This is a genomic window from Streptomyces sp. NRRL F-2664 (assembly GCF_000719345.1).
Taxonomy (GTDB): domain Bacteria; phylum Actinomycetota; class Actinomycetes; order Streptomycetales; family Streptomycetaceae; genus Streptomyces.
This window is the reverse complement of record NZ_JOFX01000004.1, coordinates 170,693-227,497: the sequence shown is the minus strand read 5'-3', so window position 1 is coordinate 227,497 and position 56,805 is coordinate 170,693. Positions and strand designations below refer to the sequence as shown.

Sequence of the window (56,805 nt, the reverse complement as noted above, 5' to 3'; positions counted from 1 at the left end):
CGACCATCGCCCGCTGCCGGTCGGGCAGCCGGGTCACCGCCCGCCACATCGCGTCGCGCAGTGCCTGGGTCTCGGCGGGGTCGGCGACGGGGGCCGACTCGGTCTCCGGGAGCTCGTCGCACACGAACTCGTCGACCTTCCGCTTGCGCCACTGCGAGGTGCGGGTGTTGACCAGGGTCCGCCGAACGTAGCCGTCCAGGGCGCGGTGGTCTTCGATGCGGTCCCAGGCCATGTACGTCTTCGCGAGGGCGGTCTGGAGCAGGTCTTCCGCGTCGCACGGATTGGGGGTGAGGGAGCGCGCGGTGCGCATCAGGACCGTGCCGCGGGTCCGGACGTACGCCGAGAACGACGGATACGGCGTCGGGTTCGAGGCGAGCGTGCACACAGGCGGGGTCATGTCTCCACGCTAGGAGCGCCCGACCCGCCTCGAATCGGCCGCAGGTGCCGATGGTGGATCCATCTCAGGTTGTAGGAGTAGGGCGATCCCCACCCCCTGAAGGTGGAGGGGGCGGGGTCCGGCACGGACCGGGGTCTCAGCCGTCGGCGCCGAGGATCAGTCCGGACGTCGGCACCCCGGTGCCGGCCGTGACCAGGGCGTGCGAGGCGCCCGCCACTTGGTTGACAGAGGCGCCGCGCAGCTGCCGGACGGCCTCGGCTATGCCGTTCATGCCGTGGAGGTACGCCTCCCCGAGCTGGCCGCCGTGGGTGTTGATCGGTAGCGCGTCCGCGGCGACGAAGTCCGCGGCCTCGCCCGGCGCGCAGAAGCCGAACCCCTCCAACTGCATCAGGACGAAGGGGGTGAAGTGGTCGTAGAGGATGCCGACGTCGACGTCCGAGGGCCTCAGTCCGCTGGTGCGCCACAGCTGGCGTGCGACGACGTCCATTTCCGGCAGCCCGGTCAGGTCGTCGCGGTAGAAGGAGGTCATGCCCTCCTGCCGGCGGCCGGCGCCCTGAGCCGCAGCGGTGATCACGGCGGGCGGGTGGCGCAGGGCGCGGGCCCGCTCCGTCGTGGTGACGACCAGGGCCTGGCCTCCATCGGTCTCCTGGCAGCAGTCCAGCAGCCGCAGGGGCTCGACGATCCAGCGGGCGGCCGCATGATCGGCGAGGGTGATGGGCTTGCCGTGGAAGTAGGCGGCCGGGTTGTTCGCGGCGTGCCGCCGGCCGGTGACCGCGACGTGCCCGAAGGCCTCGGGGGTGAGGTGGTAGGTGTGCAGGTAGCGTTGCGCGGTCATGGCCACCCAGGACGCGGGGGTCAGCAGCCCCCAGGGGAGCGACCATCCCAGTGCCGCCCCTTCCGCGGAGGGCTCGCGCTGCTGGACGCCGGAGCCGAAGCGGCGTCCGGATCGCTCGTTGAACGCGCGGTAGCAGACGACGACCTCCGCTACCCCGGTGGCGACGGCGAGGGCCGCCTGCTGGACCGTGGCACAGGCCGCGCCCCCGCCGTAGTGGATGCGGGAGAAGAAGGACAGCTCCCCGATGCCCGCGGCCTGGGCGACGGTGATCTCGGGGCTGGTGTCCATGGTGAAGGTGACCATGCCGTCGACGTCGGCTGGGGTGAGTCCGGCGTCGTCGAGGGCCGCGTGCACGGCCTCGACGGCCAGCTTCAGCTCGCTGCGGCCGGAGTCCTTGGAGAACTCGGTCGCACCTATGCCGACGATCGCGGCCCGGCCGCCGAGATGGTCGCGGGTGCGGGCGCTCATGCCGCCACCTCCGCAGTGACCGTTCCCGTCACGTGGTGGCCGAGGCCGTTGGCCCCGACGATCCGGATCTCGACGATGTGGCCGGCCACGGCGGTGACCGTGCCGCTGAGGGTCATGGTGTCCCCCGGGTGGTTGGGGGCGCCGAGGCGGATGGCCACCTTGCGCAGGACCGCGCGCGGCCCGAGATGGTCGGTGACGTAGCGGCCGACCAGACCGTTGGTGGTCAGGATGTTCATGAAGATGTCCCGGGAGCCCTTCTCCCGCGCGAGCTCCGCGTCATGGTGCACGTCCTGGTAGTCGCGGGAGGCGATGGCACCCGCGACGATCAGGGTGCGGGTGACCGCGATCTCCAGCGGCGGCAGTGTGTCGCCGATCTTCATGCCCGCTCTCCCTCGGCTATCGACGCTCCCAGTTCGGCCAGCAGCTCACTGCCGCAGCCGAGGTAGGCGTCCAGCTGGCGACCCCACAGGAAGTGCCGGTGGACCGGGTGGTCCAGGTCGGCGCCCGTGCCGCCGTGCAGGTGCTGGCCCGCGTGCACGACCCGCTTGCCCGCCTCCGAGGCCCACCAGGCCGCGGTCAGCGCGTGCTGGTGCGCATCGAGCCCCTGGTCGATGCGCCAGGCCGCCTCGTACGCGGTCACCCGGATCGCCTCGGTGTCCATGTACGCGTCGGCCGCGCGCAGCATGACCCCCTGGTTCGTGGAGAGCGGGCGGCCGAACTGCTCGCGGGTCGACGTGTACGCCACCGCGCGGGCGAGCGAGCCCGCGCACACACCCGCCTGGAGCCCGGCGAACGCGGTGCGCGCGACGGCGAGGGCCTGCTCGTACGCACCGGCGGACCCGAGCCGTTCGCCCTCGGCCGCGCTCAGGACCAAGCGGCCCGCCGACCAGGAGGCGGTGGTCTCGACGGGCGACGTCCGTACGCCGGGGGCGTCCGTCCGCACGAGCCACAGGGCCCGCTCGGCGTCCGGAACCAGGACGTGGGTGGCGTCGCGCAGCCAGGGCACCGCCGGAGCGGTGCCGGTGAGCCGGCCGTCCTCGGCGGCGATCCGGCCGCGGGCGGGAAAGGCTCCGGTGGCCACCGCGTCCCCGCTCCCCAGCGGGGGCAGTAGCCGGGCGCGCTGCTCCGCGCTGCCGTGGGCGGCGACGGGGAGGATCCCGTACGCGCAGGTGGCGGCGTAGGGGACCTGGGCGGTGGTGCGGCCCTGCTCCTCCAGCAGCAGGACCAGTCCCAGCAGGCCGATCTCCTCGACGGCGGTGGTGAGCCCGGCGGAAGTGAGGGCCTTCCACAGTTCGGCGTCGCTGCCGGTGCCGGCGGCGGCCAGGCGCTCGTGGGTGGCGAGATCGGTGAAAATCCGGGCGGCGAGACCGGCCGCGGCGGCCTGGTCCTCGGTGGGGTGGAAGTCCATCAGGCCTCGCCCCCGCGGAAGACGGGGAGTTCGAGGTCGTCGTCGACGCGCAGGAACTCCAGTTGGACGGGCAGGCCGATGCGCACCTTGTCGTACGGGACACCGGTGATGTTGCTGATCATGCGGACCCCCTCGGCGAGTTCGACGAGCGCGACCGCGTAGGGCGGGTCGAAGGCCGGGAACGGCGGGTGGTGCATCACGACGTAGCTGAAGACGGTGCCGGCGCCGGAGGCTTCGACCGTGTCCCAATCGGAGCCGGCGCAGGAGTTGCAGCCGGGGAGCCAGGGGAAGCGGAGGGTGGCGCAGGAGGTGCAGCGTTGGATGAGCAGCCGGTGGTCCCGCACCCCGTCCCAGAAACCCTGGTTGTCGCGGTTGACCACGGGCCGCGGCCGCAGGGTCGCGGCCTTCCTCCTGGGCTCGCGCTGCTGTGCCGGCCGGCCGGCGGGCGCGTACTTGAGGATGCGGAAGCGGTGGGTGCCGACGCGGCGGCCACCCGCCCGGACGTCCATCCGGGTCGTCACGAAGTGGCCGGCCCCCAGCCTGGTCGTCTTGCGCGGCGACACGGACTCGATGACGGCGTCGAAGGCGACCGTGTCACCGGGGCGCAGCGGGTGGAGGTACTCCTGTTCGCAGTCGGTGGCGACGACGGAGGTGAACCCCGCGCCGTCGAGGAGCGTGAGGAGCTCGTCGTAGGCGGTGGAGCGGTCGGAGTGGCCGGACAGTCCACCCATGGTCCAGGCCTGGAGCATGGTGGGGGGAGCGATGGCGTCAGGCCCGCAGTAGGCGGGGTTGGTGTCGCCCATCGCCTCGCACCAGTGGCGGATCATCGGCTCGTTGACCGCGTCCTTGCCGCGCCCGGCCGTGGCGGCCGGCTGCCCCTCGAAGGCTGCGAGCAACGCCTGGAACCGGGCCGCCTCCTCGGACGTACCCGTGGCGTCCGCCGTCATCGCTTCCTCCCCTTCATGCCGAGCCGCATCATGGCGACGATCTCCCGCTGGACCTCGCTCACGCCGCCGCCGAAGGTGTTGATCTGTGCGGCCCGGTTCATACGTTCGAGCTCGCCCCCCGCGAAGGCCGCGGGTCCCCGGACGAGTGCCTCCTCGCCCACGACCTCCTGGCACATCCGGTAGACCTCGACGGCGGACTCGGTGCCGAGGAACTTCACGCCGCTGGCGTCGCCGGGGGCGAGGCTGCCGCTTCCCACGTCCTGGACGAGGCGCCAGTTGAGGAGGCGTACGGCGGCCAGCCGCGCGTGGGCCTCGGCGAGCCGGTACCGCACCCAGGGGATGTCCCCCGGGCGCTGCCCGGTGACGGGGTCTGGGGTGCGGGCGTACTGCAGTGCGCGCTCGTAGAAGTCCTCGGCCTGCATGCCGATGGCGGCGAGGGCCACGCGTTCGTGGTTCAGCTGGTTGGTGATCAGCTCCCAGCCGCCGTGTTCGGAGCCGACGAGGTTCCCGGCCGGCACGCGGACGGAGTCGTAGTACGTCGCCGTGGTGGTGAGCCCGCCCACGGTGTCGATCGGGGTCCACGAGAAGCCGGGGGCATGGGTGGGGACGAGGATGATCGAGATGCCCTTGTGCTTGGGGGCCCGGGGGTCGGTGCGGCAGGCGAGCCAGATCCAGTCCGCGTTCTGGGCGTTCGAGGTGAAGATCTTCTGGCCGTCGACCAGCCAGTCGTCGCCGTCGCGGACCGCCCTGGTGCGCAGGGAAGCGAGGTCGGTTCCAGCCTCGGGCTCGGAGTATCCGATGGCGAAGACGATGTCACCCGCGAGGATCCGGGGGAGGAAGTAGTCCTTCTGCTCCCGGGTCCCGTACTTCATCAAGGTGGGGCCGACCGTGTTCAGCGTGACCATGGACACGGGTGCGCCGGCCCGGTAGGCCTCGTCGAAGAAGACGAACTGCTCCTCGGCGCCGCGCCCCTGGCCGCCGTACTCGACGGGCCAGCCGAGGCCGAGCAGTCCGTCGGCGCCGATCCGGCGCAGCAGCCCCCGCTGACGTGCCGGCTCCTCGGGAACCCCGTCGGGGAGCAGTGTTTGGAAGTAGGTCCGCAGTTCGGCACGGAGCCGCAACTGGTCGTCGGTCGGGGCGAGGTGCACGGAACAGGCCTCCCGGCATCGCATCATCGAGTAACTGACTGTCCGTCAGATCTACCGGCGGTGTCAAGGTCGGGAAGGGAAGGGCGGGGGAAGGAGGCAGCATTGCGACGGTCCTCCGCGCCCGGACATGCCGAAAAGGGCCGCGCCGTCCGGGAACCCCACCGTCTCCCGGGCCTGCGGCCCTGCAATGCCCGCTGTACGCCCCCTGCGCGCTCCCCGGCGCACGCCGGGGTGATCCATCCGTGCCCCGCTGCGGGGCACCGCGTGGCGCGATCCACGGTCTCGACCGACCGGGCTCCAGCGCCTGACTGCGTTCCTGCGTGTACGTGCGCTGCTCTGGCGTGCCTTCCGCCCACTTCCCTGCGTCTACTGCCGTGCGTCTACTACCTTGCGTCTACCGCCTTGCGTCTACCGCCTTGCGTCCAGTGTCGGACGCCTGCTCTCCGCACGGGGTTACGCGGCGAGTGCCAGCGTCTCGCGGGCCGCCGGTTCAGCGGTGGGGGCCAGGATGCGGGCGGCGGTACCCGGCGCGGCTCCCATGGCTGCGGCGGTGGTCGAGCGGCGGACGCCAGGGGTCTTGCCGTGAGCCTCGGCGCGGATGCGCTGCTTCAAGGTCGGCGGCAGCGAACCGCCCCGCATCACCTCCCGCCAGCTCCGCGGCGCCACGACGGCCGGCCGGCGGACGGTGGGGGTGACGGTCGCGGCGGCGGCGCCACCGGCAGCGGCGGCGGGAGCCGCCTTGCCGCCGAAGCCGAGGGCGGAGAGAACGGCCACCAGGGCCGCGAGGACGGAGGTCCAGATCGACGTGAGGATGGTGCGGTCAGTCATGACGGAGTGCCTCGATTCGCGATGGTCCGACGGGCGGATCTGAATACATTCGTCATGATGTGGGGGCAACCGCACTGCGCTCATCACACGCGCCGATCTTCCGACAAACACCACCCGGAAGGATCAATCAGACTTTTCCCCTCACCTTTCGGCCCCTGTGGGCGAACTTCCGGAGCCGCCCCGCACCAGCTCCGACCAGCACCGATGCGCCGCGTAGCGCCTACACACCGCCGGTCCGCCCGCAATCGGAGAATTCCCGACCCGCCCTTCCCCCGGCGGAGAGCTCGGGGCACGAAAGCGGCCCCCGACCGTGTGTACCGGTCAGGGGCCGTTCCTCTGCGGTGGGTGTGGGATTTGAACCCACGGTGACGTCGCCGCCACGACGGTTTTCAAGACCGTTCCCTTAGGCCGCTCGGGCAACCCACCTGGCCGGTACAGAGTACCGGCCGGGCGGGGGTGGCGGGGCGACGGTTCGATCAGGAGGCCTGCGCCTTGTCGTAGGCGGCCTTCGCCTCGTTGCCGAGGTAGGGGCCGTACATGCGGTTCGGCAGGAAGGTGTAGCCGAAGCTGTTCACCGAGACCTGGGTGCCGAGGCCGGTGGCCTCGTTGAAGTCCTGGAACCAGGGACCGCCGCTGGAGCCGCCGGTCATGTTGCAGCCCAGGCTGTGGTCCTTGGTGAGCAGGAAGTCCTTGCCGCTGTTGCCGCTGCAGTAGACAAGCTTCGTTCCGTCGTACGGGGCAGCCGCGGGGAACCCGAAGGAGTACATCCTCTTGTTGTAGCCGCCGTTGAAGAGGACGCCCTGGGCGCCGACGGCCTGGCTGAGGGTCTGGCCGTTCAGCGGGGCGACGACGGCGAGGCCGACGTCCATGTTCATGTCCTCGCTGGCCGCCCACTGGTCGGTGGCGAAGGTCTTGGTGGCCGACCACTGGCCGTAGGGTGCCGACCCGTTGTTGTAGGCGGGTACGAAGACCCAGTTCGTGTGCCAGGCCCCCTGGTACTTCACGCAGTGGCCGGCCGTCATCACCGTGCTGCCGTTGGCGCTGGTGATCGAGTTTCCGGAACAGGAGGCGGTGCGGCCGCCCATCGTGAAGAAGACCCGGCCCGACGTCTTCACCACCGCGCCACCGCCCGTCCAGGCCCCGCCGACCTGCGGGAACGCCGTGGGTGAGGCGGTGGACGCCACGGACGCGGCAGGGGTCGGGGCGATGGCGGTGGGGGCGGCGGACGCGGCCGCCGGGGTGCGGGCGGCGCCGGGTACCGCCGTCACGTCCAGCGGAGTGGCCGTGCGCATCCGCTCGGCGGTCCAGAAGCCCTGGGTGTGCTGCTGCCGGAAGGACGTCGCGGCGGCGTCCGCCGCGATCGAGGGGGTGGCCGCCGTCAGGACGCCCGCGACCAGGGCGCCCGCCGAGAGCAGGACGGACAAGGCCGTGCGATGACGATTCACGCATGACTCCTTCTGCCGTGCCCGGACCGGTCGGAGCCGGGCAGGGTGGGGGTGAAGAGCGGTCGGTGCGGATCGGCTGTGCGTGGTGCGTCGTACGTGGTGCGCCTTGCCGGGGCAGAGTGGCACGGCCCCGCGTCAATGTCAGCGGCCAGTCAGAACGTTCGGTCGGTTCCGGCCACGAAATGGCCAACTCCCAGCCGTTACGGCGTCATCCAGTGAGCATTACGCCCGCGTACGAGACCCCGGCGACGACCACCCACGCGCCGAGCCCCAGGGCCGCCGCCCGCCCGCCGGTCCGCCCCAAAGTCGGCAGATGGACCGCGCTCCCCAGACCGAACAGGGCCGCCGCCAGCAAAGCCTCCTGCGCCGTGTGCGCCCACTCCAGCGCTACGTCCGGCAGCACCCCGGTGGCGCGCAGCGCGGCCGCGGCCAGGAATCCGGCCACGAACAGCGGCACCGGGGCCGGCCGGCGCCCCGAGGGGGTCCGGACTCCGCGCCGCCGGGCCCGCAGTGCGAAGGCGACCGCCGCCACCAGCGGGGCCAGCAGGGCCACTCGCATCAGCTTGACCAGTACCGCCTCGCCGAGGGCGGCGGGGCCCGCGGTCTGCGCCGTTGCCACCACCTGGCCGACGTCGTGGACGCCGGCGCCCACCCAGCGCCCGAACGCCGGGTCGGAGAGGGCCAACGGGCCTTGCAGAAGGGGGAGGACGGCGATGGCGAGCGTCCCGCAGAGGGTGACCAGCGCCACTGAGGCCGCCACGTCCTCCTCGTCGCTGCCCGAGACCTCGCTCACCGCGCCGATGGCCGAGGCCCCGCAGATCGAATATCCCGTGGCGATCAGCAGTGGCTGGTCGCCCGGCAGCCCGAGCCGGCGGCCCAGCCAGAGAGTGCCGAAGAAGGTGGCCGCAACCACGCCAACCACCATGGCCACCGTGGCCCAGCCCAGCCGGAGCACCTGCTCCAGGCCCAGGCCCAGGCCGAGCAGGACGATACCGATGCGCATGAGCCGTCGGCCGGCCAGCGACAGGCCGGTGCGTGCGGTTCCCCGCACGAGGGGCCGCAGGCCGGGCAGATGCGCCACCGCGATACCCAGGAGCACGGACGCGGTGAGCATCGGTACGGCCGGTATGAGGCGGTGGAGACACCAGGCGACCAGTGCTCCGCAGGCGGCCAGCAACAACCCGGGCCAGGGGGACGCTGTTTCACGTGAAACAGGCTGAACCGCCGCGCCCTGTGGGCGTTGGAGGAGGGCCATCAGTCGACGGGAAGCTTGTAGACGCGACGGATGCTGGTGCCCAGGCGAGCCACGTCGGCGCCGTAGACATGCACGGATATCGCTTTGTTGGGACAGGAGTTGCGTACCTTGTGGATGTCACCGGGAGGTGCGAACCCACACACCTCGCCCTGGCCGTTGACGACGTCCTCGGTCGCCACCAGGCGGGCGGGGCCGACGCCCGGGGCGAGGCGGTAGCGGCGCTCGCTCTCCTCCCCCTGGTGCACGCCCGCCACGCACCACGACACGTGGTCGTGGATGCAGGTCTCCTGTCCGGGGAGCCACACCAACGCCACCACGGAGAAGCTGCCGTCGGACTCCGCGTGGAGGATGTGCTGGCGGTAGTGCTCGGGGTCGCCCTCCTGCTGCGTCGGCGTCAACAGGTCGGGCGCCCCGAGGTGCGGAGCAAGCCGTTCGCCCACCAGGTAGGCGGTGAGGTCGGGAGCCAATCCCCGCTCCACGACCGTGCGGATCTCACTGACGAGGGCGGCCATCCTCGTGGTGGTACGGGCCGGTGTGGTGGTGGTCATACGGGCAGCGTGCGCGCGCGGTTGCATCGCGTCCAACGACAGTTGTGACGGGAAATCCCAAGCAGCGCTTATGGGTTGGTCAGCAGCCGACCCGGTTTGCGGCTACCCGCTCCAACGCGTTCAGCACGACGGCCGTCGCCGGGACCCGCAGATGGTCACGGTAGACGTAGGCGGCGATGTGCCGGCGCGCCGCGGGCTGGAGCGCGCGTCCGCAGACCCGGCTCAGCGAGAGCGAGGGCAGGACCAACGCGGGCATCATGGCCACGCCCAGGCCCTGGGCCACCAGGCTCTGCACCACGAGGTTGTCGTCCGTGGCGAAGCGGATGTCGGGCACGAAACCCAGCTCCGCGCACTCGTGCAGCAGGTTCGCCCGGCAGCGCGGGCAGCCCGCGATCCACCGTTCCTCGGCGAGGTCGGCCAGGTGCACGGCCCGGCGCCGGGCGAGGGGGTGCCCGGTCGGCAGCAGCACCGTCAGCTGGTCCTCCAGCAGCCTGACCTCGGCGACCTCCTCCGGTACCTCCTCGTGCAGGCCGGGATAGGTGAAGGCCAGGGTGATGTCGCACTCGCCGCGCTCCAGCCGGCGCAGCGACTCGGGCGGCTCTCCTTCCAGGAGTTCCACCTGTATGCCGGGGTGGTCCTTGGCCAGACCGCTCAGGGCTTCGGGCACGAGGGTCACATTGGCGCTGGGGAAGCCGCACAGCCTGACGCGACCGGTGCGCAGGCGGGCGTAGGCACGCAACTGCGCCTCGGCGGCTGAGAGGTTGCCGAGGATGGTCTCGGCGTGCCGGGAGAGGGACTCCCCGGCCTCGGTGAGCTGCATCTTGCGGCCCACGCGCGTGAACAGCGGTGTGCCGACGGCGCGTTCGAGCGCTTTCATCTGCTGGGTGATGGCGGGCTGGGTGTACCCCAGCACGCGCGCGGCCGCCGAGTAGGAACCGGAGGCGACCACCGTGTGGAACGTCCGTATGTGCCGAGAATCGAACACGAGCGAAGCATAAGCGGACGTTGGAGGGGCCGTGGGCGGAATCCCGCCCACGGCCCCTCCTCACCGGGCCACTGCCGTGGCCGGGGTGCTACTTGTCGCCGATCCTGGAGCCGAGCGTGATGTCGACGGTGGTCGGCTTGCCGTCGCGCAGGTAGGTCAGCTTCACGGTGTCGCCGGGCTTGTACGTCCAGATCATGCTGATCAGGGTCGGGCCGCTGTCCACCGGCTTGCCGCCGAACTCGGTGATGATGTCGCCGGGCTTGAGTCCCGCCTTGCCCGCCGGACCGTTGGGGTCGACCAGCTCGTTGGCGGCCGCGCCCTGCTCGGAGATCTTCGCGCCCTCGGTCTTCGCCTGGAGGTCCACGGAGACCGAGATCACCGGGTAGACCGGCTTGCCCGTCTTGATCAGGGACTCGGCCACGTTCTTGGCCTGGTTGATCGGGATGGCGAAGCCGAGGCCGATGGAACCGGCCTGGCCGCCGCCGAAGCCGCCGTTTCCTGCGGACTGGATGGCGGAGTTGATGCCGATCACGGCGCCGCGGCCGTCGAGCAGCGGACCGCCGGAGTTGCCCGGGTTGATCGAGGCGTCCGTCTGCAGCGCGCTCATGTACGAGTTCTTGCTGCCCGTGCCGTCACCGGAGGCGACCGGGCGGTTCTTGGCGCTGACGATGCCGGTGGTGACGGTGTTGGACAGGCCGAAGGGGGCGCCGATCGCGATCGTGGCGTCGCCGACCGCGACCTTGTCGGAGTCGCCGAGCGGCAGCGGCTTGAGGCCGGCCGGCGGGTTCTTCAGCTTGAGCACGGCGACGTCGTAGCCCTGGGCGCGGCCGACCACCTCGGCGTCGTACCGCTTGCCGTCGGAGAAGGTCGCGAAGAGCTTCCCGCCGTTCGCGGCGGAGGCCACCACGTGGTTGTTGGTGAGGATGTGTCCCTGCTGGTCGTAGACGAAGCCGGTGCCGGTGCCGCCCTCGCCGTCCCCGGCCGAGGCCTCGATGGTGACCACGCTGGGCAGGGCGCCCGCGGCGAGGCCGGCGATGGAGCCGGCCTCGCGCTTGAGGTCCTTCGGGGTGTTGGTCGCGCTGATCGTGGTCGAGCCGGTGCCGCTGTTGCTGCGTTCGGCGGCCCAGTAGCCGACGCTGCCGCCGATGCCGCCGGCGACGAGGGCCGCCACGAGCACGGCCGCGATCAGACCGCCCTTGCCCTTGGACTTCGGCGCGGGAGCGCCGTCGGTGGGGTGGACGCCCCAGACCGGGCCGCCGCCGCCCGCGCCCCCGGCGCCGTACGCCGGAACGGTGGGCGGCGGGGGCGGCCAGCCCTCGGCCGAGTGGGCGGCCGGAGCGGGTGCGTGGCCGTAGGCGGTGTCCTGGCCGTAGGCCGGGGTCTGGCCGTAGCCGGAAGCCTGCGCGGCGGGCGCGGGCGGAATCTGCTGGGTCGGCTCGCCGCCCGGCGCGGCCGTCGGCGGGAGCTGCTGGGTCACCGGCTCACCGGCGGCGGGCGCCGGAGCGGCGGCCGGTACGGCGGGGGGTGCGGCCGGCGGGGCCGGGGGGACCGGGGTGGTGTCCTGCGGGGCGTGGTCCGGCCGCGGCGCGGTGGCCGGCGCCGCCGTCTCGGAGCCCTGAGCAGGGGTTACGGACGGGGCCGCGGGGGGTGTGGGGGCCGCGGTGCCCTCGTTCTCGGTGCTCACAGCTCTCTCTCCTCGTCACACACAGCTGCAGAATCTGGCGATATCGATCCGGCTGAACGTTCGACGTGCCGTACAAGTTCCGAGGCAAAGTTTTTCCCATGCCCCGTCAGAGCACTGTAAGCCGGACCTGTGCATCTGCACCCATTCTTTATGTCCGGCATTTCGGATGCACTCGCAGGGCCGGACCTGGACCGCCGGGGGGCTGACGGTGGCACCATGACCCGGTGACCCACGCAATGCCGCGCACCATCCAGGTCGTCGCCCACCGCGGTGCTTCGGAGGACGCCCCCGAGCACACCCTGGCCGCGTACCGCAAGGCCATCGAGGACGGCGCGGACGCGCTCGAATGCGATGTCCGACTCACTGCCGACGGCCATCTGGTCCTGGTCCACGACCGCCGGGTGAACCGCACCTCGAACGGCCGTGGCGCCGTCTCCGCCCTGGAGCTGGCCGATCTCGCCGCCCTGGACTTCGGCTCCTGGAAGGACCGCGAGGAGTCCCCCGACTGGGACGCCGATCCGGAGCGCACCTCCGTCCTCACCCTGGAGCGCCTGCTGGAGCTGGTGTCGGACGCCGACCGGCCGGTACAGCTCGCGATCGAGACGAAGCACCCGACCCGCTGGGCCGGACAGGTGGAGGAGCGCCTCCTCCACCTGCTCAAGCGCTTCGGCCTGGACGCGCCGCCGGCCGAGGGCCCGCATCCGGTCCGCGTCATGAGTTTCTCCGCGCGCTCCCTGCACCGGGTGCGGGCCGCCTCGCCGACGGTCCCGACCGTGTACCTGATGCAGTTCATCTCACCGCGGATGCGCGACGGCCGGCTGCCGGCCGGGGCGACGATCGCCGGGCCCGGGATGCGGATCGTCCGCAACCACCCCGGCTACATCCGCAGACTCCAGGACGCTGGGCATTCCGTGCACGTATGGACAGTGAACGAACCGAAGGACGTTCAACTGTGCGCCGATATGGGGGTAGAAGCGATCATCACGAACAGACCTCGCCAGGTGCTGTCCCAACTGGGGCGCTGACGTCCCCATTTGCGCACCCGCCACCCCGGTCGCCCTCGTCACAGGGTGTGCTCCGGCGCATCCGCTCCGCATTCGGTCGGTGTGAATGCGTCGGAGCGGCCTGCCTGATCGGTTTCCGGTCCAGGCCAAAGGGGCATCCAGACCATGCGTGGGGCTAAGGAGGTTCCGGGGGTGGCGTTGGTGGTGGCACAGGAAGTGCCCACGTCGTCGTGCATGGACGTACGCCATGGTCCTGCGGGCGTGGGCGAGGCCAGGCACCGGATGCGCGAGCAATTGCGCATCAGCGGAGTGGCCGAATCGGTCGTGGACGATGCCGTACTGATCCTTTCCGAACTGCTCAGCAACGCTTGTCGACACGGCAGGCCGCTGGGTGCGCGGGAGGTCGGGGACGGGGAGATACGCGCCGCATGGCGCGTCGACAGCACGGGGCGGCTGACGGTCGAGGTCACGGACGGGGGTGGGCCGACCCGGCCTGTTCCTTCCACGCCCTCGGTCACCGCACGCGGCGGCCGGGGGCTGAACATCATCAGCGCCCTCGCCCAGGACTGGGGTGTCCGGGACGGAGCGGCGGGTGAGGTCACCGTCTGGGTGATCGTCGCCTGTGGGCCCCGGCACGAGGATTTCGCTACGCGCGTTGCGCCCCCGGCGATCGACTTCAGTGCGGCGTTCGACGATCTCGACGTGTGATTCAGGGATCCGCCAACGGGACCCCGTGGCATCGGGTCTGCGACGCCGGGACCCCCGACCGCATCCGCACAACCGCTCACCCTCAGCACAGCAGTACCGGTCTTCCGCACAGGCGGCCGTCCGGGAGCGCACGCCGACCGTGCTCCCGGCCGCACCCCACCGGTTCCGGCGGTACGAACGGCTAGGCTCGCGCCCAGACACGACGCCGTACCGCCGCAACCGGGAGACACGCACGATGGCCAAGAAGCGCCCCGCAGCCAAGTCCGCAAAGCCGCAGCTCGACAACGGTGAGATCCCCGTCGTCGGCGCACGCGAGCCCTGCCCCTGCGGATCCGGGCGCCGCTACAAGGCCTGCCACGGCGCGGCCGCCGCACACGCGGTCACCGAGCACGTCAGGCGTCCCTTCGAGGGCCTGCCGGGCGAGTGCGACTGGGTCGCGCTGCGCGAGCTGGTGCCCGCGGCCACCGTCCCGCTGTCGCTGAAGGGCGGCCTGCCGGAGGGCGTCCCCTCCGTCACGCTGGTGACCGTACTGCCCATGGCCTGGCCGGCGCTCCGCCGCGAGGACGGGTCCGTCCTGCTCGGCCTGCAGAACGAGACGTCCTCCGGGGACCTGAGCCGTGACATGGCCGACACCCTGGAGCGGGCGCTCGTTGCGGAGCCGGGAACTCCGGTCGCTGCCCGGCGGGTCAACGCCGAGGGGCCGCGACTTCAGGATCTCCTGGACGCCGACGGCGGTTTCGAGCCGGTTGTTCACAGCGGCTTCGAATTCTGGATTCCGGAGTCCGAGGGCGGCCAGAACGCCTCCCCGGAGATCGCCGCCTCGCTGGAGCGCGCGAACGCGGCCGCCATCCCCACCGTCAAGCTGACCGGCGTCGACGCCGCCTACTGGTGCGAGACGCCGGACAAGAACCACCTGCGCTGGGTCATGCCGCACCCCGAGGAGAAGCTGCTCGACGCCCTCGCGCGGCTGCACGCGGCCGGCACCTCCTCGCTGGGTGAGGGCACCAAGCTCGTCGGCTCCTTCCGCGCCCACGGGCTGATGGTCCCGGTCTGGGACCTGCCGACCGGAGTGAGCGCCGACGACGTCGAGAAGCCGGCGGCGGAGTTCGCCGAGCGGCTGGCCAGGGCACTGGCGACGGACGCTCCGCTGACCACCGAGGAGCGCCGGGCGCGCGGGGGTCTCACCAACCGCCAGGTGACCCTCAGCTGACGCCACGCGCACGCGCGCAGCCGGTGACCGGAGTCACAACTCCCGCTAATCGTCTGCAAATCGGTGTCTGAATATCAGAGATCGAATTTGCGAACAGGCGATCTCTTGTTACCGTTCTTGTAGCCCGGTCGCTGGTGCATCCCCCGTCGCCAGCGACCGGGCCCTTCCATTTATGGCGGTGGTCAACCGTCACCCGGTGCCGGTGAGTTGCTTCCGGACCGCAGAAGCAGCGGCCCTTCATCATCCGGAACTGCAAACTCCGCAACGGCGGAGTAACTCTCCGGTTCCCCGGCCGAGTCCTCCTTCGGCGTCTCGCACAGACCGGGCTCGTCGCCCGCGCCGACCGCGCAGCGGATCTGCACCGTGCGCCCGGCCGGGCCCATCACCGTCAGCACGGCGTCCAGGGCACGACCACTCGTGTTCCGGTAGTAACTCCTGCCCCACGTCCGGCCTTCGGCCACCAGCACGCAGGTCTGCGCCTCCAGCCCCTGGGGAGAGGACAGCTCGGGCCCGCACCGGGAATCCGTACGGGGCTGCTCCGCCGGGCCCGGCTGCCCGGCGGCGGGCGCCGCCGCACGGGCGGCCGGCGCGGAAGCCGTGGAGGCCGGTTCCGAAAGGCCGAGGGTCCTGAACAGGCCGCCGCCCTTTCCGTCGTCCTGACCGGCAAAATCAGGCCCGGCGATCGCGCCGGCGAGCGGGAGCGACAAGATGATCAGCACACCGGCGCCGATACCGATCAGGCGGAGATTCATTCGCCGAAGATAGCGATGCGGGAAAGGGGCGCGGAGATGCCCGCGCCCAATTCCCTTGGAAACTCGCCCCGCTGGCACCCGTACGAGTGACCCTGCGGGCCCCGCAGATCAGTACGCGAGCCGGCTGCCGCCGCCGGGCGCGCCGCTGCTCGCTTCGACCAGTGCGTCCACGACCGCCTCGACGTCGGGCAGCCAGAGCCGCGTCCCCGGGGCCCGCGACGGCCGCGCAGCCGACAGCCTCTGCTCCGCCGGGCATGGCGGCAGCGGACGCGGTTCGCGCTCCCAGCGCACGTGACCACCGCTGGAGGCGGCCGAGGGCGGCAGCAGCAGGTAGCCGCCCTCGCCGTGGAACCGCAGCGAGGAGGGCACGTGGTCCTTGGCGTAGAGGAGCTCCCCGAGCCGCTCCAGGGAGTAGGGCGCGACCAGTAGCGCCCACCGGGTGGGCGTGGCGACGACCGGCCCGAGCCGCAGGCCCTGCGCGTCCAGCCGGACGAGCGCCCGTGCGGCCGCGCCGGCCGGGAGGCTCACCGCGCACGGGGCGGAACCGCCGGTCGCCATCAGGACGGGTGCGGTGGGCCGGTTGGTCCACCACCAGGCCACCATCCGGGGGTCGGTGGAGGCGGCGAGCAGACCCGGATCGAAGGGATGGGCACCCGGGACGGCGCAGTCGGGGTCGGGGCAGGCGCAGCGCGACCCGTCCGTACCGGACCGGCCGACGCCGGGCAGGACGGGCCACTGCCAGGTGGTGGCGCAGGTGAGCGCCGCATCGAGGAGAGCGGACGTGCCGTCGCTGCGCACCCGGACGGGGCGCAGGGATTGCAAGCGATCGCGGAGCCGCTGGAGACGCCTTCCGAGGATCTCGCGCATGAGCGCTCGTCCTTTCCGTTGAACGCCGAGGGCCACATCACACCATGTAACCGGTGACTCACCACACGTACATGTTTCGCGTCACTGTCCGGCAGGGGCAGGTGCACACGGTTCGTGCAGTTTCTTACGGGTCCATCAAACGTCCGGCGGGGATGGAGCGCGACCCGCGCCGACTGCCGAGACCGGCTGCCGTCACTGAGGACGACGGCCCGCGACCGAGTGGTTCCCGGTACGCCAACTGACCTCGGCCACCACCGAGTACGTACCCGACCCCCCTGCGGAGCTCGTCCAGTCGACCTCAAAAACCGACGGCTTCCGGCTTTTTCCGGCCAAGTTCTAGCCTTGGCCCGACGGTGAGTTGCCGCCTCACGGACACCAGGATTCCCACCTGGGCAATGCTGGACATGCATCCACGTGTGCGTGTAGATGTGGATTCCTTGATGGCGGCGCAGCACGATCTGGGGGTTTGCGATGCTATTTGGCGAATCGCACCAGGTGGAAAGGCGGACGCCATGAGCGCCCCGCATCTGCCGAAAGTGGCTGGAATCGATCCGGCAGTTACCGCGCCACCGCACACTGCGGCGCCCGCAACCGCCCGGACCGCCCCCGCACCGGCTCCCCCGCCGGCACCGGGAAGCCTCATCCAGGACCGCCTGGCGGGCATGGTCTCGGACCTCACTACGCTGCACGAGCTCACCGAACGGCTCGCCCGCGCCGACGACCTCGACAGCTCCCTCCATGAATTCCTGCGCGCCGGGGCCGCGCTCGTCGGCGCCCGCCGCGGCCTGATCGTCCTGGAGCCGTCCGACGGGCTCGGCCCCACCACCACAATCGGCCTCGGCCTCGGCCACGCCGAACTGGGCCACATCGAGACCGTGCCGCGCAGTGCGACCTCCTACGGACGCATCCTCGACGGGCTGCCCGACGCCCAGGGCGGCTCCGAGGTCCTCCCCGAACCGGACGCGCCCCCCGGAACCGGCGGGTTCGCCGCCCCCGTGGACCCCCGGCACCGCGAGGTCGCCGCCCGGCTCGGCTACGCCGCCAGCTACGCGCTCCCGCTGACCGCCGAGGCCACCGGCCGACTCGGCGCGGCCGTATGGCTCTACGACGAGCAGGCCGAGCCGAACGACCGCCAGCGCGACCTCGCCGGACTGTACGTACGGCAGGCCGCCGAGCACCTGGCCCGGATGCTGGAGGTGGAACGATCCCGCACCCACCTGGCCACGGTCGCGGAAGAGCTGCTGCCCAGCCGGCTCCCCCGGATCCCCGGGGTGCAGCTCGCGGCCCGCCACCACACGGGCCCCCGCGGCGGAGGCGACTGGTACGACGCGCTGCCGCTGCCCGAAGGGGCGCTGGGACTGGCCGTCGGCTCCGTCACCGGCTCCGGCCCGAGCGCCGTGGCCGCCATGGGCCGGCTGCGCGCGTCGCTGCGCGCCTACGCCGTGATGGAGGGCGAGGACCCGGTGGCCGTCCTGTCCGACCTGGAACTGCTGCTGCGGCTGACCGAGCCGGCCCGCTGCGCCACCGCCCTCTTCGCCTACTGCGAACCCGCCTCGGGCCCCCGACCCGACGGCCGGGGCAGCACGATCGTCCTGGCCGGTGCGGGACACGCCCCGCCGCTGCTCATCGGCGAGCACCGCACCGAGTACGTCGAGACCTCGCTCTCCGCCCCGCTGGGCATGCTGTCCTGCTGGGAGGCGCCCAGCATGGAGATCGAACCCGCACCCGGAGAAACGGTGCTGCTCTACACGGAGGGGCTGCTGCGCCACACCGGGGACGCCATGGACCGGGCGTACGCACGGCTGCACGCCGCCGCCGCCGGTGCGCCCCGGGCCGCCCGCGAGGACCCCGCGGCCCTGTGCGACCACATCCTGCGCACCGTGCTGCCCGACGGCCGGCCGACCGACGCCCCGGAGGACATCGTGCTGCTCGCAGCGCGCTTCGAGTGATCCGCCGCGGGGCCCGGACCGTGACAATCCGCATGATCCGGACCACGCCTTTCCCGTACACGCATACGATGGACGAGGTCCCCACCCAGGTCCGTACCGTCGTAGCTGAGGAGAAGACGTGGCTGACGAGCTCACCCCGGAGACCCCGGAAGAAGAGCAGCCCCAGAAGACGCACAAGCAGCGCAAGAACGGTCTGTACCCGGGCGTCAGCGACGAACTCGCCGAGAACATGCGCACGGGTTGGGCCGACACCGAGCTGCACGGCCTGGAGCCGATCGCGCAGGCCGCGCACACCGCCGCCCGGCGTGCCGCGCTGTCCGAGCGCTTCCCCGGCGAGCGCCTGGTGATCCCCGCGGGACGTCTGAAGACCCGCTCGAACGACACCGAGTACCCCTTCCGCGCCTCGACCGAGTACGCGTACCTGACCGGCGACCAGACCGAGAACGGCGTCCTGGTCCTGGAGCCGACCGGCGCGACCGGGCACACCGCGACCATCTACCTGCTGCCGCGCTCCGACCGGGAGAACGGCGAGTTCTGGCTCTCCGGCCAGGGCGAGCTGTGGGTCGGCCGCCGCCACTCCCTCGCCGAGGCCGAGCAGCTCCTGGGCATCCCCGCGAAGGACGTCCGCGAACTCGCCGAGGCCCTCACCGAGGCCGAGGGCCCGGTCCGCAACGTGCGCGGCCACGACGCGGTCATCGAGGCGGCCCTCACCGACAAGGTGACCAAGGAGCGCGACGAGGAACTGCGCGTCTACCTCTCCGAGGCCCGTGCGGTGAAGGACGCGTTCGAGATCGGCGAGCTGCAGAAGGCCGTCGACTCCACCGTCCGCGGCTTCGAGGATGTCGTGAGGGTCCTCGACAAGGCCGAGGCGACGTCCGAGCGCTACATCGAAGGCACCTTCTTCCTGCGCGCCCGCGTCGAGGGCAACGACGTCGGCTACGGCTCGATCTGCGCCGCGGGCGCGCACGCCTGCACCCTGCACTGGGTCCGCAACGACGGCGCCGTCCGCTCCGGGGACCTGCTGCTGCTCGACGCCGGGGTGGAGACCCACTCCCTCTACACCGCCGACGTCACGCGCACGCTGCCGATCAGCGGCACGTACACCGACATCCAGCGCAAGATCTACGACGCGGTCTACGAGTCGCAGGAAGCCGGCATCGCCGCCGTCAAGCCGGGTGCCAAGTTCCGCGACTTCCACGACGCCTCGCAGCATGTGCTGGCCGAGAAGCTCGTCGAGTGGGGTCTGCTGGAGGGTCCGGTCGAGCGCGTCCTGGAACTCGGCCTGCAGCGCCGCTGGACCCTGCACGGCACCGGCCACATGCTCGGCATGGACGTCCACGACTGCGCCGCAGCGCGCACCGAGGCGTACGTCGAGGGGACGCTGGAGCCGGGCATGTGCCTGACCGTCGAGCCGGGTCTCTACTTCCAGGCCGACGACCTGACCGTGCCCGAGGAGTACCGGGGCATCGGCGTGCGGATCGAGGACGACATCCTGGTCACCGAGGACGGCAACCGGAACCTGTCGGCCGGCCTGCCCCGCACCTCCACCGACGTCGAGGCCTGGATGGCCCGCCTGAAGGGCTGACGTCCGCGCCGGAGCGCTGCGCGGTGGGCGGGATCCCCTGGCGGGGTCCCGCCCACCGGCGCATCGGCCTCCTAGGACACCTTCAGCAGGGCGCCGTCACGCCACTTGAGCATCTTGTCGAAGCTCACCACGGCTCCGCGGCCGGGCCGGTTGCCGAAGAGGGCGTGGTCGGAGAGCTCGGCGATCAGGTGCAGGCCCCGGCCGTGCTCGGCCAGGGCGGGTCTGCGATGGGCCGCCGTGGCGGCCGGGAAGCCCGGCCCCGAGTCGGTCACCTCGATCCGGCAGCAGTCCCCGTCCAGGTAGGCCGTGACGTGATACGCCTCGGTCCCCTCCGGGACGTCTCCGCCCCCGCCGTGCTCCACCGCGTTCGCACAGGCCTCGGTCAGCGCCACCGAGAGGTCGAAGGAGATGTCCGGGTCCACCCCCGCGGTCTCCATCGTCCCCAGCAGCAGTCGCCTGGCGAGCGACACGCTCGCGGCTTCGCGCCTCAAGTGGAGAGACCACCAGATGCTCATACGGTTACCTATTGCCGCCCGCGAGGGGCCGTAAGCGCCCTTCGGCCGTCCGGGGCGCCATTGCGCCCGTCCGGCGGATGCAGTTCCCGGGGCAGCGGTGTATGCGGTGGGCGTGCGGCGGGGGGAGCTGCAGAGGGCTGGCGGGGCCCTGCGGGATCAGGCGCAGAGTGGGCCGATGCGGACCTTCCGGACCTGCCGTATGGACGGCACAACGGCAGTGCGATGATGACCCGGCCATGTCCGACCCCCACGCGACGCACGCCGGAGCCGACCTCCGGCTGATCCGGGCCGCGGTGTTCACCGCGGTCTGTGTCGTGCTGTCCGGGGCCGGGCACGCGCTGGCGTCCTGCGCCACCGTGCCCTGGTGGTCCCTGTGCATCGGTTTCCTCGCCGTCTTCGCGATCGCGGCCCCGCTTGCGGGCCGGCGCCGGACCCTGCCCGGCCTCGCCGCCGGGCTCACCGCCGGGCAGCTCTCCCTGCATGCCCTCTTCGGGCTCGGCCAGCACACCGCGGCGGCCACCCGGGCGCCCGGCGGCACCTCCGACGCCTCGCTCGCGGAACTGGCCGCCCGACTGGTGTGCGGGGGCAACTCGGTACCGCTGAGCCCGGCCGACGCCCGTCGGATCCTGGAGTCCGCGGGCCTGGACCCGGACGCCCTGGCCGGGCAGGTCGCGGAGCAGGGCCACGGCGCCCACGGACACCTGGCCCGGGCCGTGACCACCGCCCCCGAGACCGGTCTGCTCAGCCCGTCCATGCTGCTCGGCCACCTGCTGGCGGCGCTCGTCGCAGGCTGGCTCCTCGGCCGCGGCGACGCTGCGCTCTCCCGGCTCGTCGAACTGTCCCGGCTCAGCGCCGAGGTCGCTCCGATGCGCCCGCTGCGTGTTGCACTGGCCTTCGTGCGGGTCCTCGGCGCCGGACTCGGCGCACCCTCCCGCACCCCGCGGACCGGCCGCCGGAGCGGGACCGACCCCGCGGCCTCCACGGGGCGAGAAGCACTCCAGCACACGGTGATCCGCCGTGGGCCGCCCGCGGCGTTCGCCCTCGCAGCCTGACGCGGCAACCACTCCCCGGGAACGCACCCGGGAGCACCGGTGCCGCGTACTCCGCGCGCGCCCGTGCGCGGAGCAACCGCCACCCTGCTTCCGTGGAGTGTTTCTGCCATGAAGACCTCTCGCGTCTCCTTCGCCGCCGCCGTCGCCGCCGGCTCCGTCCTCGTCCTCTCGGGCCCGGCCTTCGCACACGTCGGTGTGCAGCCGATCGGTGAAGCGGCCAAGGGCGGCTACGCGACGCTCAACTTCAAGGTCCCCAACGAGCGCGACAACGCCTCGACCACCCAGCTCGAGGTCAACTTCCCGGTCGACCAGCCCCTCACGTCCGTCATGCCGCAGGAGGTCCCCGGCTGGACCGTGAACGTCGAGAAGACCAAGCTCGACAAGCCGCTCACCGTGCACGGCAGGCAGGTGGGCGAGGTCGTCACCAAGGTGACGTGGTCCGGCGGGAAGATCGGTCCGGGCATGTTCCAGCAGTTCCCGGTCTCCGTCGGCAAGCTCCCGGAGAACGCCGACCAGATGGTCTTCAAGGCGATCCAGACCTACGACAACAACGAGGTCGTGCGCTGGATCGAGGAGGCCGCGGAAGGTGCCCCGGAGCCGCAGACCCCGGCGCCCGTGCTGAAGCTGACCGCCGCGAAGGGCGACGACCACCACGCCGGCGGCGCGGCGGGCGAGGCGAAGAACGCCGGGGAGGACGCCGGAAAGAACGCGGGGCACGCCCACGAGGGCTCCGCCGACCAGGGCTCCGACACCACGGCGCGCGTCCTCGCCATCGCCGGCATCGTCGTCGGACTCGGCGGTGTCGCCTTCGGCGTCGCCTCACGCCGCCGCTCGGCCTGACGTGCGACGCCTGCGGGCGCTGTCGCTCCCTACCTCCCCAGCATCCCCACATCCCCGATCCCAGGGACATCTCTCCATGCGCACCACACGTGTGACGGCCGCCGCGCTCCTTGCCGCTGCCGTACTCACCCTCACCGCCTGCAGCGGCGACGAACCCGCCAAGAGCAGCGGGATCACCCAGATCTCCGGCGGCCAGAGCGGCAACAAGGCCGCCACCGTCCTGGACCGCCCCTTCAACAAGCCGGAGCTCGTCCTGACGGACACCACCGGCAAGCCGTGGAACCTCAAGGAGCAGACCAAGGGCAGGCCGACGCTCATCTACTTCGGCTACACCAACTGCCCCGACGTGTGCCCGCTGACGATGAGCAACATCGCCGTCGCGAAGAAGGGCCTCCCCAAGGAGGACCAGGACAACCTCCGGGTCGTCTTCGTCACCACCGACCCCGAACGGGACACTCCCGAGTCCCTCGGCCCGTGGCTCAAGGCGCAGGACCCGTCCTTCATCGGACTCACCGGGGACTTCGCGACCATCCAGGCCGCGGCCCGCACCCTCGGCATCGGCATCGACCCTGCGAAGAAGGAGGCGGACGGCAGCGTCGTCTCCATGCACGGCGCGCAGGTCATCGCGTTCTCGCCCAAGACCGACGAGGGCTACGTCCTCTACGGCGAGGGCACGAGCGTCGACGACTACGCCAAGGACCTGCCGAAGCTCATCAAGGGGGAGAACCCGTGAACGCCCGCACCACCCGCACCCTCGCCACCGCCCTCTCCCTGACGGCAGCACTCGCCATATCCGGTTGCTCCGGCGCCGGCGAGCCGAAGGTCAGCGTCACCGGCGCCTTCATGCCACAGCCGGTCAACGACAAGATGGCCGGCGGCTTCATGGTCATCGAGAACGGCTCCGGCACGGCCGACAAGCTCACCGGCGCCACGTCCCCGCTCTCGGACGATCTCCAGATCCACGAGACCAAGGACCAGAAGATGCAGCAGGTCCCCTCGATGGACGTGCCGGCGAACGGCGAGCTCCGGCTGGAGCGCGGCGGCAACCACATCATGTTCATGGGGCTGAAGAACACTCCCAAGGTGGGCGACAAGGTCACTGTCGAGCTCCGCTTCGAGAAGGCCGGCTCCGTCAAGGTCGAGCTGGACGTGAAGGAACGCACGTACAACGCGCAGGCTCCGACCTCCACGGGCCACAACGGCCACTGACCGATCGAGGACTGACACGCCATGACGGCCACCGCCCCCTCCACGGCCCGGGCCCGGGCCACGGCATTGCTGCCGCGGCTCGCGCTGGTCCTCGCAGCCCTGCTGGCGACCCTTTTCACCGCGGCCGCACCGGCCACGGCTCACGCCGCACTGACCGCGAGCGACCCCACGGACGGGGCGGTGGTCGCCACGGCACCCGCTCAGGTCACCCTGTCCTTCTCGGAGCAAGTGGCCATGGGTGACGATTCGATCCGCGTTCTCGACCCGCAGGGCCGGCGGGTGGACACCGGTGAGCTGCGCGACATGTGCAGCGGAAGCACCGTCCGCTATGGCACGGCCCTGCACTCCGGCCTGCCCCATGGCACCTACACGGTCGCGTGGCAGGCCGTCTCGGCCGACAGCCACCCGATCTCCGGCGCGTTCACCTTCTCCATCGGCGCGCCCTCGGCCACCGAGGTGTCCCTCCCCACGGCATCGGCGGGCGGTGGCCCCATGGGGATCGCCTACGGCATCGCCCGCTACGCCGCATACGCCGGCTTCACCGTCCTGGTGGGCGGTGCGGCCTTCGTCCTGCTGTGCTGGCGCCGCGGCGCCGCCGAGCGGCCGCTGCAGAAGCTCGTCGTCCGGGCCTGGGTCACCCTGACCACCGCCACTCTCGCGATGCTGGTACTCCGGACTCCGTACACGGGGTCGGGACGGTTCGCGGACGCCTTCGACCTGGACGGGCTCAGGGCGGTCCTGGAGACCAAGACCGGCGCGTCGCTGGTCTCCCGGCTTCTCCTGCTGGGTGCGGCTGCCCTCTTCGTCGCGGTCCTCTTCGGCGTGTACGCCCGCCGTCAGCAGCACCCGGTGACCGAGGAGGATGCCAAGGACACGAGCGATCTCACCTTCGGCCTGGCCATCGGGGGCGCCGTGATCTCCGGTGGTATCGCGGCGACCTGGGCCTTGTCCGAGCACGCATCCACCGGTATTCAGCCCGGCCTGGCCATGCCCGCCGACATCCTGCACCTGCTGGCTGTCGCCACGTGGCTCGGTGGCCTCTGTGCACTGCTCGTCGCCCTGCACAAGTCTTCCGGGATCGAGCGTTCGGCGGTCCGGCGGTTCTCCCGGGTCGCCTTCGTCAGCGTGGTGGTCCTGGCTGTCACCGGGGTGTACCAGGCCTGGCGGCAGACCGGCAGCTGGCCCGCCCTCACCGACACCGCATACGGGCGGCTGCTGCTCCTCAAGGTCGCCCTGGTGGCGGTCCTCCTGGGCGTGGCGTACCTGTCGCGGAAGTGGACCGCTCGTCTCTCCGACCTTCCTGCGGAGGCAGGCCTGCAGGCGGCCGCGGCTGCGGCCGACGATGTTTCACGTGAAACAGAGGCTGTTGTTTCACGTGAAACAGAGCCGGCTGCCGCCGTCGCTGTCCCCGCCGACCCGGAGCGGGCCGCCCAGCTGGCCCGGCAGCGGGCCGCCCTGGAAAACGCCCGCGAGAAGCGGATGCGCAACGCTGATCCCGACCGTGCGGGTCTGCGGCGCTCGGTCCTCGCCGAGGCAGCGATTGCCGTGGTCCTGCTTGTCGTGACCACGATCCTCACCAGCACCGAGCCCGGGCGTACCGTCGAGCGGGAGGCGGCCCGGGGCTCCGCCGCTCCTGCCGTCCCCGACCGCGCCGTGAAGATCACTCTGCCGTTCGACACACGCGGGCCGAACGGCAAGGGGTCCGTCCGGCTGGAGCTCGACCCGGGGCGGGTCGGCGCGAACACCCTCCACCTCTGGGCGGAGGGCGCCGATAGGCAGGGACCCCTCGACCTCCCTGAGATCAAAGTCGCCTTCACCCTGCCGGCCAAGGACATCGGCCCGCTGCCGGTCCTGCCCGACCGGGCCGGCCCCGGCCACTGGACCGCATCCGGCGTCCAACTGCCGCTGGCCGGCGAATGGCGCATCGACGTGACCGTCCGTACGTCCGACATCGACCAAACCACCGTCCAGAAGACCGTGAAGATCGGCTGACCAGCGTGACCGAGAGCAACCCCGACATCGAGATCTCCCGTCGCCGACTGCTGGGTACAGTCGGCGCCGCGGGCGCCGCCGGCCTGGCCCTCGGCGGCGCAAGCGGCGCCCTCGCACACTCCGCGCTGACGGGCTCCGGGACCGGTTCCGCGACCGGAGCGGCAGGGAGCCTCTCCTCCCTCGGAGCCACCCGGGTGGCGTTCGAAGGGGACCACCAGGCCGGCATCACCACGCCCCTGCAGGCCAAGGGACACGTCGTCGCCTTCGATCTGGCCGGCGGAGCAGGCCGCGCAGAGGCTGCCGCCCTGCTGCGCCGCTGGTCCGACACCGCGCGGCGGCTCATGGCGGGCGAGACCGCCCCGACCGCCGACAGTGGTATCGCCCTCGACGCCGGGCCGTCCTCCCTCACCGTCACCTTCGGCTTCGGACACTCCTTCTTCGAGCGCACGGGGCTCAGCGCGCACCGGCCCACCGCCCTCGACCCACTGCCGGACTTCTCCTCCGACCGGCTCGACCCCCGGCGCAGCAACGGCGATCTCTGGGTCCAGATCGGCGCGAACGACGGCCTCGTCGCCTTCCATGCGCTGCGCGCGCTGCAGAAAGACGCCGGGGACGCCGCACGCGTGCGCTGGCAGATGAACGGCTTCAACCGGTCCCCCGGCGCCACCAGCACTCCGATGACCGCCCGCAACCTCATGGGGCAGGTCGACGGCACCGGAAACCCCAAGCCCTCCGAGCCCGACTTCAACCAGCGGATCTTCGTGCCCGCCGCAGGCCCCGGCCCCGCCGAGCACGCCTGGATGGGCGGAGGCTCGTACGCCGTCGTGCGGCGCATCCGCATGCTCCTCGATGACTGGGACCAGCAGACCCTCGCCCAGCAGGAGCAGGTCATCGGCCGGACCAAGGCCACCGGCGCCCCGCTGACGGGCGGCGAGGAGACCACCGAGCTGGACTTGGACAAGATCGGCGGCGACGGCAGGCCCGTCATCGCGGCGAACGCCCATGCCCGGATCTCAGCACCAGAGCAGAACGGCGGGGCCGCCATGCTGCGTCGTCCCTTCTCCTTCCACGACGGGATCGGACCGGACGGTGCTCCCGACGCCGGTCTCCTGTTCATCTGCTGGCAGGCCGACCCGCTGCGCGGGTTCGTGCCCGTGCAGCGCAAGCTCGACCGCGGCGACGCGCTGTCGGCGTTCATCCGCCACGAGTCCAGCGGCCTGTACGCGGTACCGCCCGGACCGCGCAGCGGCGAGTACGTGGGGCAGCGGCTGCTCGAAGGGTGAACAGCACCGCGGCGGCCGCCACCCCGGCATTAGGCTGATCGCATGTCAGCCACCCGCTTCACGTATCTCGGTCCCGAGGGCACCTTCACGGAGGCCGCCCTGCGCACCCTGCCGGAAGCCGCGACCCGGGAGCTCGTCCCGATGGTGTCGGTCCCGGCCGCCCTGGACGCCGTGCGCAACGGTGAGGCGGCCGCTGCCCTCGTCCCGATCGAGAACTCGGTGGAGGGCGGCGTCACGGCCACCCTGGACGAGCTGGCCTCGGGCGAACCGCTCATGATCTACCGCGAAGTGCTCCTGCCCATCGCGTTCGCCCTGCTGGTGCGGCCGGGGACCGCCCTCTCGGACGTGAAGACCGTCACCGGGCACCCGGTCGCCCAGCCCCAGGTCCGTAACTGGCTGCGCGCGAACCTGCCCGACGCGGTGTGGGAATCGGCGGCGTCGAACGCCGACGGCGCCCGGCTGGTCCAGGAGGGCCGTTTCGACGCGGCCTTCGCGGGCGAGTTCGCCGCCGCGACCTACGGCCTCGTGCCGCTGGTCACCGAGATTCACGACGCCGAGAATGCGGAGACCCGGTTCGTGCTGGTGGGACGTCCCGCGCGGCCCGCCGCACCGACGGGCGCCGACAAGACGTCCGTCGTGCTGTGGCTCGGCGACGACCACCCCGGTGCGCTGCTGGAACTCCTCCAGGAGTTCGCGGTCCGCGGGGTGAACCTGATGCTGATCCAGTCCCGTCCGACCGGACAGGGCATCGGCAATTACTGCTTCGCCGTCGACGCGGAGGGCCACATCTCGGACCGGCGGGTCAGCGAAGCCCTCATGGGCCTCAAGCGCACCTGTCCGCACGTCCGCTTCCTCGGCTCGTACCCGCGTGCCGGCGTCGCTCAGGGTGACGTCCGCGCCCCTCGGGCCGGGACCACGGATGGCGACTTCACGGCTGCCTCCGACTGGCTGGCACGTTGCCTCGACGGCCGTGCGTAGCGGCGTCCACTGTCCACAGAGTTATCCACAGGCCCAGAGGGAGACCTGGGGACAAGTCGACAGAACGGCGCGACAAGGTCGACAAATCGGTCGAGTGGTCTCGGTTTCGCGTGGGGAAGCGGTAGGTGAACGGCGTCACCCCTGTATCACCAATCAACTCTTTGGGGCGAGCCATTCCCACCCGAATGAGTGTGTGAGGGCGGTTTGAACCCTGATTCACCTCGACCCTCCACCGATCAGGAATGATCTATTCCTGTATCCACAGAAGCAGCACACAGCCTGTGGATAAGCTCCCTGCGGTCACCATTCCTGTGGACAAGAAACCTTTGGAGCCTGCCCGGGAGGCCCGGGGGTCCGGCATTGTGCCCCTTTTCGGGGAATGAGCCCGCTTTTATTGACCTGCCGCCAAGGGTCACTTCCGGTCAGCGATCACGTCTTATCCATTCGTTGCAAACAGGACATAGCGACACGCAGCGTGATATGGGTGTGATCCCGAGAAGCCCAGCCCGGTAGCCTGGAGGGGTGATTGACCTCCGGCTGCTCCGTGAAGACCCTGACCGTGTCCGCGCCTCGCAGCGCGCTCGTGGAGAGGACGTCGAGCTCGTCGACGCCCTGCTCTCCGCCGACGAGCGCCGCAGGTCCTCTGGCATGCGCTTCGACGAACTGCGCAATGAGCAGAAGTCGCTCGGCAAGCTCGTCTCGAAGGCCTCCCCCGAGGAGCGGGCGGAACTGCTGAAGAAGGCAGAGCAGCTCAAGCAGGACGTCAAGGCCGCCGAGGCCGAGCAGAACGAGGCCGACGAAGCCGCCAAGCGCCTTCTCCTCCAGCTGGGCAACATCGTCCACGAGGACGTGCCCGTCGGCGGCGAGGAGGACTTCACCGTCCTGGAGACGCACGGCACCATCCGGGACTTCGCCGCCGAGGGATTCGAGCCCAAGGACCACTTGGAACTCGGCGAGCTGCTCGGCGCCATCGACGTCGAGCGCGGCGCCAAGGTGTCGGGCTCGCGCTTCTACTACCTGACCGGTGTGGGCGCCCTCCTGGAGCTGGCGCTGGTCAACGCCGCCATCGCCCAGGCCACCGAGGCCGGCTTCATCCCGATGCTGACCCCAGCGCTGGTCCGCCCGCGCGCCATGGAGGGCACCGGTTTCCTCGGCCAGGCCGCGGAGAACGTCTACCACCTGGAGAAGGACGACTACTACCTGGTCGGCACCTCCGAGGTACCGCTCGCCGCCTACCACATGGACGAGATCATCGAGGGCGACCAGCTGCCGCTGCGCTACGCCGGGTTCTCCCCCTGCTTCCGCCGTGAGGCAGGTACCTACGGCAAGGACACCCGCGGCATCTTCCGCGTCCACCAGTTCGACAAGGTCGAGATGTTCTCGTACGTCGCACCGGAGGACGCCGAGGCCGAGCACCAGCGGCTCCTGGAGTGGGAGAAGCAGTGGCTGACCAGCCTGGAGCTGCCGTTCCAGGTGATCGACGTCGCCACCGGTGACCTGGGCGCCTCCGCCTCCCGCAAGTTCGACTGCGAGGCGTGGATCCCGACCCAGGGCAAGTACCGCGAGCTCACCTCCGCATCGAACTGCGACAGCTTCCAGGCCCGCCGCCTGTCGATCCGCTACCGGGACGGCAAGAAGACCCAGCCGCTGTCGACACTGAACGGCACCCTGTGCGCGGTGCCGCGCACGATCGTCGCGATCCTGGAGAACCACCAGCTGGCCGACGGTTCGGTACGGGTGCCCGAGGCGCTCCGTCCGTACCTCGGCGGCCGCGAGGTCCTGGAGCCGATCACCAAGTGAGCCCGGCCCCGTTCCCGTACAAGCTCGTCGCTACCGACCTCGACGGCACACTGCTGCGTAGCGACGGCACCGTCTCGGAACGCACCCGTGAGGCACTGCTCGCGGCCACCGCGGCGGGTGCGGCACACATCGTCGTCACCGGCCGCGCCGTGCCCTGGACCCGGCACATCCTGGACGACCTCGGTTACCAGGGGATAGCGGTGTGCGGGCAGGGCGCGCAGGTCTACGACGCCGGCGCGCACCGGCTGCTGACCTCGGTGACGCTGGACCGGCAGCTGGCCGGGCTGGCGCTGTCGAAGCTGGAGGCCGAGGTCGGTCCTCTGGCGCTGGCCGCCAGTCGGGACGGGGTGGACGGGGAGGTGCTGTTCGGCCCCGGCTACCAGGTGCAGGAGGGCCTCCCGGCCCTCTACCTGGAGGACACCGCCGCGGTGTGGACGGCTCCGCTCAACAAGCTCTACATCCAGCACCACGACCTGGACGACGACCAGCTTGTGAAGGTGGCGCGGGAGATCGTGGGCAGCCTGGTCGACGTCGTCATGGCGGGTCCCGGCATCGTCGAAATACTGCCGCTGGGCCTGACGAAGGCCACCGGCCTGTCCCTGGCCGCGCGCCGGCTGGGAGTGAAGGCGGCGGAGACGATCGCCTTCGGTGACATGCCGAACGACATCCCGATGTTCGGCTGGGCCGCCCGCGGGGTGGCCATGGCCGATGCCCATCCGGAGCTCAAGGCGGTGGCCGACGAAGTGACGACCTCCCACGAAGAGGACGGGATCGCGGTCGTGCTGGAGCGCCTGCTCGGCGCGGCGTAGCGCACAGGACGTACGGGAGGTCCGGGGCAGCCCGCGCCAGAAGGCGCGCTCGAAGTGGCTGCCCCGGACCTTTTGTTGCTCCCCGCACGACTCACTCTGCCCCGGCCCTAAGCCCCGTTACCAGCGATTTTCCACGCATCGGCGACCGAAGCATCAGGGCGCGGCCAGGGCGGAGGCGGAGGCGGACCAGTCACGTTCCCCCGTGCCACGGAGGCGCTGTTTCACGTGAAACAACGTCGCGGGTGAGCGGCCAGGCGAGCAGTCCTACGGCGAGCGCGATGGCGTGACCGAGGTCGGTGAAGGTACCGCCGGTGGCCAGTGGGATCCCGAAGAAGGCAAGGGCGCCGGTGAGGTAGAGCCACCGCCAAGGGTGGGGGAGCCGGTAGGTGAGGACGCCGATGGAGGCCGCGAGCCCGTAGCTGACGCCGATGTCCACGACGTGGGTCATGCTGCGGGGGGCGCGGTGGTCCTGGATGGCAGACAGGAGGACCTTCTGGCTGATCAGAGTGGCGACCACATGGGCGGTGGCCACGATCACGAACCAGCGCAGGGTTCCGAGCCAGCGTTCGACGGGTGCGTGGAACACCTCGAAGAGCACGGCGTACAGGGCCAGGGAGGCCGGGTTCACGATCCAGAACGCGCTGCTGATGAGCGCGCGGACGGGGTGCTGGACCAGCTGGTGGATATTGCTGCTGTTGCGGTGGAGCAGGACGCGGTCGACCTGGTCGGGGGCTGTCGCGACGATGACGCTGGTCACGGCGATGATCAACAGCCAGATGTGCGTTCCGGGCGAGGAACGTATCCAGGACCGCAGGGGCCGGGACGGCTCCGGGTCGGTTCGCTCGCTCATGCACCGATGATGACCGGCAGAGCTGTGCCCCGCCCGGCAGGTGGGCCGGGCGGGGCACGGTTCGCGGGGGTAACGGCCGGGCCTACTCCTCGCCGGCCAGAGTGAGGCGTCGCAGCTTCTGGCCCGCGTAGGCGGTGGCTCCGACCGTGACGACGACCAGCAGGATCGACGCGGTGGGCAGACCCACCGTGGCGTCGACGTACCCCTCTCCGGCGACCTTTTCGGCCAGGGCCAGGGCCCACTGCTGGACGCTGAGGGTCTTGGCGCCCGAGACCAGGCTGCCGAAGAGCGACTCCCAGATCAGGGCGTAGACCAGGCCGAAGACGACCGCGTGCCGGCTGACGGTACCCAGCAGCAGGAACAGGGCGCTGTAGGCGATCGAGGCGACGAGCGCGGCAATCGTGTAGGCGACGGCGATCTGCTGGCCGTTGCCGTTGAGGATGAATCCGGCGATCAGGGTGGGGATGGCGGAGAAGGCCATGGTGACGGCGATGGCCACGATCAGCTTGGTCATGATGATCGTCGGACGCTTCACCGGCTTGGAGAGCAGGTAGACGATGGAGCCGTCGTCGATCTCGGGCCCGATGGCACCGGTGCCCGCGATGACACCGATCAGCGGGACCATGGTGGCGAGGGCGAAGCCGCCGAGGAGGTCGGCAGCCACCTTGTCGTCCACACCGACGAAGGCACGGACCACGGCGGCGATGACGATCAACAGGGCGGGCAGCGCGAAGAGGATCAGCGCGCGGCGCCGACCGAGCAGGGCCCGGTAGGTGAGCCGGGCGACGGTGGGGTTGTACATGGGTGCCAGCTCCTTTCAGGCCGTGACGAGGTAGGAGAAGACCGACTCGAGGGACTCGTCGGAGGGCGAGACCGTCAGCAGGCGGATGCCGTGCTGACGGGCCACCAGGGGCAGCAGCTCGGTGAAGCGGCCGAAGTCGACGGCCTGGATGCGCAGTGCGCCCTCCTTCAGGTCGACCTCGATGCCGGCCGTGGAGGGGTCTGCGATCAGGGCTGCGGCGAGTGCCCGGTCGTCGGAGGAGCGGACGAGGTAGCGGTGCGGGCGGTCCGTCATCAGGCGGCGGATCTTGCGGAAGTCGCCGGAGGCGGCGTGCCGACCCGCCACGACCACCTCGATGTGCGAGGCGAGCTGTTCGACCTCCTCCAGGATGTGGGAGGAGAACAGGACGGTGCGTCCTTCGTCGCCCATGCGCCGCAGCAGGTCCATCAACTGCATGCGCTGACGGGGGTCCATGCCGTTGAACGGCTCGTCCAGGAGCAGCACGGACGGGTTGTGGACCAGGGCGGACGCCATCTTCACGCGCTGGCGCATGCCCTTGGAGTAGGTCGAGATCTTGCGGTCCTGCGCGTACTCCATCTCGACGGTGGCGAGCGCGCGCTGCGCGGCCGCGTCGTCGAGACCGTGCAGTTCGGCATTGGCCACGACGAACTCACGACCGGTGAGGAAGTCGTACATCGCCTCGCGCTCGGGCACGACGCCCACGTGCTGGTAGATCTGCTCGTTCTGCCAGATCGGGGCGCCGTCGAGGGTGACGGTGCCCGTGGAGGGGGCCAGGAAGCCGCCCATCATGTTGATCAGGGTGGACTTGCCGGCGCCGTTGGGGCCCAGCAGCCCTGTGACGCCGGGACCGATGCGCATGGTCACGTCGTTGACGGCGACGACGTTCCCGAACCAGCGGGAGGTGTGGTCGATGTCGATGGTGGTCACAGCCCGGCCTTCCGGTAGCGGGCCATCAGGGCGGCGTAGGAGCCGGCGATCAGGCCGAGGGCGACGAGCAGGTAGACGAAGCCGATGCCGGCCGAGGGGCCCTCACCGCCGGGGAAGGCGGAGGTGGCGCCGAGGAAGGCGGTCTGTACGCCGTCGATCAGGGTGATCGGGGAGAACAGGCCCAGCCAGTCGATGGATCCAGGGTTCCCGGTGCTGTAGGCGATGCCCTGCACCGCGGTCACCGCACCGTAGGGGATCAGGAGGACCGCGATGATCGCCGCGACACCGAAGCCGCGGCGCGGGGTGAGCGCGGCCATCACCAGGCCGATCCCGGAGAAGAGCAGCGACAGCAGCAGAACCGACACGAGTCCTTGCCCGAATCCCTTGGTCTGGTCGGCGAAGTCGAACTTCGCCAGGAGCGCGCCGATCCACATGATCAGCAGCGGGGTCGCGGTGAGGATGAACATGGCAGAAGCCATGGCCGCATACTTGGCCACGACGTAGTCGACGCGCTCGATCGGCCGCGAGAAGTACAGCGGGACGGTCTTGAAGCGCAGGTCCCGGGAGACGGACTGCGGCGCCTGGGAGGCGAGGTAGAGGCCGATGACCACCTGGGTGGTCAGGGCGTACGTCGTGTACTTGATCGGCAGGTCCGTGGAGCCGGGCACCGCGATGGCCACCGCGACGATGATCAGCGCCGGGACGCACATCACCGCGAAGAGCAGCATCGGGAGGACCTTGGACTTGGCGGACCGGCCGAGGCCGTAGGCACCGCGCAGGGACTGCGAGAACAGCGACTTGCGGGCGTAGGCGCGGCCGAGCCGGGGCCCGTCGTAGGACCGGTAGCCGATGTTGTGGATCTGCGTCGACGTCTCAGGCGCCATGGGAACCGGCTCCCTTCGGCTGGGCGGTGTACGCGGGCTGGTCGTTGTCGCGGAAGACTTCCGCGATGTGGTGGCGGCGCTGTTCCATGCGGACCAGGCCGATGCCCAGCTCGGCGACGGTGTCGCGGATGGTGTCGTAGGTGTGCTCGCCGGTGGCCTCGACGAGGAGGATGTGGCCGGCTCCGGGCAGGCCCTGCTCCTCGCCTGCGTGCAGGGTGAGGCCCGCCTCGGTGAGGGCCTTGCGCAGGGCGGCGGTGCCGTCCGGGTGGGTGTCGGAGTCGGTGACTTCGACCGCGAGCGTCGTGGTGGTCTGGGTGAAGTCGCTGGTGGAGCTGGAGCGCAGCAGCTTGCCGCCGTCGACGACGACGACGTGGTCGCAGGTCCGCTCCAGCTCGCCGAGGAGGTGGGAGGTGACCAGAACGGAGATGCCGAAGTCGGTGTAGACGCGCCGGATCAGTCCGAGCATCTCGTCGCGTCCGACCGGGTCCAGGCCGTTGGTGGGCTCGTCCAGGAGGACCAGCTGGGGGTCGTGGACGAGCGCCTGGGCGAGCTTGACGCGCTGCTTCATACCGGTGGAGTAGCCGCCGATGGGGCGGTAGCGCTCCTCGTACAGCCCGACATGGCGCAGGGTGTCCGCGGTGCGCTCGCGGGCTGCGGTCGGGGGCAGCCCGGACATGCGCGCCATGTGGACGACGAACTCGGTGGCCGAGACGTCGGGTGGCAGGCAGTCGTGCTCGGGCATGTACCCGACGCGTTCACGGATGGCACTGCCATGCGTATGGACGTCGAGGCCGAGCACGGCGGCGCTGCCCTCGGTGGCGGGGGACAGTCCCAGCAGAATCTTGATCAGCGTGGACTTGCCGGCTCCGTTGGCGCCCACGAGCCCGGTCACGCCGGGTCCGATGTCCAGGGAGAGCCGGTCGAGGGCGGTCACTCGGGGGTACCGCTTGCTCAGGCTTTCAGTCGCGATGACAGTCACGGATCCGACGTTAGTGGCGTGGCCGTCCTCGGGCGTCAGACCTGGAGCTGGATCCCGTCTCCGCCTTCCGGCGTACACACCCGTCCTGGAGGCTGATGTGAACCGGACAACTCCGTCCACAGGTCCGTGCACGCCCCTTGACGTGATCTCCAGTCATTGTCACATTCATCAGTGTCAACTTACGGGCGCGTAGGGCTACACGGACGGACGGCTGACATGGCTGGGGACACCAGGCAAGGCACCGCGCGACACACCGGACGGCATTCTGGACGGCTCCCCGCCGAGCTGGACGGGTTCAGAAAGGTGCAGCGCCTCGCCTACGAGTGCGCCGAAGCGGTCGCGGCCCAGCTGCGGCCCGGCGTGACGGAGCGCGAAGCCGCGCGCATGCAGCGCGAGTGGCTGCGCGACCGCGGGGTGCGGGACTGGTTCCATCTGCCGTTCGCCTGGTTCGGCGACCGCACCGCCTTCGCGAACTTCCGGATACCGCTGCAGTTCTTCCCGACCGACCGGCGGCTGGAGCCGGGGATGCCGTTCATCCTCGACATGGCGCCGGTGCACAAGGGGTTCTCGGCCGACATCGGCTACTCGGGCAGCCTCGGCCTCAACCCCGTGCAGGACCGGCTCATGTCCGATCTTCGGGCGCACCGGGCCCTGATCCTGCAGCAGGTGCGCGAGCGCCGGTCCCTGCGCGAGATCTACGAGGACGTCGAGCGGCTGATGAACCGGCAGGGGTACGCCAACCGGCACCGCGCCTACCCCTTCGGCGTGATCGCCCACAAGATCGACCGGGTCCGGGAGCGGCGCTGGTCCCCGACGGCGTTCGGTTTCGGCACCCAGTCCCTCAAGGGCCTGGTCGGCGACGCCTTGCACGGGCACCGCGAGGGCTGGTCCCCGCTGTGGAGCCCCTACCACTTCTCCGACCATCCGCCGCAGCCCGGCCTGTGGGCGGTGGAACCTCACCTGGGCTTCCGGGGCACCGGAGCGAAGTTCGAGGAGATCCTCGTGGTCACCGACTCCCGGGACCCACAGGAGAGCGCTTTCTGGCTGGACGACGACCTGCCGCACGTGCGGCGCTGGGCCGAGGAGGAGAAGGCAGCATGAGCGGCATGGGCGACGTGGGCGGAGCAGGAGCGGCGCAGTTCGCGGGAGCGCGGGAGCGCTGGGTGCGCACCGGCGGGATCGAGCTGTGCGTGGTCGAGCTCGGCGAGGTGGGCCGGCCGACCGTGCTGCTGGTGCACGGCTATCCGGACAGCAAGGAGGTCTGGGCGGAGGTCGCCGAGCGGCTCGCGACCCGCTTCCACGTGGTGCTCTACGACGTACGCGGCCACGGGCGCTCCTCCGCACCGCAGCCGCTGCGCGGCGGCTTCACCCTGGAGAAGCTCACCGACGACTTCCTGGCGGTCGCGGACGCGGTCAGTCCGGACCGCCCGGTGCACGTGGTGGGCCACGATTGGGGCTCCGTCCAGGGCTGGGAGTTCGCGACGGTCGGCCGGACGGAGGGCCGGATCGCGTCCTTCACGTCGATGTCGGGGCCGTCCCTCGACCACTTCGGGCACTGGATCAAGAAGCGCATGACGCGGCCGACGCCTCGGGCGGCGGCGCAGCTCCTCGGCCAGGGCGCCAGGTCCTGGTACGTCTACATGCTGCACACCCCCGTTCTGCCGGAGCTCGCCTGGCGCGGACCGCTCGGCAAGCGGTGGCCCAAGATGCTCCAGCGCGTCGAGCAGGTGCCCGCCGGCTCCTACCCCACGGCGTCGCTGCCGTCGGACGCGGCGCACGGAGCCTGGCTCTACCGCGACAACGTCCGCCCGAGGCTGCGCAGGCCGCGCAGCGACGCCTACGCCCACGTGCCGGTGCAGCTGATCACGCCGACCGGGGACGCGTTCCTGTCCGAGCGGCTCTACGACGACCTGGAGCGGTGGGCCCCGGATCTGCTGCGACGCACCCTGCCCGCCAAGCACTGGATCCCCCGGACCCGTCCCGACCAGCTGGCCTCCTGGATCGCCGAGTTCGTCACGGCGCGGGAGGAGCCGACCGCGCGGGCGCCGGAGCAGAAGGCCCCGGCTCGGTACGCCGACCGTTTCGGCGGCCAGCTGGTGCTGGTGACCGGCGCGGCCAGCGGCATCGGCCGGGCCACCGCGTTCGCCTTCGCCGAGGCGGGAGCACGGGTGGTGGCCGTCGATCGCGACGCCGAGGGCGTGGCGCGCACGGCCGACATGGCCCGCCTCGTCGGCGCCGCCCAGGCCTGGGCGGAGTGCGTGGACGTCAGCGACGAGCAGGCGATGGAGAAGCTGGCGGCGAAGGTGGCCGCCGAGTACGGCATCGTCGACGTCCTCGTCAACAATGCCGGCATCGGCCTGTCCGGCCCCTTCCTCGACACCACCGCCGAGGACTGGAAGAAGGTTCTGGACGTCAACCTGTGGGGCGTCATCCACGGCTGCCGGGTCTTCGGGCGGCAGATGGCCGACCGCGGCCAGGGCGGGCACATCGTCAACATCGCTTCGGCCGCCGCCTACCTGCCCTCCCGCACCCTGCCCGCCTACAGCACCTCGAAGGCCGCCGTGCTGATGCTGTCGGAGTGCCTGCGCGCGGAGCTCGCCTCGAAGTCCATCGGCGTCTCCGCGATCTGCCCCGGTATCGTCAACACCAACATCACCACCACCTCGCGATTCGCCGGGGTGGACGAGGCCGAGGAGAAGCGCCGCCAGGAACGCTCCTCGCGGCTCTATGGCCTGCGCAACTTCCCGCCGGAGAAGGTGGCCGACGCGATCGTGCGCGCTGTGGTCCGCAACGAGGCGGTCGTACCGGTCACGCCCGAGTCCAAGGGCGCGCTGTGGATGTCCCGGTTCGCGCCGCGAACCCTGCGGCGCCTCGCGCGGCTGGAGCCCCGGCTGTGAGCGGTTCCCCGGATCAGGATCCGCCCACGGGGAGAGGGCTCGGCACGGCCGTATCCCCCTCCGTGCGCCGGTCGTACCATCCCTCGCAGGAGGGCTCGCTGCACAGGGCGGTCGAGCACCTTGCGGCTTCACCGGCCGCCCGGGCCGCAGCCGGCGCGGGCGGCCGAGCCGCCATGTCGTAGGGAGCCGGGATTGTCCGATCAGGCGGTAGCCGAGTACCGGATCGAGGATCTGGCGCACCACAGCGGAGCGACGGTGCGCACGATCCGCGCGTACCAGGACCGCGGCCTGCTGCCCAAGCCGGAGCGGCGCGGCCGGTCCAACGTCTACCGCGACACGCATCTGGCGCGGCTGCGGCAGATCGCGGACCTGCTGGACCGGGGCTACACGCTGGCCTCCATCAAGGAGCTGCTGGAGGCCTGGGACGCGGGACGCGGACTGGGCGGCATCCTGGGGCTGGTCGCCGAGGTGCACGGGCCGTGGACCGACGAGGAGGCGGCCCGGATCAGCCGCGCGGAGCTGAACGAGCGGTTCGGCGGCCTGCCGGACGACGACGCGGTGGGCGAGGCCTGCGAGCTGGGCGTGCTGGAGCGGATCCCGGGGCGTCCCGACCAGTTCCTGGTGCCGTCCCCGCAGGAACTGGCGGTGGCGGCGGAGCTGTACGCGGCGGGCGTACCGCTCGCGGCGATCACCGGCCACCTCCGGGAACTGCGCACCCAGGTCGAGCACATCGCCTCGCGGTTCCTGGAGTTCACCACCGAGCACGTCTTCGCGCGCTACCTGGGGCAGGTGCCGCCCACGGACGCGGACGCCGCGGAGGCCGCGACGATGGTGCGGCGGCTGCGGCCGCTGGCCCAGCAGACCGTGGACGCGGAGCTGGCGCGGGCGATGCGGCTCTTCGCGACCCGGCACCTGCAGCGGCACCTGGGGACGGTCGGCGCCGCCCAGCCGGCGGGCCCCTCTCCGGTGGCGCTGCCCGCCGCAACGGTCCGGGCGGTGCAGGAGCTGGTCGGTGCCGATCACGTGGCGGAGTTCGTGCGGGCGGCGACGGAGCGGGAGCTGCAGGCGCGGACGATGAACGACCTGGCGCGCCGGGGTGACCGGTAGGACCCGAGCGGAGCGGTCCGCGGCTTCCACAGATTCCACAGGGCGGATCACGCGTTTGCCGTCAAAACCCGCCCAAACGGCTGTGGACAAGTGCCCTTCCCTGTGGGCAACTGAGACGGCGTCTCATCCGATGGTCCGGTACGCGCTCCTGTCCGGCTCGCGGCTCTCGCTGCCCACCAGGCCCCCGGAGCCCCCGCCCGGTCGTGTTCCGGTCCCGTAGAGGAAGGCCGCCAGGGCCAGGCCGAGGATCCCTCCGGCCAGCTGGGCGGCGACGAAGCCGGGCAGCGAACCGGGGGCTATGCCGGTGAAGGAGTCGCTGAAGCTGCGTCCGATGGTGCCGGCGGGGTTGGCGAAGGAGCCGGAGGAGGTGAACCAGATCGCGGCCGCGATGTACGCCGCCACAGCGGCCGGCACGAGTCGGGGGCGCCCGATGCGGCCGAGCCCCTGGATGACGAGGACGAGACCGGCGGTGGCGATCACCTCGCCGACGAGCAGATGGCCGCCGTCGCGCACCTGGGTGGCCAACGTCCCCGGAATCCTGCCGAACATGGCTTCCGCCACGCAGGCCCCGCCGATGGCTCCGGCCGTCTGGGCCGCGACGTAGACGAGCACCTCGCGGCCGCCGAGCCCGGTGCCACCCGTACGGCGCGTCCACCAGGAGGTGAGAGTCACCACCGGGTTGAGGTGGGCGCCGGACAGCGGCCCGAAGAGGGTGATGACCAGCCCGAGTCCGATCGCCGACACGAGGGAGTTGGCGAGGAGCGCCACCCCGGTGTCGGGGCTGAGCTCCGCGGCCTTGAGCCCGGAGCCGATCACGATCACCAGCAGACCGGCGGTCCCGATCAGTTCGGCAGCCGCACGGCGTGGCAGAGAGGTATGAGCCGACATGGTGTCCCCCAGAGCAGAAGCGATAATGGAAAATATATTCCGCATCTTGGAAGGGCGATAGGGGGTGTTCGGACCGCGTGGGCGAGGAAAATGCCTGCCGGAGCACCCGCTGAGCGGGCACGCTGGGGGCCATGGATGAAAGACGCACCGTGAAGGTGTCCAAGTACGTCTCGAAACACCTGCGCCACCAGCCGGAACGGATTGGACTGGTGCTCGACTCCCACGGGTGGGTGGAGATCGACGATCTGCTGGGCGCCGCTGCCGCGCACGGCTTCCCTTTCAGCCGCGCCGAGCTCGACCACGTGGTGGCCGCCAACGACAAGCAGCGGTTCGCCGTCGAGGGCAGCCGCATCCGCGCCAGCCAGGGGCACACCGTGGCCGTGGACCTGGACCTGCCGGAGGCAGAACCGCCCGCGTACCTCTACCACGGCACCGTGGCCGCCGCCCTCGGCGCGATCCGCGCCGAGGGCCTGCGCCCGATGGCCCGCCACCACGTCCACCTGTCCCCCGACCGGGAGACCGCGACCCGGGTCGGCGCACGCCGGGGTCGGCCCGTCGTGCTCAGCGTGGACGCGGGCGCGATGCGCGCGGCCGGCCACGTCTTCCGGATCAGCGCCAACGGAGTATGGCTGGTGGACGCCGTGCCTGCGCAGTTCCTGCGCTTCCCCTAGCGCCCCGTCCACCACTCCCCGTCAGCTGTCGAGCTGCGCCGGCGCCTCGGTGGCGATCTTCTCGAAGACGGACTCGTCGGCGGCGAAGTCGGAGTCCGGAATGGGTGCGTGAATGACCAGCTCGGTGAAGCCCAGCTCGCGGTGCCGTCCTGCGAAGTCGACGAAGGCGTCGACGGACGACAGCACCGTGTTGGCCTCGGGCGTGAAGCCGGTCAGCAGGATCTTCTCCATGGGCTCCGGGGCCCGGCCGATCTCCACGAAGGCCTTGTCGAGCCGTTCGAGCTGGCCGCGCAGGGCCTCCACCGACTGCTCGGGCGTGCCGCTCTCGAAGAGTTTCGGGTCGCCCGTGGTCACCCAGGCCTGCCCGTACCGGGCGGCGAGCCGCAGCCCGCGCGGACCGGTCGCGGCGACCGCGAACGGCAGTCGCGGCTTCTGCACGCAACCGGGGATGTTGCGGGCCTCCTCCGCGGAGTAGAACGAGCCCTCATGGCTCACGGCGCCTTCGGTCAGTAGCCGGTCCAGCAGCGGAACGAACTCGGCGAAGCGGTCGGCGCGCTCACGCGGGGACCAGGCCTCCTGGCCCAGCGCCGTCGCATCGAATCCGTTGCCGCCGGCCCCGATACCGAGGGTGATACGGCCACCCGAGACGTCGTCCAAGGTGATGAGGTCCTTGGCGAGCGTGACCGGATGCCGGAAGTTCGGCGAGGTGACCAGCGTCCCCAGGCGCAACCGCTCGGTGGCGGCCGCCGCTGCGGTCAGGGTCGGCACCGCACCGAACCAGGGGCCGTCGCGGAAGCTCCGCCACGACAGGTGGTCGTAGGTGTAAGCCGTGTGGAACCCGAGCTGCTCGGCCCGCAGCCACTGGTCCCGGCCCCCCTCGTGCCATCGACGTACCGGGAGGATCACCGTGCTCAGACGCAGACTCATGCGTCGAGCGTACGGCGGGCCGGTGTTTCACGTGAAACAGTGCGTTTCACGTGAAACACCGGCCCCCGCAACAGCCTGGCTTGATCATGGTCGGGTCCTCCGCCCCCCATGGGTGAAGATGGAGCCGTGACCTCGGCTCCTCAGCGCCCGGACGGGCCCATCCCCACGCCCCGGCTCATCGCCACCGACCTCGACGGCACCCTGCTGCACGACGACCAGTCCGTCTCACCGCGCACCGTCGCCGCCCTGGCCGCTGCCGAGGAGGCCGGGATCGAGGTCTTCTTCGTCACGGGCCGCCCGGCACGGTGGATGGATGTGGTCGCCGACCATGTCCACGGGCACGGCCTCGCGATCTGCGCCAATGGCGCGGCAGTGGTCGACCTGCACGCCGGGCGGGAGTTCGTACAGGTGCGGTCACTCCCCCGGGACGCCGCGCTGTCCGTCGTGGAATCCCTACGCGCGGCGGCACCCGGGACGTCCTTCGCCGTCGAGCTGACCACCGGCATCAATTACGAGCCGGGTTACCCGCCCTTCTTCAAGGACCCGGGTGCCAGGCTCGCCGGCGCCGAGGAGCTGCTCCGCGGGACTGCGGGGGACGGCGACGCACCCGTGCTCAAGCTGCTGGCCCACCACCCCGAGATCACTCCGGACGAGTTCCTCGCGCTGGCACGCACCACCGCGGGCGCGTACGCGTCGATCACCCGGTCCAGCCCCACCTCCCTGTTGGAGATCAGCGGGCACGGCGTGTCCAAGGCGAGCACCCTGGCGCTGTGCTGCGCCGAGCGGGGCATCTCCCCGGCCGAGGTCGTCGCCTTCGGGGACATGCCCAACGACGTGGAGATGCTCAGCTGGGCCGGCACTTCCTACGCCATGGGCAACGCCCACCCCGATGTGATCGCGGCCGCGTCGGGCCGTACGGTCGCCAACAACGAGGACGGGGTCGCCCTCGTCATCGAGCGCATCCTGGCCGAACGCCTGGCCCGACACCAGGCCTAGCGAGCCGGGTGCGGGAGGGGCCGCCCTGAAGGGGGGCTACTGGAGCGGGGCCTCCCACACCAGGGTGGTCCCGCCACCGTCCTCCCCGAGCCCCGGGCCGTAGGAGCTCGTACCGCCGAGTGATTCCGCCCGCCGCCGCAGATTGCGCAACCCGCTGCGCCGGCCGCTCGCGGGGATGCCCACACCGTCATCGGCGACCTCCAGCCGGACTCCGGGCCTGCCGTCCGGGAGGGTGACGGTGGAATCCAGCACCACCTCGATGCGGGACGCGTCGGCGTGCCGGAAGGCGTTCGACAGCGCCTCACGCAGGGCGGCGATCAGGTTCTTGCCGACCAATTCGCCGACGACCGTGTCGATCGGCCCGAGGAAGCGGTGGGCGGGCTTGAAGCCCAACGGGACCGCCGCCATGTTGATCTCCCGCAGGACCCTGGTGCGCAGACCGGACGGAGCTTCCGCAGGCCCCTGCTGCAGGGCGAAGATCGCCGTGCGGATCTCCTGGATCGTCACGTCCAGTTCGTCCACGGCCTTGCCCACCCCGTCGCGAACTTCGGGGACGATCGAACGGCGCTGGGCACCTTCCAGCATCATCCCGGTGGCGAACAGCCGCTGGATGACGAGGTCGTGCAGATCACGGGCGATCCGGTCCCGGTCCTCGAAGACCGCGAGCCGTTCGCGGTCGCGTTGGGCCTCGGCCATCATCAGCGCGAGCGCGGCCTGCGAGGCGAACTGCGTCGCCAGGGTGCGCTCGGCCTCGGTGAAGGGCCGCTCGCCGCGGGCGCGCGGGGTGACCAGGGCGCCCAGCACCCGCCCGCCGCTGTGCAGGGGCAGCATCATGCAGGGGCCGTACGGGCTGGTGAGCGGACTGATCATGCGGGGGTCCGAAGAAGCGTCGTCGGTGAAGACCGGCTCTGACTGCAACAGGTGGTCGACCACCGGACTCTCGGCCGGGATCACCACGCCGAGCGAGGTCGCGGGGTGCTCCGCGGAAACCGCGACGATCTCCATCCCGCCCTCCTCGGCGGGCAGCAGGACGATCCCGGCGGCGGAGTCGGCGAGCCGGCGTGCCTGCTCGGCCACCACCGCGAGGGCGTCGTCCGCGTCCCCGCCCGACAGCAGGGCGGTGGTGACGGCGACCGAGCCGTCGATCCAGCGTTCGCGCTGGGTGGCTGCCTCGTAGAGGCGGGCATTGCCGATGGCGATGCCCGCCTCGGTGGCCAGCACGCGGACCATGTGGAGGTCGTAGTCGTTGAACTCGACGTCGCCGTTCTTCTCGGCGAGGTAGAGGTTGCCGAAGATCTCCCCCTGCACCCGGATCGGGACGCCGAGGAAGGTCTTCATGGGAGGGTGGTGGGGCGGGAAGCCCGCCGCGCGCGGGTCCTTCGTCAGGTCCGCCAACCGCACGGTGTCGGAGTGGGCGATCAGAGCGCCCAGCAGGCCCCGCTTCCCGTCCGGACGGTGTCCGATCCTCCGGGCCACTTCTGGGCTGATCCCGTGGGTGACGAAGTCGGAAAGGCCGCGGCCCTCGGTGTCGACGACCCCGATCGCCGCGTAGCGTGCGTCCGCCAGCTCGGCCGCGGTCTCGCAGATGCGGTCGAGCGTGGAGTGGAGCTCCAGGCCGGTACCGACGGACCGCATGGCCTCCAGCAGCTGCGGTACTCGGGCCGTGAGTTCGGTGGACAGGCCGTGCAGGCTCTTGGTGGCCTGAGTCGCTGCCACCAGGGGGTCCGACGTGTCCTGCGAGGGATCCGGCAGCGGATCCGATGATTCCTGCGACGGCTGCGCTGACATGTCCTTGAGCCTAGTTAGTCCCTATTGGACGGGAAAGTCGGCCGAATTCGCGTCCGTTTCCCGTTCGCGTTCCAGCATCCTGCGCAGCGGTCCTTCGACGGCGGCCAGCTCCCCGTACCCGCCACGCTGCACGACCTCGCCGCGGTCCAGCACGAGGATCTCGTCGACGGCCTCCAGGCCGGCCAGCCGGTGCGTGATCAGCACGGTGGTCCGCCCCTCGGTCGCGGCCAGCAGATCCGCGGTCAGGGCGTCCGCCGTGGCCAGGTCCAGATGCTCGGCCGGCTCGTCGAGGACCAGGACGGGAAAGTCCGCCAGCAGCGCCCTGGCCAGGGCCAGGCGCTGGCGCTGGCCGCCCGAGATCCGCTCGCCGTGCTCCCCGACGAGTGTGTCCAGCCCCTCCGGGAGGCCGTCCGCCCACTCCAGCAGCCGGGCACCGGCCAGCGCCTCCCTCAGTTGCTCCTCGCTCGCACCGGTCCGGGCCAGCCGGAGGTTCTCCCGGACCGAGCTGTCGAAGAGGTGCGCGTCCTGGGCGCACAGGCCGACGAGCGCCCGTACGTCGTCGCCGTCGAGGGTGCGCGCGTCGGCGCCGCCCAAGTGGTAGGAGCCCGCGGCCGGATCCAGGAACCGAAGCAGGACCTGGGCCAGGGTGGTCTTGCCGGAACCCGACGGGCCGACGACAGCAATCCGGCGGCCCGCCTCCAGGGTGAGGTCCACGCCGTGCACCGCGTCGCGCTCCTGGCCGGGGTGGCGGGCGGTGAGCCCGGTCAGCGTCAGCGGGAAGGGCGAGGCGGGAGCGGCTGCGGGCTGCTCCGGCTCGGCGACGGGGACGGGAGCGTCGATGACCTCGTAGACCCGTTCGGCACTGCGGCGCACCCGCTGGCGGTACTGGACGGCGAGGGGGAGTCCGCTCACCGCTTCGAAGGCGGCCAGAGGCGTCAGGACCGCGACGGCCATGGCGACCCCGGCCAGCCGTCCGTCGTGGACGGCGTTCGCGGCGACGGCCGCCGCAGCCACGACAGTCAGTCCGCAGACGAGGGCGGACAGGCCGCCGCCCAGCCCGCCCGCCGCGGCGCCCCGGGCGGCGATGCGTGTCAGCGCGCCGTCGCTCTCCCGGGTCCGGCCCTTGCGGTCCTCCAATGCTCCGGCCACGGCCAGTTCCCCGGTACCGGTGAGCAGGTCGGCGACACGGGTGGCGAGCTCGCCCCGGGCGGGGGCGAGTCGGCGCTCCGCGCGGCGGGCACAGGCACCGCTGACAAGCGGGACCCCGATACCGGCGGCGAGGAGGCCGACGGCAAGCACTGCTCCGGCCTCGGGCAGCAGCCAGGTGGTGAAGGCGACGGACCCCGTTCCGACGAGCACGGCGGTGCCGACGGGCAACAGCCAGCGCAGCCAGTAGTCCTGCAGGGCGTCGGCGTCGGCGACAAGCCGGGCCAGCAGGTCGCCGCGGCGGTGTTCGCGCAGCCCGGCGGGCGCGATGCGCTCCAACCGCCGGTAGACCGACACCCGCAGCTCGGCGAGCATCCGCAGCACGGCATCGTGCGAGACGAGCCGCTCGGCGTACCGGAAGACGGCGCGGCCCATGCCGAAGGCCCGCGTCGCCGTGACGGCCACCATCAGGTGGAGAACGGGAGGCTGGAGGGAGGCCTTGGAGATCAGCCAGCCCGAGACGGCCATCAGGCCCACACTGCACCCCACGGCCAGCGCACCGAGCAGCAGTCCGAGCCGGAAACGGCCCTGCCAGGCCCTGGCCACCGCCCGCACCCGGCGCAGCGGATGGGCGCCACCCCTGTCGGACGTGCCACCGCCTCCGATCCGCACCCGCTCCGGCGCGACACCGAGGATCCACTCCCCGGCGTCCGGGCCAGGACCACCGGATGCCACCTCGTCGGCACGCGCCGACGATCCGCCGGAGCGAAGGAGCGGCTCTCGCGGACCATCGGACACGGAGCGCGGATCACCGACAGGACCGGCCGCGATGCGGACCACCCGGTCCGCGACGGCGAGCAGGGCCGGCCGGTGCACGACCAGGAGCACCGTGCGCCCCGCCGACAGCCGTCGGACCGCGTCCACGATCCCTGCCTCGGTCTCGCCGTCCAGTGCCGCCGTCGGCTCGTCCAGCAACAGCACCGGCCGATCCGCGAGGAAGGCGCGGGCCAATGCCAACCGCTGGCGCTGGCCGGCGGAGAGCCCCACACCGCCTTCGCCCAGCAGGGTCTCGGGCCCGCGCGGCAGCGCGGATACGAACTCCCAGGCACCGGCGTCCTGAAGGGCTGCGGCCACCTCGGCGCCGCGGGCCTCCGGCCGGGCCAGCCGTACGTTCTCGGCAATGGTCCCGGCGAAGAGGTGCGGCCGCTGCGGCACCCACGCGATCTGCTGCCGCCAGTGTTCCGGGGACAGCTCGGACAGGTCCACACCGCCGATCCGGACCTGCCCGGCGGTGGGCCGCACGAAGCCGAGGAGCACCTGGAGGAGAGTGGACTTGCCGGCCCCGCTCGGGCCGGTGAGTGCGACACACTCGCCCGGTGCGACGGCCAGCGAGACGGGACGGGGGGAGTCCTCGTCCCGCCCCTCGTGGCGGACGGCGACCCCGTCGATCTCGATGCGCAGGGGAGCGCCGTCCGGCAGCGGCGCCGTGCCGTCCGGGCCGGCAACCGGGGTCTCCAGGACCTCGAAGATCTCCTCGGCGGCCGCCAGCCCTTCCGCGGCCGCGTGGTACTGCGCTCCCACCTGCCGCAGGGGCAGGTAGGCCTCGGGCGCCAGGATCAGAATGACCAGCCCGGTGTAGAGGTCGAGTTCGCCGTGGACGAGTCGCATGCCGATGGTCACGGCCACCAGGGCGACCGACAGGGTCGCCAGGAGTTCCAGGGCGAAGGACGACAGGAAGGCGATGCGCAGCGTCCGCATCGTCGCCCGCCGATAGTCCTCGGTGATCTTGCGGATCGACTCGGCCTGTGCCTTCGCCCGGCCGAAGACCTTCAGGTTGGGAAGGCCGGCCACCACGTCGAGGAAGTGACCCGACAGCCGCGACAGCAGACGCCATTGGCGGTCCATCCGGGACTGGGTGGCCATGCCGATGAGGACCATGAAGACCGGAATCAGGGGAAGGGTGACCGTGATGATGGCCGCCGAGACCCAGTCCTCGGTGACGATGCGGGCGAGCACCGCCACCGGCACCACGATCGCGAGCCCCAGCTGGGGCAGGTAGCGGGAGAAGTAGTCGTCGAGCGCGTCCACGCCCCGGGTGGCCAACGACACCAGCGAGCCGGTGCGCCGGCCGCCCGGACGCCCTGACCCCGGTTCTGCGGCCCGGTCCAGCAACCGGCTCCGCAGCTCGGACTTGACCGCAGCGCTCGCCCGGTGCGCGGCCAGCTCCGTCAGCCAGGCGATCAGTGCCCGGCCCAGCGCCACCGCCGCGAGCAGCAGCAGCGGGGTACGGAGCGCCGCGCCGTCGAGGCCGTCCTCGAAGGCGCCGACCACGATCTCGGCGATGAGCATCGCCTGACCGACGACCAGCCCCGCCCCGGCAAGACCAAGGGCCACCACCGCCCCCAGGAAGAGGCGAGTGGAGCGGGCGTACCGGAGCAGGCGCGGGTCGATCGGTTTCACGTGAAACATCCCTCCGGGATCAGTGCGCGTCCACGATGTGCTGCGTCCCGATCCGCTTGCGGAACACCCAGTACGTCCAGCCCTGGTAGAGCAGCACGAGCGGGGTGGCCACGGCGGCCAGCCAGGTCATGATCTTCAGGGTGTACGGACTGGACGAGGCATTGGTGACCGTGAGGTTCCAGGCCGCGTCGAGCGAGGAGGGCATGACGTTCGGGAAGAGCGTGAGGAAGAGCATGGCGACAGCCGCCGCGATGGTGATCCCGGACAGGGCGAACGACCAGCCCTCCCGGCCCGCCAGGTTGAAGCCGAGCGCCCCGAGCAGGGCCAGTACCGCGACGGCCATCGCGACCAGGCTCTTGCCGTCGCCCCGCGAGACCTGGGTCCAGATCAGGAAGACGAGGGCCAACACGGCGGTGACGAGCCCCAGCACGGTCGCCGTCCGGCGCGCCCGCTCCCGGATGTCGCCGACGGTCTTGAGTGAGGCGAAGACCGCGCCGTGGAAGGTGAAGAGGGTGAGGGTGACCAGGCCGCCGAGCAGCGAGTAGACGTTGAGCAGGTCGAGGACGCTGCCGACGTACTCCTTGTGCTGGTCGATCTTCACTCCGCGCACGATGTTGGCGAAGGCCACGCCCCACAGGAAGGCGGGGATCAGCGAGGTCCAGAAGATCGCGTGCTCCCAGTTGGTATGCCAGCTGTCCTCGGGGCGCTTGTGCCGGTACTCGAAGGCCACCCCGCGGATGATCAGGCAGATCAGGATGAGCAGCAGGGGCAGGTAGAAGCCCGAGAAGAGGGTCGCGTACCAGTCGGGGAAGGCGGCGAAGGTCGCGCCGCCGGCCGTGAGCAGCCAGACCTCGTTTCCGTCCCACACGGGCCCGATCGTGTTGATCAGGACCCGCTTCTCCGTGCGGTCGCGGGCGAGCAGCTTGGTCAGCACACCGATGCCGAAGTCGAAGCCCTCCAGGAAGAAGTAGCCGATCCAGAGGACGGCGATCAGCACGAACCAGACGTCGTGGAGCTCCATGGTGCGTTCTCCTCAGCCTCAGTACGAGAAGGCCATCGGCCGGTCGGGATTCTTGTCGTCCCCGCCGATCCTGGTGGGCGGGTTGAGGTCGCCCTCGCTGAGCTCCGGCGGGCCGAGCTTGACGTACTTGACCAGGAGCCTGACCTCGATCACGGCCAGCACGGCGTAGAGCAGGGTGAAACCGATCATCGAGGTGAGCACCTCGCCCTGGGACACGTGCGGCGAGACCGCGTCCCGGGTGCGCAGGACTCCGTAGACCACCCACGGCTGGCGGCCCATCTCGGTGAAGATCCAGCCCCAGGAGCTGGCGATGAGCGGGAAGCCCATGGTCCACAGGGCGACGATCCAGTAGAGGTTGCCGATCCGGGGGCTCAGTGCCTTCCTGAAGAGCACCAGGTGCGGAACCTCGTTTTCCCCGGTACGCAGTCCCGGCGGCAGCAGGAACTTCCGGCGGGTGAGCCAGAGCCCGAGCATGCCGATGCCGAGCGAGGCCATGCCGAAGCCGATCATCCAACGGAAGCCCCAGTAGGCCACGGGGATGTTCGGCCGGTAGTCGCCGGGACCGTACTTCTCCTGCTCGGCCTTGTTGACGTCGTTGATGCCCGGGACGAAGGAGGTGAAGTCGTCGTTGGCGAGGAAGGACAGCAGGCCCGGGATCTCAATGGCCACCTTGTTGTGGCCCTTCTCGACGTCTCCGTAGGCGAAGACGGAGAAGGGGGCGGGCGCCTCACCGTCCCAGAGGGCCTCGGCGGCGGCCATCTTCATGGGCTGCTGCTTGAACATGACCTTGCCGAGGAGGTCACCGCTGATCGCCGTCCCCATACCGGCGATGATCAGGACGACCAGCCCCAGGCGCAGCGAGCTGCGCATCACGGGGACGTGCTTCTTGCGCGCCAGGTGGTAGGCGGAGATGCCGGCCATGAACGCACCGCCGACGAGGAAGGCGGCCGTGATGGTGTGGAAGAACTGGGTGAGCGCGGTGCTCTGGGTCAGGACCAGCCAGAAGTCGGTGAGTTCGGCCCGGCCGCGCTCCTCGTTGATCCGGTACCCGACCGGGTGCTGCATCCAGGAATTCGCCGCCAGGATGAAGTACGCGGACAGGACGGTGCCCAGGGACACCATCCATATGCAGGCCAGGTGGATCTTCTTGGGCAGCTTGTCCCAGCCGAAGATCCACAGCCCGATGAAGGTGGACTCGAAGAAGAAGGCGATCAGCGCCTCGAAGGCGAGGGGTGCACCGAAGACGTCACCCACGAAGCGCGAGTAGTCGGACCAGTTCATGCCGAACTGGAACTCCTGGACGATGCCGGTCACGACACCCATCGCGATATTGATCAAGAAAAGCTTGCCCCAGAACTTCGTGGCCCTGAGGTACTTCTCCTTCTCGGTGCGCACCCAAGCGGTCTGCAGGCCGGCCGTCAGCGCGGCGAGCGAGATCGTGAGAGGCACGAAGAGGAAGTGATAGACGGTGGTGATGCCGAACTGCCATCGAGCCAGGGTTTCTGGCGCCAGAGCCAGGTCCACGTCCTCGTCTCCTTCGTGTCGCCGCGATCACAAGGGAGTCCCCCCTCCCGATCCTGATCAAAGCGGGAGGAAGCAGACGCGCTTGTGAACGCGTTCACATTCACAAGCATTATGGCGCATCGCTTTCGGCGGCTTCACGCGGGGTACCCCTCTAGCCAATCCATTCAACAGATTGTTGAATGCGGCTCATGCAGATTCGCATCTCCTGGCCTGCGGGCCAGCTCACCGCCACCCTCGACGAAACGCCCACCAGCAAGGCACTGGCCGAGGCCCTACCGATCTCCGCCTCCGCCAACACCTGGGGCGAGGAGGTCTACTTCGACACAGGCGTCCGCGTGGCCCTGGAGCCCGACGCCCGCCAGGTCGTCGAGCCCGGCACCGTCGCGTTCTGGACCGAGGGCGACGCCCTGGCGCTGCCCTACGGCCCGACGCCCATCTCGCGCGGCGGCGAGAGCCGCCTGGCGAGCCCGTGCAACGTGCTCGGCTCGTTCGACGGCGACCCCCGCCTGCTGTCCACCGTTCGCGACGGCGATCCCGTGCGCGTGGAACTGGTGGCCTGATCCCGCGCGGCCGGTCCGATCTCCGCGACCGGCCGGACCTCCGACCGGCCGGACCTCCGACCGGCCGGACCTCCGACCGGCCGGACTTCCCTCACCGGCCCCACCTCCCCGGCCGGGCTCGAGCTCCCCGGCCCTCGGGGAACCTCCTAGAGCTCCTTGAGGAACGCCTCCGCCGTGTGCAGGAAGAGGTCGTTCGCCTCGGTCTCACCGATCGTGACCCGCAGGCCCTCGCCCGCGAAGGGCCGGACCACCACACCGGCCTTCTCGCAGGCGGCCGCGAACTCCAGGGTCCGCTCACCCAGCCGCAGCCAGACGAAGTTCGCCTGCGTGTCCGGCACGGTCCACCCCTGGGCCAGCAGCGTCTCGTGGACCCTCGTGCGCTCACAGACCAGGGCCCCGACGCGGCCCAGCAGCTCGTCCTCGGCGCGCAGCGACGCCACCGCGGCGTCCTGCGCGAGCTGGCTGACGCCGAAGGGCACCGCGGTCTTGCGCAGAGCCGCCGCCACCCGCTCGTGCGCGATCGCGAAGCCGACCCGCAGGCCGGCGAGGCCGTACGCCTTCGAGAACGTGCGCAGCACGGCGACATTGGGGCGGTCCCGGTACAGCTCGATACCGTCCGGCACGTCGGTGTCGCGCACGAACTCGCGGTACGCCTCGTCCAGGACCACCAGGACGTCCGAGGGCACCCGGTCCAGGAAGCGCTCCAGCTCGGCCCGGCGCACGGCGGTGCCGGTGGGGTTGTTCGGGTTGCAGACGAAGATCAGCCGGGTCCGCTCGGTGATCGCGGCGGCCATGGCGTCCAAGTCGTGCACGTCACCCTCGGTCAGCGGGACCTGGACCGAGGTCGCGCCGGAGATCTGCGTGATGATCGGGTAGGCCTCGAAGGACCGCCAGGCGTAGATGACCTCGTCGCCCGGGCCCGCCGTGGACTGGATCAGCGACTGGGCCACCCCCACCGAGCCGGTGCCGGTGGCCACGTGCTCGACCGGCACGCCGAAGCGCTCGGCGATCTCGTTCACCAGGCCCGTGCAGGCCATGTCCGGGTACCGGTTGAAGGTCCCCGCCGCCGTGACGGCGCTCTCCAGCACACCCGGCAGCGGCGGGTACGGGTTCTCGTTCGAGGACAGCTTGTACGCGACGGACCCGCCCGCGGCGGCCGGCTTGCCGGGCTTGTATGTCGGAATGCCGTCCAGCTCGGCGCGCAGCTTCGGGCTGTTCTCGCTCACCGCAGGTCCTCCTCGACCGTCCCGTACGACGTCGCCGTCGACTCAATACTGCTCACCTTATGAGGATTCCGCCCTCCCGAGAATGGGGGCGCCTGGAATGCGGGGGAGCGCGCGCATATATGCGCGCGCCGGTGGCCTGCGCCGTGGCGCGCATCCCTCGTGCAGGTGAGTTGCGACGCACCCGAAACCGCGCCGCTTTGGCATGCCCGGTCCCGCCGACAAGCGCCAACATCAGCCTGAGCGAGCAATCCCCTTCCTTTCCAAGGTCATTGGGGGTGGCGAACCGTGCAGAAACGTGCCTGTCAACGCGTGCATATGCACCCGGACCGCCCACCCCACCGAGCCCTACTATCGGCTCGCCATGACAGCAGCAGGGAAGCATCAGGTGAGCCGGACCGAGACCACCCGGCGGGCCGCCGGCCGACAGGGCCGGGCCGGCATCAGGGACGTGGCCGCCGCGGCGGGCGTCTCCATCACAACCGTCTCCGACGCGCTCAATGGCAAGGGACGGCTGCCCGACGCCACCCGCCGCCACGTTCGCGAAGTCGCCGACCGGCTGGGCTACCGCCCGTCGGCAGCCGCCCGCACCCTCCGTACCGGCAAGTCCGGCCTCCTCGGCCTGACCGTGACCACGTACGGGGATGAACCTTTCACCTTCACCGAATTCGCGTACTTCGCGGAGATGGCCAGGGCCGCCACGTCGGCGGCGCTCGCCCGCGGATACGCCCTCGTCATCCTCCCTGCCACCTCCCGCCACGACGTATGGTCCAACGTGGCCCTCGACGGCACCGTCGTCATCGACCCCTCCGACCACGATCCCGTCGTCACCGAGCTGGTCCGCCAGGGGCTGCCCGTGGTCTCCGACGGCCGCCCCGCCGGCTCGCTCCCCGTCACCGCCTGGGTGGACAACGACCACGAGGCGGCCGTGCTCGGCCTGCTCGACCACCTCGCGGCCGCCGGCGCGCGCCGGATCGGGCTGCTGACCGGTACCACCACCGACACCTACACCCGACTGTCGACCACCGCCTACCTCAACTGGTGCGAACGCGTCGGCCAGGACCCCGTCTACGAGTCCTACCCCGCGCACGACCCCTGCGCGGGTGCGGTCGCCGCCGACCGGCTCCTCGCCCGCCCCGACCGCCCGGACGCCGTGTACGGCCTCTTCGACCCCAACGGCACCGACCTGCTCGCCGCCGCCCGCCGTTACGGCCTGCGCGTCCCCGAGGACCTGCTGCTGGTCTGCTGCAGCGAGTCCACCGTGTACGCGAACACCGAACCTCCCATCACCACGCTGTCCCTCAAACCGCGCCGGATCGGCACCGCCGTCGTCCAGCTGCTCATCGACGCGATCGAGGGCGTGGACACCGGACGCCCGGTCGAGCAGGTCGTCCCGACCGAGCTGATCATCCGTACCTCGTCGCAGCGCAGGCAGCCCCGAACGACCGTCAGCCCGCCCCGATCTCCGGCCCAGGACTGACCGCCGGACCGTCCGGTCGGCCCGATCAGCGATCGGTCCAGGATCTCAGCAATGCCCATATCGGGAGAAAACGGTAGGAACAATACGCTCCGCAAAGGATTCACCACCCCTGGTGCGTCACACAGCGCGAGCCGCATTCCTATGATGGGCGCACGACATCACGGACCCTCCTCCTCGGAGGTCAAGGAGGGTCCGCAGGTGTACGGCAGCGCGACGGTGGTGGAGGGGTCGATGACTCAGGGGGCCGGTCAGGGACCCGCGATGCGGACGGAAACGCTGCGGGACTTCCGGGTGCCAGTCACCGAACCCGCCGCGCCGTACGCCGTATCCACCGGTCTGCCCGACGAGACCCCCGTGTACGGCGAGTACCCGGCGTACTACGAGGACGGTGCGCAGGCCTCCGTACCCCGGCAGCCCGGCTACGCGCCGCAGCCGCCGGCACCGCCCGCGCCCGCCGCGCCCGCTCCGGCTCCGGCCGCGCACCGCGATCCGCGGCACGACCCCCGCCAGGACCCGCGCCGCGAGGAACACCCGCACACGGGGCCGCAGGACCGGCAGCGCCACCCTGCGCCGGCCGGGACGGGCTCCGACGACCCGGTCGGCGCCCGCGCCCACGCCGAACCGGTGCAGGCCATGAGCCAGGGCCCCGAGGAGGACGAACCCGAGGGCTACACCCCGACCTACCGGGACCTCCCCGTCATCGGCCGCGGCGCACTCGGCGGCCCCGGCGACACCGTGCAGGTCCAGTACGTCCCACAGGACACCGCCGGCCCGGGCCCGCTGTACGTCGTCGGCGACGTCCACGGCTACCTCGACGAACTCGTCGCAGAACTGCACGCCCAGGGCCTGATCGACGCGGAAGGCCGCTGGTCCGCCGGCAACGCCCGGCTCTGGTTCCTCGGCGACTTCACCGACCGCGGTCCCGACGGCATCGGCGTCATCGACCTCGTGATGCGGCTGTCCGCCGAAGCGGCCGCCGCCGGCGGCTACTGCAAGGCCCTGATGGGCAATCACGAACTGCTGCTCATCGGCGCCAAGCGGTTCGGCGACACCCCCGTGGTCTCAGGCGCCGGTACCGCCACCTTCCAGGCGGCCTGGCTGCTCAACGGCGGCCAGCGCACCGACATGGAGCGTCTGCAGGACGTGCACATCCAGTGGATGTCGCGGCTGGACGCGGCCGTACTGGAGGAGGGCCACCTGCTGCTGCACTCCGACACCACGGCCTACCTGGACTACGGCGACTCCATCGAGGACGTCAACGACACGATCCACGAGCTGCTCAACCGGGGCGACGTCGACATCACCTGGGACCTCTTCCGGAAGTTCACCAAGCGCTTCGCCTTCCGCGACGAGGAGACCGGCCCGCAGGCGGTCCGCGAACTCCTCGACACCTACGGCGGGAACCGCGTCGTCCACGGCCACAGCCCCATCCCGTACCTGCTCGGGGAGGTCGGCACCGAGGACGGCGACGATTCCCGCGGGCCGGAGGTGGACGGCCCTCACGTCTACGCGGACGGGCTCGCCATCGCGATGGACGGCGGCGTGACGATGGCCGGCAAGCTGCTGGTCGTACGGCTGCCGCTGAGCGACTGAGAGCTCACGCAGAGGGGTATTTCCGGAAAGCCCCTGTCACGGCGTGGTGTGGGCGCTCTACCATCGCACTATCCGTAGCAGGCTCTCCTCCGTTTCGGCCGGCACCCGGGTCTACGCGGGCAAACCGGCTTCTACGGAGCATCGGGGGATGCACATGACCAGCGCTCCGCACCTGCTGACCGAAGACCGACCGGAATTCGACCGGCTCATAGACGAGGCCCTGCGCGCCGCGAGCGAACGGCCCGAGCTCGCCACCCTCGGCGAGCGGCTGAACGCCGAGCAGCTGCGCACCATGGCCCAGGGCGCCAGTGCCCTGCTGGCGGCCGCTGCCGCGGCCGAGTACGGCCACTACGTCAGGGTCCGCGAGGAACGACGCGACGAGGTGCTCTCCGCACCGGCTGCGTCGGGGGACGCGGACGACGACCGGGGCAGCGGCGGCGGTGCAGGCGTCAGCGCGGTGGTCGCGGTCCTCGCACCGGTCCTGGCAGGCACCGCCATGCTGATTTTCCTGCTTGTCGGCTACATCCTGAAGATGATCGAGCCCGAACCGGCCTTCGCGCAGACCATGGTGACGACGGGTTGGCTCTTCGGAGCGCTGACCGCGGCCGCCCTGCTCTTCGCCGTGATCGGGCTGCTGGTCACGGCTGTCCGCAACAGCGCGACCGAGGTGGCGGCGGACGAGACCGAGGCCGTACCCGACGAGGTGGCACGGGCCCGCGAGGCCTGGCGGCACGCTCTGCTGGAGCGCGGCATCATCCCGTTCCTGCGCGACGCGTTGGCCGACCCGAGTGCGGGGCCGGGCTTTCCGACCCCCCGCACGCCAGGGGCCGGGCGCATCCCCAGTCTGGGGTACACCCGGCCCGACTTCACCAGTCCCGGACCCCCCTCGGAGGGGTCCGTTCCCGGCTACACGCCCCCGGACTTCACGAGCCCGGACTTCGGCGGCCCGCAGCACCGGCCGGACTGAGTGATCCGAGCGGCTGGCGGCTACTTGAGCGTCTTGGGCAGGTGGTTGGGGTCCATCGGGCGGAGCGGCGGGGCGTCGGCCGCGCGGCCCAGGTCCGGGTCGTTCGGGTCGGGCTGGGGCACATCGAGGGTCCACACGCCGTTGCAGGTCAGCGTGTCGGGGGTGCCCGGGTTGACGGTGCAGAAGGTCTCCCAGATCTGCCCCGTCTGCGTCACCACCTCGACCGCCAGCCGGTTGGCCTGGTGGCTGATGGCGACGCCGCACGCGCCGGCCGGGTAGTTGCCCATGGGGTTGGTGGTCAGGTCGTACCAGATCCACGGGCCCACCGTCGCGCCGCCGGCCGACAGCTCACGGACGCCGGCGTAGGTGTTGCCGTCACCGGGGATGACCGCCTTGAACTCGCGGTCGGCGTTGTCCCGCACGGCGTCGATGTCGAGGCAGAGGCTCGGGCCGGTGGGGCCCGTCGGACCGGTGGCGCCGTCCTGGCCGTCCTCGCCCTGCGGGCCGCGCGGGCCCCGGGGGCCCGTCGGGCCCCGCTGGCCCTGGCAGTCGTCGCCGCCGCGTGGGCCGGCCTGGGCTTGCGTCGCTGCCGGATCGTGGTTCGCGCGCTTCTT

General features: G+C 71.1%; 51 protein-coding genes and 1 tRNA gene (2 of these 52 only partly in view). 23 read left to right on the top strand and 29 right to left on the bottom strand.

Translation table 11 applies throughout. The features are described from left to right. The 13 genes from IF89_RS0106920 to IF89_RS0106860 all read right to left on the bottom strand — a co-directional run. On the bottom strand, window positions 1-397 hold the 5' portion of the coding sequence (locus IF89_RS0106920; RefSeq protein WP_030762735.1) for a SigE family RNA polymerase sigma factor. It extends 137 nt beyond the left edge of the window; the window shows 397 of its 534 coding nt (coding positions 1-397); its start codon is at window positions 395-397; its stop codon lies beyond the left edge, outside the window. Between the two features lie 136 nt (window positions 398-533). Next, window positions 534-1,700 carry a lipid-transfer protein gene (locus IF89_RS0106915; protein WP_030762731.1) on the bottom strand — a complete coding sequence of 389 codons (1,167 nt, stop codon included), beginning with the start codon at window positions 1,698-1,700 and terminating at the stop codon, window positions 534-536. Further along, entirely contained in the window at window positions 1,697-2,080 is a 384-nt protein-coding gene (locus tag IF89_RS0106910; protein ID WP_030762728.1) for a MaoC family dehydratase, read from the bottom strand. Before IF89_RS0106910 ends, IF89_RS0106915 begins: the two co-directional genes overlap by 4 nt. After that, the gene (locus IF89_RS0106905; RefSeq protein WP_030762724.1) at window positions 2,077-3,108 is read right to left on the bottom strand and encodes an acyl-CoA dehydrogenase family protein; all 1,032 of its coding nucleotides are present in this window, start codon (window positions 3,106-3,108) and stop codon (window positions 2,077-2,079) included. The genes IF89_RS0106910 and IF89_RS0106905 overlap by 4 nt, the downstream gene beginning before the upstream one ends. After that, window positions 3,108-4,055 (bottom strand): bifunctional MaoC family dehydratase N-terminal/OB-fold nucleic acid binding domain-containing protein, encoded by a 948-nt coding sequence (locus IF89_RS0106900; RefSeq protein ID WP_030762722.1) that lies wholly within the window; start codon window positions 4,053-4,055, stop codon window positions 3,108-3,110. The genes IF89_RS0106905 and IF89_RS0106900 overlap by 1 nt, the downstream gene beginning before the upstream one ends. Next, on the bottom strand, window positions 4,052-5,203 hold the full coding sequence (locus IF89_RS0106895; RefSeq protein ID WP_030762718.1) for an acyl-CoA dehydrogenase family protein: 1,152 nt from the start codon (window positions 5,201-5,203) through the stop codon (window positions 4,052-4,054). Before IF89_RS0106895 ends, IF89_RS0106900 begins: the two co-directional genes overlap by 4 nt. 453 nt (window positions 5,204-5,656) lie before the next feature. Further along, a complete protein-coding gene (locus IF89_RS37760; protein ID WP_043193183.1) occupies window positions 5,657-6,031 on the bottom strand; it encodes a DUF6344 domain-containing protein in 375 nt (124 codons plus the stop codon). 339 nt (window positions 6,032-6,370) lie between these two features. Beyond that, window positions 6,371-6,457, bottom strand: a tRNA-Ser gene (locus IF89_RS0106885). A gap of 50 nt (window positions 6,458-6,507) precedes the next feature. After that, a complete protein-coding gene (locus IF89_RS0106880; RefSeq protein ID WP_030762715.1) occupies window positions 6,508-7,476 on the bottom strand; it encodes a trypsin-like serine peptidase in 969 nt (322 codons plus the stop codon). 208 nt (window positions 7,477-7,684) lie between these two features. Beyond that, window positions 7,685-8,731 carry a YeiH family protein gene (locus tag IF89_RS0106875; RefSeq protein ID WP_030762713.1) on the bottom strand — a complete coding sequence of 349 codons (1,047 nt, stop codon included), beginning with the start codon at window positions 8,729-8,731 and terminating at the stop codon, window positions 7,685-7,687. Beyond that, window positions 8,731-9,279, bottom strand: a complete 549-nt coding sequence (locus tag IF89_RS0106870) for a cysteine dioxygenase family protein (protein ID WP_030762711.1) — start codon at window positions 9,277-9,279, stop codon at window positions 8,731-8,733. The genes IF89_RS0106875 and IF89_RS0106870 overlap by 1 nt, the downstream gene beginning before the upstream one ends. Window positions 9,280-9,358: 79 nt before the next feature. Next, complete coding sequence (locus IF89_RS0106865) at window positions 9,359-10,264, bottom strand: LysR family transcriptional regulator (RefSeq protein WP_030762710.1); 906 nt, start codon at window positions 10,262-10,264, stop codon at window positions 9,359-9,361. An 88-nt stretch (window positions 10,265-10,352) separates the two neighbouring features. After that, window positions 10,353-11,948 (bottom strand): S1C family serine protease, encoded by a 1,596-nt coding sequence (locus tag IF89_RS0106860; protein WP_030762708.1) that lies wholly within the window; start codon window positions 11,946-11,948, stop codon window positions 10,353-10,355. A gap of 236 nt (window positions 11,949-12,184) precedes the next feature. On the opposite strand from IF89_RS0106860, the gene IF89_RS0106855 reads away from it, so the two are divergent. From IF89_RS0106855 to IF89_RS0106845, 3 genes are all read left to right on the top strand, one after another. Next, window positions 12,185-12,973 carry a glycerophosphodiester phosphodiesterase gene (locus IF89_RS0106855; protein ID WP_199820473.1) on the top strand — a complete coding sequence of 263 codons (789 nt, stop codon included), beginning with the start codon at window positions 12,185-12,187 and terminating at the stop codon, window positions 12,971-12,973. A gap of 171 nt (window positions 12,974-13,144) precedes the next feature. Beyond that, the gene (locus tag IF89_RS0106850) at window positions 13,145-13,660 is read left to right on the top strand and encodes an ATP-binding protein (protein WP_030762703.1); all 516 of its coding nucleotides are present in this window, start codon (window positions 13,145-13,147) and stop codon (window positions 13,658-13,660) included. Window positions 13,661-13,895: 235 nt separating this feature from the next. After that, a complete protein-coding gene (locus IF89_RS0106845) occupies window positions 13,896-14,870 on the top strand; it encodes a DUF5926 family protein (RefSeq protein WP_030762700.1) in 975 nt (324 codons plus the stop codon). 182 nt (window positions 14,871-15,052) lie between these two features. On the opposite strand, the gene IF89_RS0106840 is transcribed toward IF89_RS0106845, so the two are convergent. Both IF89_RS0106840 and IF89_RS0106835 read right to left on the bottom strand, forming a co-directional pair. Then, window positions 15,053-15,622 carry a hypothetical protein gene (locus IF89_RS0106840; protein WP_043193181.1) on the bottom strand — a complete coding sequence of 190 codons (570 nt, stop codon included), beginning with the start codon at window positions 15,620-15,622 and terminating at the stop codon, window positions 15,053-15,055. A gap of 108 nt (window positions 15,623-15,730) precedes the next feature. After that, window positions 15,731-16,489: a bifunctional DNA primase/polymerase gene (locus tag IF89_RS0106835; protein WP_030762695.1), complete on the bottom strand. Its 759-nt coding sequence runs from the start codon at window positions 16,487-16,489 to the stop codon at window positions 15,731-15,733. Between the two features lie 395 nt (window positions 16,490-16,884). Between IF89_RS0106835 and IF89_RS0106830 the strand changes: the two genes are divergently transcribed. After that, window positions 16,885-18,438 (top strand): PP2C family protein-serine/threonine phosphatase, encoded by a 1,554-nt coding sequence (locus IF89_RS0106830; protein ID WP_078628134.1) that lies wholly within the window; start codon window positions 16,885-16,887, stop codon window positions 18,436-18,438. A gap of 118 nt (window positions 18,439-18,556) precedes the next feature. After that, entirely contained in the window at window positions 18,557-20,023 is a 1,467-nt protein-coding gene (locus IF89_RS0106825; protein WP_030762690.1) for an aminopeptidase P family protein, read from the top strand. Between the two features lie 71 nt (window positions 20,024-20,094). On the opposite strand, the gene IF89_RS0106820 is transcribed toward IF89_RS0106825, so the two are convergent. Further along, window positions 20,095-20,538, bottom strand: a complete 444-nt coding sequence (locus IF89_RS0106820) for an ATP-binding protein (RefSeq protein WP_030762686.1) — start codon at window positions 20,536-20,538, stop codon at window positions 20,095-20,097. A 236-nt stretch (window positions 20,539-20,774) separates the two neighbouring features. Here IF89_RS0106820 and IF89_RS0106815 point away from each other — a divergent pair, with 236 nt between their 5' ends. The 9 genes from IF89_RS0106815 (at window position 20,775) to IF89_RS0106775 (ending at window position 30,501) form a co-directional block, all read left to right on the top strand. Next, window positions 20,775-21,590, top strand: coding sequence for a hypothetical protein (locus IF89_RS0106815; RefSeq protein WP_030762683.1), 816 nt, complete (start codon window positions 20,775-20,777; stop codon window positions 21,588-21,590). A 108-nt stretch (window positions 21,591-21,698) separates the two neighbouring features. After that, window positions 21,699-22,430, top strand: a complete 732-nt coding sequence (locus tag IF89_RS0106810; RefSeq protein ID WP_030762681.1) for a YcnI family protein — start codon at window positions 21,699-21,701, stop codon at window positions 22,428-22,430. A 76-nt stretch (window positions 22,431-22,506) separates the two neighbouring features. Continuing rightward, entirely contained in the window at window positions 22,507-23,163 is a 657-nt protein-coding gene (locus IF89_RS0106805; protein ID WP_030762674.1) for an SCO family protein, read from the top strand. Next, window positions 23,160-23,639, top strand: a complete 480-nt coding sequence (locus tag IF89_RS0106800; RefSeq protein WP_030762670.1) for a copper chaperone PCu(A)C — start codon at window positions 23,160-23,162, stop codon at window positions 23,637-23,639. Before IF89_RS0106805 ends, IF89_RS0106800 begins: the two co-directional genes overlap by 4 nt. A gap of 21 nt (window positions 23,640-23,660) precedes the next feature. Beyond that, window positions 23,661-25,631 (top strand): copper resistance CopC/CopD family protein, encoded by a 1,971-nt coding sequence (locus IF89_RS0106795; protein ID WP_030762669.1) that lies wholly within the window; start codon window positions 23,661-23,663, stop codon window positions 25,629-25,631. Further along, window positions 25,628-26,914: an iron uptake transporter deferrochelatase/peroxidase subunit gene (gene efeB / locus IF89_RS0106790; protein WP_420706887.1), complete on the top strand. Its 1,287-nt coding sequence runs from the start codon at window positions 25,628-25,630 to the stop codon at window positions 26,912-26,914. The genes IF89_RS0106795 and efeB overlap by 4 nt, the downstream gene beginning before the upstream one ends. Before the next feature lie 42 nt (window positions 26,915-26,956). Continuing rightward, window positions 26,957-27,892 carry a prephenate dehydratase gene (gene pheA / locus IF89_RS0106785; protein WP_030762663.1) on the top strand — a complete coding sequence of 312 codons (936 nt, stop codon included), beginning with the start codon at window positions 26,957-26,959 and terminating at the stop codon, window positions 27,890-27,892. Window positions 27,893-28,414: 522 nt separating this feature from the next. Continuing rightward, the gene (serS, locus tag IF89_RS0106780; protein WP_030762661.1) at window positions 28,415-29,692 is read left to right on the top strand and encodes a serine--tRNA ligase; all 1,278 of its coding nucleotides are present in this window, start codon (window positions 28,415-28,417) and stop codon (window positions 29,690-29,692) included. Next, on the top strand, window positions 29,689-30,501 hold the full coding sequence (locus IF89_RS0106775; RefSeq protein ID WP_030762659.1) for an HAD family hydrolase: 813 nt from the start codon (window positions 29,689-29,691) through the stop codon (window positions 30,499-30,501). The genes serS and IF89_RS0106775 overlap by 4 nt, the downstream gene beginning before the upstream one ends. A gap of 190 nt (window positions 30,502-30,691) precedes the next feature. Here the strand turns inward: IF89_RS0106775 and IF89_RS0106770 are convergent, their stop codons facing one another. The 5 genes from IF89_RS0106770 to IF89_RS0106750 all read right to left on the bottom strand — a co-directional run bounded on the left by IF89_RS0106770 (window position 30,692) and on the right by IF89_RS0106750 (window position 34,943). Beyond that, on the bottom strand, window positions 30,692-31,351 hold the full coding sequence (locus IF89_RS0106770) for a rhomboid-like protein (RefSeq protein WP_030762658.1): 660 nt from the start codon (window positions 31,349-31,351) through the stop codon (window positions 30,692-30,694). An 82-nt stretch (window positions 31,352-31,433) separates the two neighbouring features. After that, window positions 31,434-32,153: an ABC transporter permease gene (locus IF89_RS0106765; protein ID WP_030762657.1), complete on the bottom strand. Its 720-nt coding sequence runs from the start codon at window positions 32,151-32,153 to the stop codon at window positions 31,434-31,436. Window positions 32,154-32,168: 15 nt separating this feature from the next. Next, window positions 32,169-33,080, bottom strand: coding sequence for an ABC transporter ATP-binding protein (locus IF89_RS0106760; protein ID WP_030762655.1), 912 nt, complete (start codon window positions 33,078-33,080; stop codon window positions 32,169-32,171). Further along, complete coding sequence (locus IF89_RS0106755; RefSeq protein WP_030762651.1) at window positions 33,077-33,964, bottom strand: ABC transporter permease subunit; 888 nt, start codon at window positions 33,962-33,964, stop codon at window positions 33,077-33,079. The genes IF89_RS0106760 and IF89_RS0106755 overlap by 4 nt, the downstream gene beginning before the upstream one ends. Next, entirely contained in the window at window positions 33,954-34,943 is a 990-nt protein-coding gene (locus IF89_RS0106750; RefSeq protein ID WP_078628132.1) for an ABC transporter ATP-binding protein, read from the bottom strand. Before IF89_RS0106750 ends, IF89_RS0106755 begins: the two co-directional genes overlap by 11 nt. 216 nt (window positions 34,944-35,159) lie before the next feature. On the opposite strand from IF89_RS0106750, the gene IF89_RS0106745 reads away from it, so the two are divergent. The 3 genes from IF89_RS0106745 to IF89_RS0106735 all read left to right on the top strand — a co-directional run bounded on the left by IF89_RS0106745 (window position 35,160) and on the right by IF89_RS0106735 (window position 38,947). Beyond that, window positions 35,160-36,044: a M24 family metallopeptidase gene (locus tag IF89_RS0106745; protein WP_078628131.1), complete on the top strand. Its 885-nt coding sequence runs from the start codon at window positions 35,160-35,162 to the stop codon at window positions 36,042-36,044. Continuing rightward, window positions 36,041-37,840 carry an SDR family oxidoreductase gene (locus tag IF89_RS0106740; RefSeq protein ID WP_234327681.1) on the top strand — a complete coding sequence of 600 codons (1,800 nt, stop codon included), beginning with the start codon at window positions 36,041-36,043 and terminating at the stop codon, window positions 37,838-37,840. The genes IF89_RS0106745 and IF89_RS0106740 overlap by 4 nt, the downstream gene beginning before the upstream one ends. Window positions 37,841-38,032: 192 nt before the next feature. Further along, window positions 38,033-38,947, top strand: a complete 915-nt coding sequence (locus IF89_RS0106735; RefSeq protein WP_030762639.1) for a MerR family transcriptional regulator — start codon at window positions 38,033-38,035, stop codon at window positions 38,945-38,947. 123 nt (window positions 38,948-39,070) lie between these two features. Here IF89_RS0106735 and IF89_RS0106730 read toward each other — a convergent pair whose 3' ends face one another. Beyond that, window positions 39,071-39,835, bottom strand: a complete 765-nt coding sequence (locus IF89_RS0106730) for an aquaporin (protein ID WP_078628130.1) — start codon at window positions 39,833-39,835, stop codon at window positions 39,071-39,073. 131 nt (window positions 39,836-39,966) lie between these two features. Between IF89_RS0106730 and IF89_RS0106725 the strand changes: the two genes are divergently transcribed. Next, window positions 39,967-40,506, top strand: a complete 540-nt coding sequence (locus IF89_RS0106725; RefSeq protein WP_030762633.1) for an RNA 2'-phosphotransferase — start codon at window positions 39,967-39,969, stop codon at window positions 40,504-40,506. 21 nt (window positions 40,507-40,527) lie between these two features. Here IF89_RS0106725 and IF89_RS0106720 read toward each other — a convergent pair whose 3' ends face one another. Continuing rightward, the gene (locus IF89_RS0106720) at window positions 40,528-41,433 is read right to left on the bottom strand and encodes an LLM class flavin-dependent oxidoreductase (protein WP_030762631.1); all 906 of its coding nucleotides are present in this window, start codon (window positions 41,431-41,433) and stop codon (window positions 40,528-40,530) included. 108 nt (window positions 41,434-41,541) lie between these two features. On the opposite strand from IF89_RS0106720, the gene IF89_RS0106715 reads away from it, so the two are divergent. Continuing rightward, complete coding sequence (locus IF89_RS0106715; protein ID WP_051806852.1) at window positions 41,542-42,429, top strand: Cof-type HAD-IIB family hydrolase; 888 nt, start codon at window positions 41,542-41,544, stop codon at window positions 42,427-42,429. A gap of 36 nt (window positions 42,430-42,465) precedes the next feature. On the opposite strand, the gene IF89_RS0106710 is transcribed toward IF89_RS0106715, so the two are convergent. From IF89_RS0106710 to IF89_RS0106695, 4 genes are read right to left on the bottom strand one after another with little or no spacing between them, the layout of a single operon-like run. Further along, window positions 42,466-44,217 carry a GAF domain-containing sensor histidine kinase gene (locus IF89_RS0106710; protein ID WP_078628129.1) on the bottom strand — a complete coding sequence of 584 codons (1,752 nt, stop codon included), beginning with the start codon at window positions 44,215-44,217 and terminating at the stop codon, window positions 42,466-42,468. A 21-nt stretch (window positions 44,218-44,238) separates the two neighbouring features. Continuing rightward, window positions 44,239-47,823, bottom strand: a complete 3,585-nt coding sequence (gene cydD, locus IF89_RS0106705; protein WP_030762622.1) for a thiol reductant ABC exporter subunit CydD — start codon at window positions 47,821-47,823, stop codon at window positions 44,239-44,241. A gap of 19 nt (window positions 47,824-47,842) precedes the next feature. After that, window positions 47,843-48,844: a cytochrome d ubiquinol oxidase subunit II gene (gene cydB, locus IF89_RS0106700; RefSeq protein ID WP_030762619.1), complete on the bottom strand. Its 1,002-nt coding sequence runs from the start codon at window positions 48,842-48,844 to the stop codon at window positions 47,843-47,845. An 18-nt stretch (window positions 48,845-48,862) separates the two neighbouring features. Next, window positions 48,863-50,368, bottom strand: coding sequence for a cytochrome ubiquinol oxidase subunit I (locus tag IF89_RS0106695; RefSeq protein ID WP_030762616.1), 1,506 nt, complete (start codon window positions 50,366-50,368; stop codon window positions 48,863-48,865). Window positions 50,369-50,556: 188 nt separating this feature from the next. Here IF89_RS0106695 and IF89_RS0106690 point away from each other — a divergent pair, with 188 nt between their 5' ends. Beyond that, the gene (locus IF89_RS0106690; protein WP_234327680.1) at window positions 50,557-50,928 is read left to right on the top strand and encodes a cyclophilin-like fold protein; all 372 of its coding nucleotides are present in this window, start codon (window positions 50,557-50,559) and stop codon (window positions 50,926-50,928) included. A gap of 146 nt (window positions 50,929-51,074) precedes the next feature. On the opposite strand, the gene hisC is transcribed toward IF89_RS0106690, so the two are convergent. Next, window positions 51,075-52,154 (bottom strand): histidinol-phosphate transaminase, encoded by a 1,080-nt coding sequence (hisC, locus tag IF89_RS0106685; RefSeq protein ID WP_030762612.1) that lies wholly within the window; start codon window positions 52,152-52,154, stop codon window positions 51,075-51,077. A 361-nt stretch (window positions 52,155-52,515) separates the two neighbouring features. Here hisC and IF89_RS0106680 point away from each other — a divergent pair, with 361 nt between their 5' ends. From IF89_RS0106680 to IF89_RS0106670, 3 genes are all read left to right on the top strand, one after another. Beyond that, on the top strand, window positions 52,516-53,631 hold the full coding sequence (locus IF89_RS0106680; protein WP_030762610.1) for a LacI family DNA-binding transcriptional regulator: 1,116 nt from the start codon (window positions 52,516-52,518) through the stop codon (window positions 53,629-53,631). A 231-nt stretch (window positions 53,632-53,862) separates the two neighbouring features. After that, window positions 53,863-55,224, top strand: coding sequence for a metallophosphoesterase (locus IF89_RS0106675; RefSeq protein ID WP_030762608.1), 1,362 nt, complete (start codon window positions 53,863-53,865; stop codon window positions 55,222-55,224). 148 nt (window positions 55,225-55,372) lie between these two features. Continuing rightward, the gene (locus IF89_RS0106670; protein WP_030762606.1) at window positions 55,373-56,191 is read left to right on the top strand and encodes a hypothetical protein; all 819 of its coding nucleotides are present in this window, start codon (window positions 55,373-55,375) and stop codon (window positions 56,189-56,191) included. A 20-nt stretch (window positions 56,192-56,211) separates the two neighbouring features. Here the strand turns inward: IF89_RS0106670 and IF89_RS49005 are convergent, their stop codons facing one another. Beyond that, a protein-coding gene (locus IF89_RS49005) for a collagen-like protein (protein WP_051806851.1) crosses the window boundary here: on the bottom strand, window positions 56,212-56,805 show its 3' portion. It continues 138 nt past the right edge of the window; 594 of the gene's 732 nt are visible here — the last part of the coding sequence; its start codon lies off the right edge, out of view; its stop codon occupies window positions 56,212-56,214.

What these genes read in the sequence shown, in the direction of transcription:
- IF89_RS0106690 (WP_234327680.1), top strand. Translation starts at nt 50,557, where the DNA reads ATGCAGATTCGCATCTCCTGGCCTGCGGGCCAGCTCACCGCCACCCTC.
- IF89_RS0106740 (WP_234327681.1), top strand. Translation starts at nt 36,041, where the DNA reads ATGAGCGGCATGGGCGACGTGGGCGGAGCAGGAGCGGCGCAGTTCGCG.
- IF89_RS0106915 (WP_030762731.1), bottom strand. Translation starts at nt 1,700, where the DNA reads ATGAGCGCCCGCACCCGCGACCATCTCGGCGGCCGGGCCGCGATCGTC.
- IF89_RS0106710 (WP_078628129.1), bottom strand. Translation starts at nt 44,217, where the DNA reads ATGTCAGCGCAGCCGTCGCAGGAATCATCGGATCCGCTGCCGGATCCC.
- IF89_RS0106840 (WP_043193181.1), bottom strand. Translation starts at nt 15,622, where the DNA reads ATGAATCTCCGCCTGATCGGTATCGGCGCCGGTGTGCTGATCATCTTG.
- IF89_RS0106845 (WP_030762700.1), top strand. Translation starts at nt 13,896, where the DNA reads ATGGCCAAGAAGCGCCCCGCAGCCAAGTCCGCAAAGCCGCAGCTCGAC.
- IF89_RS0106725 (WP_030762633.1), top strand. Translation starts at nt 39,967, where the DNA reads ATGGATGAAAGACGCACCGTGAAGGTGTCCAAGTACGTCTCGAAACAC.
- IF89_RS0106830 (WP_078628134.1), top strand. Translation starts at nt 16,885, where the DNA reads ATGCTGGACATGCATCCACGTGTGCGTGTAGATGTGGATTCCTTGATG.
- cydB (WP_030762619.1), bottom strand. Translation starts at nt 48,844, where the DNA reads ATGGAGCTCCACGACGTCTGGTTCGTGCTGATCGCCGTCCTCTGGATC.
- IF89_RS0106910 (WP_030762728.1), bottom strand. Translation starts at nt 2,080, where the DNA reads ATGAAGATCGGCGACACACTGCCGCCGCTGGAGATCGCGGTCACCCGC.
- IF89_RS0106875 (WP_030762713.1), bottom strand. Translation starts at nt 8,731, where the DNA reads ATGGCCCTCCTCCAACGCCCACAGGGCGCGGCGGTTCAGCCTGTTTCA.
- IF89_RS0106715 (WP_051806852.1), top strand. Translation starts at nt 41,542, where the DNA reads ATGGGTGAAGATGGAGCCGTGACCTCGGCTCCTCAGCGCCCGGACGGG.
- IF89_RS0106745 (WP_078628131.1), top strand. Translation starts at nt 35,160, where the DNA reads ATGGCTGGGGACACCAGGCAAGGCACCGCGCGACACACCGGACGGCAT.
- IF89_RS0106820 (WP_030762686.1), bottom strand. Translation starts at nt 20,538, where the DNA reads ATGAGCATCTGGTGGTCTCTCCACTTGAGGCGCGAAGCCGCGAGCGTG.
- IF89_RS0106900 (WP_030762722.1), bottom strand. Translation starts at nt 4,055, where the DNA reads ATGACGGCGGACGCCACGGGTACGTCCGAGGAGGCGGCCCGGTTCCAG.
- IF89_RS0106870 (WP_030762711.1), bottom strand. Translation starts at nt 9,279, where the DNA reads ATGACCACCACCACACCGGCCCGTACCACCACGAGGATGGCCGCCCTC.
- IF89_RS0106795 (WP_030762669.1), top strand. Translation starts at nt 23,661, where the DNA reads ATGACGGCCACCGCCCCCTCCACGGCCCGGGCCCGGGCCACGGCATTG.
- IF89_RS37760 (WP_043193183.1), bottom strand. Translation starts at nt 6,031, where the DNA reads ATGACTGACCGCACCATCCTCACGTCGATCTGGACCTCCGTCCTCGCG.
- IF89_RS0106680 (WP_030762610.1), top strand. Translation starts at nt 52,516, where the DNA reads ATGACAGCAGCAGGGAAGCATCAGGTGAGCCGGACCGAGACCACCCGG.
- IF89_RS0106730 (WP_078628130.1), bottom strand. Translation starts at nt 39,835, where the DNA reads ATGTCGGCTCATACCTCTCTGCCACGCCGTGCGGCTGCCGAACTGATC.
- IF89_RS0106720 (WP_030762631.1), bottom strand. Translation starts at nt 41,433, where the DNA reads ATGAGTCTGCGTCTGAGCACGGTGATCCTCCCGGTACGTCGATGGCAC.
- pheA (WP_030762663.1), top strand. Translation starts at nt 26,957, where the DNA reads ATGTCAGCCACCCGCTTCACGTATCTCGGTCCCGAGGGCACCTTCACG.
- IF89_RS0106810 (WP_030762681.1), top strand. Translation starts at nt 21,699, where the DNA reads ATGAAGACCTCTCGCGTCTCCTTCGCCGCCGCCGTCGCCGCCGGCTCC.
- IF89_RS0106675 (WP_030762608.1), top strand. Translation starts at nt 53,863, where the DNA reads ATGACTCAGGGGGCCGGTCAGGGACCCGCGATGCGGACGGAAACGCTG.
- IF89_RS0106835 (WP_030762695.1), bottom strand. Translation starts at nt 16,489, where the DNA reads ATGCGCGAGATCCTCGGAAGGCGTCTCCAGCGGCTCCGCGATCGCTTG.
- IF89_RS0106805 (WP_030762674.1), top strand. Translation starts at nt 22,507, where the DNA reads ATGCGCACCACACGTGTGACGGCCGCCGCGCTCCTTGCCGCTGCCGTA.
- IF89_RS0106770 (WP_030762658.1), bottom strand. Translation starts at nt 31,351, where the DNA reads ATGAGCGAGCGAACCGACCCGGAGCCGTCCCGGCCCCTGCGGTCCTGG.
- IF89_RS0106755 (WP_030762651.1), bottom strand. Translation starts at nt 33,964, where the DNA reads ATGGCGCCTGAGACGTCGACGCAGATCCACAACATCGGCTACCGGTCC.
- IF89_RS0106765 (WP_030762657.1), bottom strand. Translation starts at nt 32,153, where the DNA reads ATGTACAACCCCACCGTCGCCCGGCTCACCTACCGGGCCCTGCTCGGT.
- IF89_RS0106905 (WP_030762724.1), bottom strand. Translation starts at nt 3,108, where the DNA reads ATGGACTTCCACCCCACCGAGGACCAGGCCGCCGCGGCCGGTCTCGCC.
- IF89_RS0106670 (WP_030762606.1), top strand. Translation starts at nt 55,373, where the DNA reads ATGCACATGACCAGCGCTCCGCACCTGCTGACCGAAGACCGACCGGAA.
- IF89_RS0106815 (WP_030762683.1), top strand. Translation starts at nt 20,775, where the DNA reads ATGTCCGACCCCCACGCGACGCACGCCGGAGCCGACCTCCGGCTGATC.
- IF89_RS0106855 (WP_199820473.1), top strand. Translation starts at nt 12,185, where the DNA reads ATGCCGCGCACCATCCAGGTCGTCGCCCACCGCGGTGCTTCGGAGGAC.